Genomic DNA, 57,671 nt, shown 5'->3' with positions numbered 1-57,671 from the left:
AGCGTGGACACCGAGATCCTGCACATCCGCACGGATCCGTGGACCATCTCCGCGCACCCCGAGTAAGGAGAAACGATGCACCTTTCCAAAGACCTGCAGCCCGTCCTCCTGCAGCTCGCGCAGGCAGACGCCGCGTCTTCCCAGCCGCGCGTGCGCCCCGAGGAGCAGGAGTTGCAGAAGCTTATCGACGAGCGCAAGCGCCTGACCGACGCCTCCGCCGCAGCCCAACTCGCAGTCGACGACATGGAGCTGGAAATCCTGCGCATCCAGGAGGACGAGCGGAAGCTGAAGAAGCGCGAGCTGGACGACAAGCGCCAGCTGTCCGCCGAGACCGACCCGGAGCGCCGCAAGGATCTCGAGCACGACCGCTACGCCGCGAAGTCGCGCATCGCCGATCTGCTCTCCGAGCTGAAGGAGGCGCACAACGAGATCGCGGCGCTGCGCAACAACCGCGACGTGCACGCTGCCCGCGTCGACGAGGCCAACCGGAAGGTCGAGGCCGCCCAGCGCGCCGTGGACGCCCTACCCGAGGAAGAGATCGTGGACACCGATGCGCTTCGGGCGCAGCTGCCTGACGACGTGCTCCGCGCCTACGACGACATCAGCGCCGCCAAATTCAACGGCCGCGCCTGCGGCGGCTGCTTCATCCAGCTGCCGCCGGCGGAGCGCGCCGAGGTGCTCGCCGAGCCGGACGACGGGCTGCCCACCTGCCCGAACTGCGGCACGCTCTTGGTGCGGGTCTCTCCGGTGGAGTAGTCGATGCAGGTTTCGATGTACTGCGACGGCGGCTCCCGCGGCAACCCGGGCGTCGCCGGTTCCGGCTCCGTGGTCTACGACGCTTCCGGGGAAACCCTTGGCGAGATCGCCTACGTGGTGGGCAAGAAATCCTCCAACAACGTCGCCGAATACTACGGCCTGATCCGCGGCCTGGAGGCCTGCCGTGAGGTCGGGGCGACGGTGGTGGACGTGTTCATGGACTCCAAGCTGGTTGTCGAGCAAATGACCGGTCGCTGGAAAATCAAGCACCCCGATATGCAGAAGCTGGCGCGGGAGGCCCGCGATTTGGCCTCCAGCTTTGACAAGGTCACTTACACCTGGGTCCCGCGCGCGAAGAACAAGAAGGCCGACGAGCTGTCCAACGTGGCCATGGACGCCGCCGCCCGCGGCGACGAACCCGGCATCGTCAAAGGCACTGGCGTGTGGGTGGGGGAGACACGTGGGGAACCGGAGGACGCGGAGAAGCAAACGCACCAGACCGCGAGCCCCGCGCACTGGGCAGGCGCCGACGCGCCGCGCACCCGGTTCATCCTGCTGCGGCACGGGCAGACCCAGCACTCCGCCGAGCAGCGCTTTTCCGGCGCCGCCGAGCCCGAGCTGACCGACACCGGCCGCGACCAGGCGCGCCGGGCCGCCGACGCGCTGCGGGGGTTCGGACGCATCGACGCCATCGTCGCCTCGCCGCAGGCCCGCGCGCAGGGCACCGCCCGCATCGCCGCCGGGGCGCTCGGGCTCGACGTGGTTGTGGAGGAGGGGCTGCGCGAGATCGACTTCGGCGACTTCGAGGGGCTCACCCGCGACGAGGCCGTCGCGCGGGACTCGGCGGCGTTCGACGAGTGGCAGTCCTCGCCGAACAACGCGCCGCCGTCTGGCGAGTCGCTGACCGCGCTGCACCGCCGGGTTTCGCGCACGCGGGCCAAGTTGCAGGAACGTTACGAGGGACAGAACGTGCTGGTGGTCACGCACATGACGCCGGTGAAGTCGTTCGTCCGCCAGGCCCTCGGCGCCGGGCCGGAGCTGTTCAAGCACCTTTTCCTCGACCTGGCCAGCATCAGCGTCGTGGACTACTACGGCGACTTCGGCGTGGTGCGCTGCGTCAACGACGTCGCGCACCACCGCGGGTAGGTTTCGGCGCTAGATGCTTACCCCAGGATGCTTACCGGGGGAGGATGCTTACTCCTAAACGCTTACTCCTCGAGTAGCCGCGAGAATTACTCGGCAACGCTCTCGAGGGATAAGCATCCTGGGGTAAGCATCCTCGAACGATGCCCGGCAGTTCCGTTCGGACCGGCGGAAAGCGTATGCTGTACCTCGCGAATGAGCCGGCCGGGCGGCCGCGGCACCGCGAACCACTCCAGCCATGGAACAGGCGCGGGTCGAGGAAAGTCCGGACTCCACAGGGCACGGTGGTTGCTAACAGCAACCCGGAGCGATCCGCGGGAAAGTGCAACAGAAAGTAGACCGCCTCGGCGACGAGGTCAGGGTGAAAGGGTGCGGTAAGAGCGCACCGGCATCTGCGGTGACGCAGGTGGCCAGGTAAACCCCACCGGGAGCAAGGCAAGAGCCCCCGTCGCAAGGCGGAGGTCGTCGGATGTAGGCTGCCCGCCCAGTCCGAAGGTAGCTGCTTGAGGCGCCCAGCGATGGGTGGTCCAGATGGATGGTCGCCGCCCCGCAAGGGGAACAGAATCCGGCTCATAGGCCGACTCATTCGCCCTTTTCGTGGCACGATGGCTGCTTATGAAGCTCTACGCCGCGCCCCTGAACTTCCGCTCGATCGCGCGCGAATTCGACGTGCGCACAACGTTCGCGCCTGAGCTGCACACCGAAGCCTCGCAGCTTCGGGACCGCTTTTCGCAGTTGCGTATCGACGCCCGCTCTGTGCCGCTGGTCACCATCGATCCCGTCGGGTCGAAGGACCTGGACCAGGCAGTGCACATCGAGGCGCGCGACGGCGGAGGCTACGTGGTGCGCTACGCCATCGCGGACGTGGCGGCGTTCGTGGACCCCGATTCTGCAGTGGCGGCGGAGTCGCTGGAGCGCGGCCAGACGATCTACCTGCCCGACGAACCCGCGCGCCTGCACCCGGAGGAGCTGTCGGAGGGCTCTGCTTCGCTGCTTCCCGACGTGGACCGGCCCGCCGTGCTGTGGACGTTCGAGCTGGACGAGCGCGGCGAGGTCGACTCCGCGCACGTCGAGCGCGCGCTGGTGCGCTCCGTGGCGCGGCTGGACTACGAGGGCGTGCACGAGGAGATGCAGGCAGGGTCGGTGCACCCGTCGATTGCGCTGTTGGAGCAAGTCGGGCAGTTGCGGCAGCAGTCCTCGCTGCGCAGGCACGCGATCAACCTGCGCCTGCCGTCGGTGCGCGTCGTCGGCGACGGCGGCACGTTCGAGCTGGTCATCGAGCCGCGCCACCCGATCATGGACTACAACTCCGAGATCTCGCTGCTCACCGGCATGGTCGCGGGACGGATGATGGTCGACGCCGGGGTGGGCTTCCTGCGCACGTTGGGTCCGGCGGATGAGGACGGCGAGGCGGAGTTCCGTCGAGAAGCACGCAACCTGGGCTACGAAGTGGCGGGAGACATCGGCGAGTTTTTGGCCGGCGTGGATGCCGACACCCCGCGCGGGATGGCGGTGATGCGCGAGGCGCAGAAACTGCTGCGCGGGTCCGGCTACGTGGACCTGTCCGAGAAGCAGGCGGAGGTGCACGCCGGCATCGGCGGGTTCTACTCGCACGTCACCGCGCCCTTGCGGCGGCTGATCGACCGCTACGCCACCGAAGTCTGCCTCGCCATTTGTGCAGGTGAGGACGTGCCGGAGTGGGTCGAGCGCGACGCCCCGCGCGTGATCAAGACGATGGGGCGGTCCTCCCAGCTTGCCAACACGGTGGAGAAGGCGTGCCTGCACCTGACGGAGGCGACGGTGCTCGAGCCGTGGGTGGGCCACAACTTCGACGGCGTGACGCTCAAGAGCGGGGAGGACGCGGCGCGCGTGTTCATCGTGGACCCGCCGGTGCTCGCGCCGTCCGCGGGTGCGCCCGAGGAAGGCGCGGAGACGAAGTTCTCCCTCGTGCGGGCCGACCCGGCGGCGCGTGAGGTCGGCTTCGCCTGGCCCGCGGACTAGGGGAGGCCCGCGCCTACCCCTCGAGGCGGGCGGGTTCGCCGGCGGCGACCTCCACCACCTCGAACTCGCGCGCCATCGTGGACGCGAACGCGTCCGCCTCCTGCACAGGCACGAACGCGATCACCGCGTCGGAGGTGCCGATGGCGGCGGGCCGGGCGGCGACGGCGCCGCGCTCGCGGGCCAGGGCGACGAGAGCGTCCGGGGAGGCCAGGCCGTGGGACTCGGACGGCGAGTTGAGCAGGGTGAACAGCTCATTGGCGCGGCGCGAGCGCAGGGCCTTCGCCGCGGCGAGGGAGCGCAGCGTCTCCGATTCGCAGAACTGCACCCAGCGTCGTGCGGCCTCCGGCTCCGGCGCATTCGAGTCACCTGCGGTGCGGCGTGCCTCGACCCATTGGACGGCGCGGCCGGGGGCGTCGGGAAGCTGGCGCAGCGAGGAGACGCCGAAGTTGGAGCAGGCGGCGTCGATGAACGCGCGGCGCTCGGCGATCGCGTCGCGGGACTGCGTAAACGGCGCGCCGAGCTCCTTCGACACGGAGAACACGCGCACGCCGTGGCGCGACGGGTGCGGCGCCTGGGTTAACGAGCCGTCGGCGTAGTCCACCACCGACACCCCCTCGGCCCCGCGCAGCGCCACCGAGTGGCGGGCGCGCAGCACCGGCTGCGACGAGTAGGTGGCCACGGCGTGCGAGCAGATCTCCGCGAGCCGGGCACGGAACGGGGCGGTGTCCACGTCGTCGTGCTCGCCGGCCAGCGCCAGCGCGATCGCGGCGTCGGCGGCGTACAGCGCGCCCAAACCTGCGCCGACCGGCACGTCGGATTCCACGGTGATGTCCACGCCAGCGGTGTCGCGGGAGAGCACCTGGCGCTGCACCAGCGTGTGCACCAGCCCCCACCAGCGGCGGGCGAGGCCGTCGGCGGGTTGGTCGTCGTAAGGCAATTGCGCCTTAAACTCCTGGCCGAGCGGGCCGTTGGCCGCAACAGAGATCACGCCGTCCGAACGCGGGTGCACCGCCGCGGCCGCGCGCAGCGACGCGGTGCCGGCCAGGGTCACGCCGCCGAAGTGGTCGACGTTTTCACCGATGAGCACCCACGTGCCCGGCGCGGATGCGACACGCCCAGACGCTGCGCTAACGCGCTCCACAGGGGACTTGGAGGGGGTTTCAAACAATGCCATGTCACGCTCCTTTTAACCGCCACCACACTACCAACCGCCCCGGTACAGTCGGACGGGTAAACAAACCACGAAAGGAACGAAACAATGGCAGACGAGCAGTTCTACTACAACCCGTCCACCGGCGAGGTCACCCAGGGCAAGGAAGCCGCCTGGGATAACCGCATGGGCCCCTACGCCACCCGCGAGGAGGCCGAGTCCGCGCTGCAGATCGCCGCGCAGCGCAATAAGAGCGCCGACAACCAGGACGAGGCGGACGACAACTGGGGCGAGGCCCCGTCCTGGGAGAAGTAGCCCGGATAAGCCTTACGGCTTGATCTTCTTAAACGCCTTGCGCACCTCGCGCACGGCCTCGTCGTAGCCGCTCAAGGCCTGCTCCCCGCGGTCGAGTTCGCGCTGGTAGAGCATGCCGTAGGCGAAGGTGTCCTCGCCGCGTTCGCGGGCCTCCTCGGCAAGCCGCTGGATGCGGTCGCGCGAGGTCACGGCGTCCTGGAAATCGCCCAGCTTGGACTGCAGCGCCTTGCAGGCCTTGGCCAAACGCCCCGCCTTCAACCCCGCATCGGCCGCGGCGTTAGCGGAGTAGCGCAGTTTCTTCGCAGCTTTGCGCACGTCGTGGACGTAGTCTTCGCGCTCGTGCAGCGGCAGGTCGGTGTCGTGGTAGTGCTCGTCCACCTTGTCGTGGCGCTTCTTCAGTTTCTTGTAGCCGCGCTTCAAGTGGTCGTAGAGGACCTCCTTCGACTCTGCCGGGGGTTCTTCAGAAGCCTCTTGCTTTGCGACGGGCGGCTCAGCCAACAACCCGTCAATCGCGTCCAGCAGATCCATGAACCGCTGCGAGTCGAGCATGGCCACGATCTCGGCGTGGGCCTCGTTGTAGTCGCGGCGCATGTCGCCGGCGATGTGTGCGCGGGCGGCGTCGTCCACGAGCCCGGACTCGTCCGAATCCAACAGCTCCAGGAAGCGCTCTTCGACAACCTCGGCGTCGCGGGCCACGCCCAACACGCCAGCGGCGTGCTTGAGCTCGTCTTCAAGCGCGCCGAGCTGCTCGCCCTCGAGGATGCCCTCGAACGTCTCCAGCAGGGAGCGCATCTCGCGGGTGGCCACGCGCAGCTGGTGCACCGAGTCGTACTCGTCGGCGCGCACGCGCGGCTCCCAGGCGACGATGGCGTCGCGCTGCTTGCGCAGGGAATCCACCACTGCCGCCGCCGGGGAGTCCGCCTCAAGCTCCGCCTGCATGTGCGGCGGCAGGGGAGCGGTCTTCACCGAATCGCCCAGCGCGGTGGCCAGCTTCGACGGAGAGGACGACTTGCGCGCGCCCGCCGAGATCAAAAAGCTCGTGCCCTGGTTAATCAGCGTCTCGCCCGCCTCGGTGCCGGCGAGCGCCTCGGCCAGCTCGAGCTCCCACTCGCGCCAGTTGGTGCGCTCGCCACCGGGAAGCAGCGACCAGGCGGTGACGTGGTCGTCGCAAAACTCCGCGACAGCGCCTTCGGCGCCGGAAAGCAAAATTTCAACCCGACGGTTGTCCACCTGCGCCACCGGCGCCAGCTCCTCGGTGCGCACGATCGACCGCACCTGGGCCAGAAGTTCCTCGGGCACGGCCGATGGATCGTCGAGAGGCATCCGCACCTCGTTGCGCCCGCCCTCCTTGGGCAGCTTGAGGTGCCAGCCGTCATCTGCGCCGCCGGTGCGGCGGCGCAGCGTGATCTTGGAACGCGTCAGGCGCAGATCCTTGGTGTCGTAGTACACGGCGGAGAGGTTGTGCTCGCGCATGCTGGCGATTTCCTCCACGCCGGGCAGTTGCGTCAGGTCCGGCATGCCGGTGTCCTCGTCCACGGCGAGTTTGATTTCCACCTCGAGGAACTGCTCGGGTGCTTGTGCAGCCATGATCGTTGTCCTCCTTCAATGGTTTGTTGCCCCCAAGCTTAGCCTGCCTATCGACGCCCAAAGGCCCGCTACAGTTGAGCAGCATGAGCGCCCAAACCGACAACGTGCTGCGAATGGTGGAGCAGCAGGACATCGCCTTTATCCGCCTCTGGTTCACCGACATCTTCGGCTCGCTGAAAACCGTGATGATGTCGCCCGCGGAGCTGGAAAGCGCCTTCGAGGAGGGCGTGGGCTTCGACGGCTCCTCCATCGAGGGGTTTAGCCGCGTCTCCGAGTCCGACACACTGCTGCGCCCCGACCCGTCGACGTACCAGCCGCTGCCCTTCGACGAGGAGGCGGGCCTGCAGACTGCGCGGATGTTCTGCGACATCACCATGCCCGACGGCGACCCGCTTTTCGCCGACCCGCGCCAGGTGCTGCGCCGCCAGATCACTAACGCCCGCGACATGGGCTTCGAGTTTGTGGCCAGCCCCGAGATCGAGTTCTATGTGGTCAAACCCGGCGAAGGTGACCAGCCGCCGACACCTGCGGACAAGGGCGGCTACTTCGACCAGGCCAAGCGCAACGAGGCGCCGAAGCTGCGCCGCATGGCCGTCTCCGCCTTGGAGTACATGGGCATTGTCACCGAGTTTTCCCACCACGAGGGCTCGCCGGGCCAGCAGGAGATCGACCTGCGCCACACCGACGCGCTGACCATGGCCGACAACATTGTCACGTTCCGCTACATCGTGAAGACGGTCGCCGAAATGAACGGCGTGCACGCCACGTTCATGCCCAAGCCGTTCGCCGACCTCGAGGGCTCGGCGATGCACACCCACTTCTCCCTGTTCGAGGGTGACACCAACGCCTTCCACGACCCGGACGACGAAATCAGCCTGTCCAAAACTGGCCGCCAGTTCATCGCCGGCATCATCGAGCACGCGGGCGAGATCTCCGCGGTGACCAACCAGTGGGTGAACTCGTATAAGCGCCTGCAGTTCGGCTCCGAGGCGCCCACCGCCGCCACCTGGGGTATTTCCAACCGCTCCGCCATGGTGCGCGTGCCCACCTACCGCCTGCACAAGGCGGATTCGCGCCGGGCGGAGGTGCGCTCGCTCGACTCGGCGTGCAATCCCTACCTGGCGTTTTCCGCGATCCTCGCCGCAGGCCTGAAGGGCATCGAGGAGGGCTACGAGCTGGACGAGCCCGCCCGCGACGACGTCTTTGCCCTGACCCGCCGCGAGCGCCGCGCGATGGGCTACCGGGACCTGCCCAACTCGCTGGACCAGGCGTTGCGCCAGATGGAGCGCTCCGAGTTCATGGCCGAGGTCTTAGGCGAGCAGGTTTTCGAGTTCTTCTTGCGCGCGAAGTGGGCCGAGTGGCACGACTACACGGCCCAGATCACGCCCTGGGAGATCGATACGGGGATCGACCTGTGATTTCACCCGCCAAGCTGGGGCTGACCAGCCCGCGCGCCGCCGAGGACATCGAGGAGCTTTCGCTTCATGACGAAGCTTCGCTCTACACCCTCGCCGGCGCCAGCGACCCGGACCTGGCGCTCAACAACGCCCACCGGCTCTTCGACGCACTTGGTGACGGCTGGGCGGATTTGCTTGCCGCGCTGCGCGACTTTCCGGTGTTCCGCACCCGGTTTTTCGCCCTGCTGGGCGGCTCCACCGCGCTGTCGGACCACCTGATCGCGCACCCGCAGCAGTGGCGGCTCCTGCTCGAGGACCTGCCCGATGAGGCCGAGCTCTACCGCACCATGCTCGCCGCCGTGGGGGTCGACGCTGACGGGCCGGGGTTGTATAAGGCGGGGGAGGGCGACGTTGGCGCGGCTAAGCAAAAGCTCCGCGCCACCCACCGCGACCTGGTGATGCGCATCGCCGCCGCCGACCTCGCCGGCACATTCGCCGCGGTCAAGGGCTACGGCGAGGGCGAATCCATGAGCTACAGCTACACGACGGAGCGGCTGACGTGGCTCGCGGACGCCGCGCTCACGGCCGCGCTCGCGGTGGCGGTGCGTGACGTCTACGGCGACGAGGAAGCGGACGCCGAGCTCGCCGTGATCGCCATGGGCAAGTGCGGCGCCGGCGAGCTGAACTACATCTCGGATGTGGACGTGGTGTTCGTGGCCGAGCCCGCCTCGCCGAAGATCACGCGCGTGGCCGCGGAGATGATGCGCATCGGCTCCGCGTGCTTCTTCGACGTGGACGCGAACCTGCGCCCGGAAGGTACCTCGGGCGCGCTTGTGCGCACGCTGGAGTCGCACCAGGCCTATTACCGGAAATGGGCCGAGACCTGGGAGTTCCAGGCGCTGTTGAAGGCGCGGCCGCAGACCGGTTCCATGGACTTGGGGCGGGCGTACTCCGAGGCGATCGCGCCGCTGGTGTGGGAGGCCTCCCAGCGCGATTCCTTCGTCGAGGACGTCCAGGCCATGCGTCGGCGCGTGCTGGAGAACGTGCCCGCGGAGGTGCGCCGCCGCGAGCTGAAACTCGGGCCCGGCGGGCTGCGCGACGTCGAGTTCGCCGTGCAGCTTCTGCAGCTCGTGCACGGGCGCATCGACGACACCCTGCGCGCCCGCAACACCCTCGACGCCCTGTCTGCGCTGGCCGCGGCGGGTTACGTGGGCCGCGAGGACGCGCGCGTGCTCACCGAGGCCTACGAGTTTTTGCGCCTGTTGGAGCACCGGCTGCAGCTGCAGCGCTTCAAACGCACCCACCAGCTGCCCGAGCCGGACGACGAGAAGCGCAACCGCTGGCTCGCCCGCGCCGCCGGGTTCACCGCGAACCACCGCGGCACCGCCCCGGACGCGATGTACCGCGAGCTCAAACGCGTGCGCCGCGACGTCTCCGACCTGCACGAGCGGCTGTTCTACCGCCCGCTGCTCGGCGCGGTGGCCGACATGTCCGTCGGCGAGGCCACCCTCTCCGCGGACGCGGTGAAAGCCCAGCTCGCCGCGCTCGGCTACCGCCACCCGGCGCGCGCCTTTGACCACCTTTCCGCGCTGGTCAAGGGCACCTCGCGCAAGGCCAAGCTGCAGGCGATCCTGCTGCCGTCGCTGATGCACTGGCTCGCCGACACCGCCGACCCCGGCCAGGGGCTTTTGAACTACCGCAAGCTTTCGGACGCCGCCGTGGACCGCAGCTGGTTCCTCCGCATGCTGCGCGACGAGGGCGTGGCGTCGCAACGCCTCATGCACATCCTGGGAACCTCGCCGTACGCCTCCGACCTCATCATTTCCGCGCCCGATGTGGTCAAACTGCTCGGCGACGGCTCCAACGGGCCCCGGCTCCTCGACGCCGCCCCCGACCAAGTCCACAAAGCCATCCTTGCCTCCGCCAAGCGCCACCAGACGGACCCCGACAAGGCCGTCGCCGTGGCGCGCTCCCTGCGCCGCGCGGAGCTCGCCCGCATCGCGTCCGCCGACCTGCTCGGCTTCATGGAGCCGCGCCAGGTCTGCCTCGAGCTGACCTACGTGTGGGAGGCCGTGCTTGAGGCCGCACTTCGCGCCGAGGTGTACGCCGATCTCGCATCCTCGCCTTACGACGAGCCTCCCGCCCGCATCGCCGTCATCGGCATGGGCCGCCTCGGCGGCGCCGAACTCGGCTACGGCTCCGACGCCGACGTGATGATCGTCGCCGAGCCGAGCGAGGGGTCCGACGGAGGAAGCGACGCGATCGCGTGGGCGGCGAAAATCGTCGACCAGATGCGCACCCGCTTGTCCAAACCCTCCGGCGACCCGCCCCTCGAGGTGGATCTGGGCCTGCGCCCCGAGGGCCGCTCCGGCCCGGTGGTGCGCACCATCGCCAGCTACGAGCGCTACTACCGCGAGTGGGGCGAGGTCTGGGAGCGCCAGGCGCTGCTGCGCGCCGCCGTCGTCGCCGGCGACCGTGGCGTGGGCGACGCGTTTTTGGAGGCCGTCGACGATTTCCGCTACCCGGCCGGCGGCGCCAAGCCTTCCGACATCCGCGAAATCCGCCGCATCAAAGCCCGCGTCGACAACGAGCGTCTGCCGCGCGGTGCCGACCGCGCCACCCACACCAAGCTCGGCCGCGGTGCGCTCGCCGACGTCGAGTGGACCGTGCAGCTTCTGACCATGCAGCACGCCCACACCCACGAGGAGCTGCGCACCCCCTCCACCCTGGACGCGCTGGACTTCCTCGCCGAGCTCGACGACCCGTCCGTCATCCGCGGCTCGCACGCCGAGATACTGCGCACCGCGTGGCTCACGGCCACCCGCGCCCGCAACGCCATCGTGCTGGTCACCGGCAAGCGCACGGACCAACTTCCCGCGCCGGGCCCGCAGCTCGCTCAGGTCGCGGGCTCTGCCGGCTACGACCCCGACGACCAGCAGGAGTTCTTAGAGGACTACCTGCGCATCACCCGCCACGCCCACAAGGTGGTCGAGGAGGTGTTCTGGGGAGAGGTGCCGTCGCACGAGTTCGATTAGGGCGGGGAGGCGCAGTGGCGTCGATAGGCAATATGCTCGAGCCCATGGCAGTGAACATGACCATCGACCTGAACAACGCCACCTTCGCAGACCTGGTTGCGCTGGTGGACGCCGCGCGCGTGGCCGGCGTTGATCCGAAGACCGGGCTGGAGCTCGACGGCGAGACGCTGAGCATCACCGTCGAGCCGACAACCCGCACGCCCGCGCGCGAGCACGCGCCCGAGAAGGAGCGCACCGTGCCGCCGCTCGGCGACGCCGCGATTCGCTCGGTGGTGGATATTTTGACCGGTCGACAGGAACCGCCCCGCCGGTAGGGGCCCATGACGTAGACTTCGCGGGGTGGACTACATCTCAACTCGCGACGCATCGGCGCAGCCGCGCTCCTTCACAGACATCCTGCTCACGGGCCTAAGCCCCGACGGCGGCCTCTTCATGCCGGCGGTGTACCCGTCCATCACCCCGGAACTTCTGAACGAGTGGCGCGAGCTTTTGCTTGACGACGGCTACGCTGCGCTCGCCGCCGAAGTGCTGAAGCTCTACGTCGACGACATCCCCGAGGCGGACCTCGAGGCGATCGCGCGCCGGGCGTACCGCACGCCGGTCTTCGCCGACGAGGAGATCGTGCCGGTGACCCGACTGAACGACCAGCTGCACATCGGCCACCTGTCCGAGGGCCCGACTGCGGCGTTCAAGGACATGGCGATGCAGCTGCTCGGTGAGCTATTTGAGTACGAGCTGGCCCGCCGCGGCGAGGAGATCAACATCCTCGGCGCGACCTCGGGCGACACCGGATCGTCGGCCGAGTACGCGATGCGCGGGCGCGACGGCATCCGGGTGTTCATGCTCACCCCGGCCGGGCGCATGACCCCGTTCCAGCAGGCGCAGATGTTTGGGCTGGACGACCCGAACATCTTCAACATCGCCCTGGACGGCGTGTTCGACGACTGCCAAGACGTGGTCAAGGCGGTCAGCGCGGACGCGGGGTTCAAGTCGAAGTACTCCATCGGGGCGGTGAACTCCATCAACTTCGCGCGCCTGCTCGCGCAGGTGGTGTACTACATCGCGACCTACCTGAAGGTCACCGAGACCAACGACGAGCGCGTCTCCTTCTGCGTGCCCACCGGCAACTTCGGCAACGTGTGCGCGGGCCACATCGCGAAGCAGATGGGCCTGCCCATCGACCGCCTCATCGTGGCCACCAACGAAAACGACGTGCTCCACGACTTCTTCGCGCGCGGCGAGTACCGCCCCCGCTCCGCCGCGGAGACCTACGCGACGTCCTCGCCGTCGATGGACATTTCGAAGGCGTCCAACTTTGAGCGGATGCTTTTCGACGCCACGTTGCGCGACTCCGACCTCACCCGCGAGCTGTTCGCCAACAGGGTGAAAGACGGCGGCTTCGCTGCCACCGATCTGGGCGGGGAAGAGGCGATGGAGCGCATCCGCGGCGAGTTCGGCTTCGCCTCCGGCACTTCCACCCACGCCGACCGGGTGGCCACCATCAAGCGCGTGCACGACGAGTTCGGCGTGCTGGTGGACCCGCACACCGCCGACGGCGTGTTCGTCGCCAAGCAGCTTGCGGACGAAGTGGACACCCCGATCGTGGTGCTGGAAACTGCGCTGCCGGTGAAGTTCGCCGACACGATCGCCGAGGCGATCGGCAAGGCGCCGGAGGTGCCGGAGCGCTTCGCCGGCATCATGGACGCGGAGCGCCACGTGACCGACCTGCCCAACGACGCTGAGGCCGTCAAGGCGTTTATCGCCGAGGCCATCGAGGGCACTAACGTCTAGGGCACACCAAGGAAGGAGTGGGCGCGCATGGCACAGGAGCAGTTCGCAGGCCCGGAGCACTACACCGACTTCGACCCGGAGAAGTTCATCCGGGACATGAAGATCATGGCCGAAGAGGAGGAGAAGGACGGCGAGTCCGGCGACGAGGGCTCGGCGGTTGACGCCTCCGAGTAGCCAGGGCGGTTCAGCCAAGCGCTACCAGCCCGAGCAGGGCCCGCAGTGGCGCTTCCCGGACATGCCCGGAGAGCCAGCGCCGCAGCGGCAGCAGTACCCGCAGCACCCGCTGAAGTTCCCCGACATGCCGGGCCCCGGCTCCACGGCTCGGGCGCGTCGCAGCGGGCTGCAGACGGGCGGGTGGATCACCGTCATCGTCGCGACGGCGATGATCGTGGGCATCGTGGTGTGGCTGGGCCTGAACGCGTCGAAGGTCCCCACCGGCACGGTGGAGGAGCGCGAGGCGCTGTCCGAGGTGCAAACGCCTGACGACGACGCTCCCGCGCCGGAGAACGAAAACAACGTGCTCGTGCCCGCGTTCGCCCCCTGGGCACCGGGGACGAAGATCCAGACCACGGACCACCGCCCGGCGCCCGGGGAGCATTTCACGGCGCAGTCGTGCACCGCGGCGTTTTCGTTTACCGGCAAGGACGGCCGGGCGTATGCGGTGACCGCCGGCCACTGCGGCCGCGAAGGCGACCTGGTGTGGCCCACCAACGCCTCCACCGCCTTCGACTACGCCTCCGAGGTCGGCCACTTCATTTTCTCCGGGCTGTATTCGCAGAACACCCCGGAGACGGAAGGCGCGGACGTCGGCATCATCGAGATCACGGACCCGGACCGGTTCATGGACGTGGTCGGCGCGCCGATACCGACTGGGATCGGGGAGGGCCTTGGGCCCGTCGATAGGGTGTGCAAAACGGGCGCGACCACGGGCTACACGTGCGGCGATTTCGAGGACACTGAGCGGGTGCAGATAGTCAACCTCGACCCCGGCGTGGAGGACGAGACCTTCGGCGACATCGCCGCCGTGTGCGCCGCCTCGGGCGACTCGGGCGGGCCGGTGTTCGCCGACGTCAACGGCCGAGCCACCGTCATCGGCGTCGTCTCCGGCACGGAAGCCGGCCGCGCGGGCGAGGAGTGCTACGAGGGCATGGAGGACCCGCACCTGATGAGCTACTCCAACGTCAATCAGGTCATGGCCGTGATCCGGCACGCCGTGCCGGACGCGGAGTTTATTCCCCGGCGTTGGTGACAGGGTTGGCGAGCAGCGGCCAGCGCTTGAGGTGCTCGCCGGTTTCCTTGTCGTTGTCCACCACCACGACCTCGTCGTCGGTGTAGCCGTTGAACGTCACGCGGTCGATCTCGTCGGGCCGTTCCACATCGAGCCAGCGCTTTGACAGCGCGTCGGCGTCGTCCACGTCCATCCAGTTCAGGGTGATCACGCGGAAGTGGTTGTGTGACGCGTAGTCCACAAACGACACCGAATCGGCGCCCTCTGCCACGCCGAAATCGATGTACTGGGCGAGGGTCTCCGGAGGGAGCGTCGAGAAGCAAAAGCCCCAGAAGTTAAAGCGCATCCCGCTTTTCGACGTCAACGTCACCGTGTCCAAACAATTCTGCTCCAGCAGACGCGACAGGTGGCCCGCGATCTCGGTGGAGTCGTCGAGGGCGCCGTCCACAACGTCGCCGCGCATCATCGCGCCCGAGTTCGTCTCGCCCACGCGCACGTTGTCGATCAGGTTCGGTCGGATGCTCGCCGCGACGTTGCCCGGATCCGCCGGCGCCGGGTTGAACGGGCGCTCCGGCTGCGGCAGCTCCGCGGCCGCCGGGGAGCTCGCCGTGGTGCGGCTCGCCGCCATCGCCACCCCGAAAATCACCAGGATGACCAGCGCGCCGTACGCCGCGACGAACAGGGGCGCGGGGACGCGTCTGACCCAGGGCTGCTTGTCGGAAACGGCGGTGCTCATAATTTCAGGGATTGTACACTTGCCACCATGCCTATCCCGGAGTTCATCGTGGAAACCCGCAAGAAAATCGGCACCGACCTGATGTGGGTGCCCGCCGTGTGCGCCGTCGTGCTTCGCGACGCCACCGATGCGTCACCGTGGGCCGTCCCCGAGGTGCTGCTGGTGCGCCGCGCCGACAACGGCGAGTGGACACCTGTGACCGGGATCGCGGACCCGGGCGAAGAGCCGCACGTCGCCGCGGTGCGCGAGGTGCTGGAGGAAACCGGCGTGCGGGTGACCGCCGCGGCGATTTTGGGCGTCGGCGCGCACGGCCCGGTCACCCACGCGAACGGGGATAAGGCCAGCTACATGACGGTGCAATTGCGCTGCGAGCCGCTCGACCCCACCGCGGAACCGGTGATCGGCGACGATGAGAACATCGAAGCCGGCTGGTTCCCCATCTCCCAGATGCCGGTGCGCGACCCGAAGTGGCGCCTGGCCATCGCGGACGCCGCCTCGCAACGCCGCCACCCGGGCAGCTTCGCGCCGCGCATGGGGCTGACCAAGCGGTGAGGCTCGGCGTCGACGTCTCGGAGCACCAGGCCGGGCTCGACGTTTCCCGCTTCGACTTCGTCATCGCCCGCACCACCGACGGCACGTACCAGGACGCTGCGTTTTCGTCGTTCGCCCCTTTCGCGACCGCGGCGTACCACTTCCTGCGCGCCCCCTCCGAAGGGACCACCATTGCGGCGCAGGTGTCGGCCGCGCTCGAGGTTCTCGGGGGCCGCCGCTTGCCTCTGTGGCTCGACGTCGAGTCCCCCGCGGGGCTTTCGCTTCTCGACGTCCGCTCCGCCCACCACTCCTTCTCCTCCGCAGGCGTCGAAGTAGCTGGAGTCTACACGAACGCCTGGTACTGGCGGCGGCACATGCTGTTCGCGGACGTGGCCGAGTTCGGTGCGCTGTGGCTGGCGCAGTGGGGCTCGAACCCGGTGGTCGACGTTTCGACGCCTTTGGACGTGGGGGCGTGGCCGCGCCCCGTCGGCCTTCCAACGCCCACAGTGTGGCAGTTCACCTCGCGCGGCCGCGTAGACGGGACGGACGTAGATTTAAATTTGGCCCTGTGAACTGCGCTTTGTGAATTTCTCAGGTTCAGTTATCCACAATTCGCGCAGGGCCTGGTGTTGGGGGTTGCGCTGTCTTAGCTTCTGGGCCATGAACTTCACTGACTTTGTTTCCGCAGGCGTAGCCGTGCTCGCCGACTTTGACCGCGGCACCGCCATGGCCGCCGGCCTGTCCACCGGGCGGGTCCGTGACCTGGCGCGGGTGCACCACGCGTATTACGGGCCGACCCAGTTCACCCGCAAACAACGCGAAGCACTCGAGGCAGCGCATGGTCTGCCGGTGGACCAGCTCGTGCACATCGAGAAGAAACTGCTCGCCGTCGAAGGCGCCGCCGAACGCTGGCGCATCCGCCTCGACCTGGTGCGCCACCGCGGCTCATATAGGGCACTGACCAAGCGGATCAAACGGTTGATCAAACAACCCGTCAAACCAGCCCCACCCTCGTGCAGGTTCTCCCGCTCGAAAGCGGGCATGCGCACTATGATCCTGACCTACAACGAGCGCGACCTCGCCGACTTAGAGCACCTGCTGCGCCAACTCATCGACGCCGACGACCCCGCCGCCACCCAAATGGCCGACGCCCTCATCGCGATCCTGCGCGACGGCAAAGGCGTGCCGAAGGCGAATTTCCGGCCGATCATCCTGGTGCCGATCGCCGACTGGGCCCGCATCCAATCCGGCCACGCCGACGAGGTCACCTTGATCTGCACCGACGGCACCACCATGACCGGAGCCGAATACATGGAGCACGAATTCGGCGACATACTCGAAGTCGCCGCGTTCCACCCCCAAGAAGGACCAGTCAACCTCTACTACGGTCAGCGCTGCGCCAACGCGAAGCAAAAGGTCATGTCGAAGCTGCTCTGCCCGTCGTGTGCGTTTCCCGACTGCAAACACTCCGCAGAGACCACCCAGACGCATCACATCAATGCGTGGCGCTACGGGGGAATGACCAACATGGACAACCTCGCCGAACTGTGCCCCTTCCACAACGGGGTCAACGCCGACAACAGGCAAGGCCCGTTCGGCTACATCGACAACCCCAACGCCCGCATCCACTGGATCGCACCCAACGGCACACGCGTCCCAATGACCACCCCGGGCGCGATGGAACTGCTCTTCGACTAACCACACAACCGAAAACCCGCCCCACCGGGCGGGCACATCGGCATGCCGTTTTTACCGGCGGCCTTCAATCGCCCAGCTGATGAAGCGGCCGGAACACAGCGACCAGTGCACGATGAGCAGGAACGGCAGCGACAACGCGATGACATCGAGCCAGTGCGAGCCGTTGACAAGCGCGACCTGGTGCCCGCCCATGCTCACCGTGCCCGGCGGGAAGGTGCACGCCCACCAGGCGGGGGAGTACTCCACCCAGCGCGCGACGTTGGGGTAGAAGTTCCACATCGCCCAAATACCCAGCGGGATGGCCAACACCAGTGCGACGTAGCCGTAGTGGATGGAGAATTCTCCGGGGAACAAAATCTGCATCGCGGTGGTGGACTGGCCGATCACGCCCAGCGGCACCCATGCGGTCGCCGACAGCGGCCCCGAAAGGTCCACCTTCCCGTGCCACGCGGCCCAGTACACGCGGGCGAACGTGGGCACCGCGGTGAACAGGGACATCAGGAAGAACACGGTGCCGAGCACGTGGTAGAACTGCCCGTAGTCGCGGGCGAGCCAACCAGCCACCGACGCGGAAATCATCGGGCCGACCAACGGCAGGCCCCAGGTGAACTTCGGCGCGCCCTCGAAGCGGCTGAGCTGGATAGCCCAGGTGGTGACGGTGACGGGGGCACCGACCCAGAAGCCGATGAGGCGGTAGACGCCTTCGTCGGTAAGCCCGGATAGCGCGGCCCCCAGTGCGAGGATGCCGATGAAGAACATCGACCATTCCGCCATGGTGGTGCGCTCGAAGCTGGGGTGGCGGTAGCGCGCGAACCCGTACACGAGCACGACGAGGATGAAGCACGCGATCGCGGCGAAGACGGCGGCGAAAAACTGGTGGTCCATCTCCACGAGCAATCGCGACACGATTGAGGTGCCCATGAGGCTGCCGCCCCACGCGGGGCCGGGCGGTGGCAGTTGGCGGAACTTGTCAGTCACTCAGCGCATGGTAATCCCTTTCTTGGGAAGGTGCTCGCGCGGCCCGCCGGGAGGGACCCGTTGCACCAAAACGGCCCCGGCAGCTCAAAACCCGACCTGCGGTTTTGCGCCGATTCGGTCGGGTTCTGGTTGGGCAGGTCACTGTTGGGCCGCGGTGTGTTTCTAGCCCACGTTTGCTCCGAACAGCGAGCCGATGGCAAACGTGGCCGCCAGCGCGATGGTGCCGCCGACCACGATGCGGGCCACCGAGCGGGCGACCGGGGCCTCGCCGAGCTTCGCGGACAGCGCGCCCGTCAACGCGAGCGCCACCAGGGTCAGCACGAAAATTGCGGCGATGCGCCAGGTCGCGGGGGCGAGCAGCGCCGTCGCAAAGGGCAATGCGGCGCCGAGCAAAAACGACAGGAAGGACGCGATGCCCGCGGACCACGGGTTGACCTGCATCTGCGCGGCGAGTCCCATGGCGCGCTCGGAGTCACGCTGCGAGGACACCGAGACGTATTCGCCCAGCGCCATCGACACCGCGCCACCGATCACGGCGGCCAGGCCGGACATGGCGATCGTGGTCGCATCGGACGTCGCGCCCGCCACGCCGACGACCACGGCGGCGGTGGAGACGATGCCGTCGTTCGCCCCGAGCACCGCGGCGCGCAAGCGGTTCAGCCGCTCGCCGGTGCCGGGCTCATGCCTATCGACGCCACCTTCCGCCGTGCCCGGACAATCCATCAGATCAGTCATGACCCAATCATCGCCCGGCCCGATCACCCCCGCAAGGAAGTTCGCCCTGCCTTACTGCAGGTCAGGCTATGCAAACCTAGCAGTCGAAGTACATCTCGAACTCCTGCGGGGTGGGACGCAGGCGCACCGGGGTGATCTCGTTGTCGTACTTGAGCTTGACGTAGGTCTCGATGAGGTCCTCGGTGAACACGTCGCCTTCGGTGAGGAAGTCGTGGTCCGCCTCCAGCGCATTGAGCGCGGCCTCGAGCGAGGTCGGCGCCTGCGGGATGTCCTTGGCTTCCTCCGGCGGCAGCTCGTAGAGGTCCTTGTCCACCGGGGCGTGCGGCTCGATGCGGTTCTTGATGCCGTCGATGCCCGCCATGAGCATCGCCGCGAAACCGAGGTACGGGTTGCCCGACGGGTCCGGGGCGCGGAACTCGATGCGCTTGGCCTTCGGGTTCGCACCGGTGATCGGGATGCGGATCGCGGCGGAGCGGTTGCGCTGCGAGTACACCAAGTTGATCGGCGCCTCGAAGCCCGGCACGAGGCGGTGGTAGGAGTTCAGCGTCGGGTTGGTGAACGCCAGCACCGCGCCGGCGTGCTCGAGCAGGCCGCCGATGTACCAGCGGGCGATGTCGGACAGGCCGCCGTAGCCGGACTCGTCGTAGAACAGCGGCTCGCCGTCCTTCCATAGCGACTGGTGGGCGTGCATGCCGGAGCCGTTGTCGCCGGCGAGTGGCTTGGGCATGAACGTCACGGTCTTGTCGTACAGTGTCGCGGTGTTCTTGATGATGTACTTGAAGTCCTGCAGGTCGTCGGCCGCGTGCAGCAGGGTGTTGAAGCGGTAGTTGATCTCCTGCTGGCCGCCGTTGCCCACCTCGCGGTGGAAGCGCTCGATGTCGAAGCCGGCGGCGGCGAGGTTGCGCACCATGGCGTCGCGCACCTCGACGGTCTTGTCGTACGGCGGGACGGGGAAGTAGCCGCCCTTCCAGCGGTTCTTGTAGCCCAGGTTCGGCGAACCGTCGGCCTCGACCTCGTTGCCGCGGTTCCACCAGCCTTCCGCGGCGTCGATCTCGTAGAACGCGGCGTGGCCCTCCACCTCGTAGCGGATGGAGTCGAACAGGTAGAACTCCGCTTCGGCGCCGATGGAGCAGGTGTCGGCGATGCCGGTGGAGCGCAGGTATTCCTCCGCCTTCTTGGCCACGTTGCGCGGGTCGCGGGAGAACGGCTCGTGGGTGAACGGGTCGTTGACGAAGAACTTCACGTTCAGGGTCTTGGACCCGCGGAACTGGTCCAGCTTTGCGGTGGCGAGGTCCGGCATGAGGGTCATGTCGGATTCTTCGATGGTGGTGAAGCCGCGGATGGAGGAGCCGTCGAAGGCGAGGCCTTCTTCCATCACGTCTTCATCGAACATCGATGCCGGGATGGAGAAGTGGTGTTCGATGCCGGGCACGTCGGTGAAGCGCACGTCGATGAATTCCACCTCCTCGTCGGCGATGAATTTCTTGACGTCTTCGATGTTGTCGAAGGACACGGGTGGTACTCCTCGTTGTGTGTCGGACATAAGCGGTTTCAAGTCTACGCGGACCTCCCGCTACGCTTCGGAGGCATGGCTGCTTCTCGACGACAAACCTGGCACGACGGTCCCGAAATCCCGAACCAATTCTCAGGGGAGGACGCTCTGCCTGACTACCCGGGGCAGTTCTTGGGGTTGCCGAAGGAGGGGCAGGGATCCCAGGCGTCGGTGCTGCGCCGCATGGGCGGGGTGCTCATCGACTGGGCGTTGTGCGCGGTGGCGGCGTCGCTGATCACGGCGAACACCTCCGCGTTGGGGGACCGTTACACCGCGACGTACCTGCTGTGGATCGTCCTCGGCATCGTGTGCGGCTGGCTGTTCGCCCGCACCCCGGGCATGGCGGCGCTGGGCATGGGTGTGGCCCGCGTGGACAAGGAGGCCCCGGTGGGGCTGTGGCGCGCGGCGGTGCGCACGATCCTGACGGGCTTTGTGCTGCCGGCGGCGCTTGTGGACGCCGACGGGCGCGGCATGCACGACCGCGCCACCACCACGACGGTGATCCGCACCTAGTTGTTGATGGGGCGTTCCTCTCCGACGAGTTCGTGGTCGAAGTCGATGTAGCGGAAGAACGCCCAGGTCGGGTCGGTGAGCATGCGTCCGACGGAGAGCCCGCCGGCGATGAACAGCACCACGAAGGACACTTCGGTGAATTTCGACAGCGCGTTGATGATGTCGCCGACAGCGAAGTTGTGCACCGCGGCATAGATGACGGGGCCGGGGATCATCACCACGGCTGCCGGGATGGTCACGGTGGTGCGCGGCACCTTCGCCACCCGGCCTAAAAGCCCGCCGGCGACGCCGATGATCAGGGCGGCGACGAAGGCGGCGAGGTAGGAGCGCACCCCGTCCGCAAGCAATGCGAGGCGCGCGGCGTTGGCCGCCATCCCGAGGGTGGCGGCGATGAGCGCCATGCGTCTCGACGAGTTGAACAGCAACGCAAAGCAGCCCACACTGACGAAGCTGGCCAGCGCCCCGGCGACCATGAACTCCGCCGACCTCGGCACCGCCGCCGACGGCAGGTCCGGGGTGCCGGAGAGCATCGCGACCACGGAGACGGTCAGCATGATCACCACGATGATCTCGAGGGCGAAAAACAGCCTCGGGATGCCGGCGGTGAAGTCGAAGCGGGCGAGGTCCACAAACGAGGTGAACAGCGGGAAGCCGGGGATGAGAAACAGCACGGCCGCGACGAAGCCGGGGGAGACCACGCCCGCTATCGGCACCACCTGCGCCAGCAGCAGGAACGCCGACGAGGCGACGAACGACGCCGCCATCGTGATGCCGATCAGGTTGAAGTGCGCCTTGTGCAGAAACGCCCGCACGAGCTGTCCCAGCATCGCCGCCAGGCACACCAGCGCGGCGGTGGCGAGCCCGAACTGGTTGAGCACTGCGAATCCGGCGCAGGCGAGTCCGGCGGCGAGCGTCGATAGGCGAAAGCCCCAGCGTGGGGAGGGGATGCGCTCGATCTCATCCAGCACCGCGTTGATGACCTCGGGGGTGCGGTAGCTCTGCAAAAGCGAGTGCGCGGCGGTCTCCAGCGCCTCGATGCGCGAGGCGTTGACACCCGGCAGCGGCACGTCCGACACGGCGGTGCGGAACTGCTCGCCGCGGTGGAACGTGCAGCTGATGGTGTTGAAGCCGACGATGACGTCGGCGTTGTCGAAGCCCACCGAGCGCGCGCAGCGCTTCACCGCGCGGATCACGCGGTAGCCGGACGCGCCGGCAGCCAACAGCAAGACGCCGAAGCGAAGACAGGTGTTCGCCTCGGCGTCCATGGGCGGGTTGCGTGCGGTCACTTGCCGCCCTTGCGCTCCTGCATGCGGCGCATTTTGCGGTTCATTCCCGCCATGTTCTGCGCCTGCTTCGGCAGCGGGCCGCCCGGCAGGCCGGCGGCCTGGGCGCCGCGGCCGCGGGAATCCATCGCGTCGAGCTTGGCGGCGAGGTTGTACACCTCGTCCTTCTGGTAGTTCTTCGGCAGCTTGAGCAGGTGCTTCTGCAGGTCGCGGTTGCGCACCTGGCCTTCGCCTTCGCCGGCGTAGACCTCGTAGACGGGCACGCCCGCCAGCAGGCGCTCCACGCGCTTGTGTTCTTTGCCCATCAGGGACTTCAGGCGGTTCGGGTCGCCCTCGCCGACGAGCACGACGCCCGGGTTGCCCACCACGCGGTGCACGGTGTCCATGTGGGTGTTGGCCTGCACACCGGTCTTGGTCTGCCACACGATGCCCATCGTGTTGCGCATGTTCTCCAGCGTCCAGCCGGCGGCGCCGGGGGTGTCGCCGACCTCGTCGTACATGGACTTCTCCAGGCGGCGGGAGAAGATGAACATCGCCAGCACAGCGCCGAGGATCAGGCCCATGATCAGCCAGAACCACTTCGCGCCCCACCACAGGCCGAGAAGGAAGAACAGCAGCCCGCCGCCGAGCACGCAGGCGAGCATGATTGGGATGAGCGCCTTGTCGCGCTTGCGCTGGATCTCGAACGCCTGCTTGAGCTGCGAGCGGGTTGCTTTGCCCTTGGCGCGCTTCGCGGCGCGCTGTTCTTTCTTGGCGGCTTTCGCCGCTTCCTTGTCCTGCGTCTTAGCCATGGCCATAACTGTATGCCACAGCCAAGACGCGGGCCAAAGACCCTAGCGGGTCTCCACCGGGTGGTCTGCGGAGGCGCCGTACTTCTTCAGCAGGGTGGAGGCTTCTTGGGCAGTATCGCCTTGCGACGTCTCCGCCAAGTGCACGAGATTCTCCGGCAGCTCGAGGCCGCGGTGGGCCATTGCCTCGACGTAGAGCTTGCCGGCGCGGTAGGAGGAGCGCACCAGCGGGCCGGACATGACGGCGCCGAAGCCCATCTCGTAGGCGGCGTCGCGGTACTCGATGAACTCTTCCGGCTTCACCCAGCGGTCGATCGGGTGGTAGGTCGGGCCGGGGCGAAGGTACTGGGTGATCGTGATGATGTCGCAGCCTGCGTCCACCAGGTCGTGCAGCGCCTCGAGGACTTCCTCGCGGGTCTCGCCCATGCCGAGGATGAGGTTGGACTTGGTGATCAGCCCGAAGTCGCGGGCCTGGCGGATCACGTCGAGGGAGCGCTCGTAGCGGAACGCTGGGCGGATGCGGCGGAAGATGCGCGGGACGGTCTCCACGTTGTGGGCGAAGACCTCGGGGCGGGCCTCGAAGACCTCCTGGAGCAGGTCCGGCTTGCCGGAGAAGTCCGGGGTGAGGTTTTCCACGCCGGTGTGCGGGTTGAGCTCGTGGATCTTGCGCACGACCTCGGCGTAGAGCCAGGCGCCCTCATCGTCGAGGTCGTCGCGGGTGACACCGGTAATGGTGGAGTAGTTCAGGTTGAGGCTTTTGACCTCTTCTGCGACGCGGCGCGGCTCGTCGCGGTCCAGGGGATCCGGGCGGCCGGAGGCGATGTCGCAGAAGTCGCAGCGCCGCGAGCAACGGGATCCGCCGATGAGGAAGGTCGCCTCACGCGACTCCCAGCACTCGTGGATGTTCGGGCAGCCCGCCTCTTGGCACACGGTGTGCAGACCCGCGCCCTTGACCTTTTGCTTCATGTCCTCGTACTCGGGACCGGTCTTGACGGAGTTGCGGATCCACCGCGGCTTCTTCTCAATGGGTGTTTCGGAGTTGCGCGCCTCAACGCGCAAAAGCTTGCGGCCTTCTGGTGCTACAGTCACGCTTCTCACCGTACCTTCCGTGTCAAACCCTTCGAGGGGTCCGGTCGGGTGGCGAATGTGTGGTCCGCCACGACCAGCTCGCCGGACAGGGCGCGCTCGAGTTCGCGCACCATCGGCGCAGCCATGTCGGCTGGGGTGATGTCGCGGCCGAGCTCGAGCGACAGGGTGGTCACGTCGGCGTCGTCGATGCCGCAGGCGACGATGTGTTCGTAGTGCTCGAGCGTGTTGTCGCAGTTCAGCGCGAGGCCGTGCATGGTCACGCCGCGGGTGATGCGGATGCCCAGGGCGGCAATCTTGCGTTCGCGTGTCGACGCTGCCGGGTCCACCGCCTTCGTCTCCTCCGGCACCCAGACCCCGGAGCGGCCGTCGACACGGCCCGCCGTGGTCACACCGGCGTCGCGCACGACCTGGATGAGCGCTTCTTCGAGACGGCGCACGTAGTCGACCACGTCCACCGGCTCCGCGAGCTTGATGATGGGGTAGACCACCAGCTGGCCCTCGCCGTGCCAAGTGATGCGCCCGCCGCGGTCCACCGGCACCACGGGCACGGGGTAGGCGGGGTCGGGCATGTCCTCCGGCTGCGTGCGCTTGCCGGCGGTGAAGGTGGAGGGGTGCTCCAGCACTAGCACTGTGTCCGGCAGTTCGCCTTTGGCCCGTCGAGAAGCAATGTCCGCCTGGAGGTCCCAGGCCTGTTTATAGTCCACGAGCCCCAGCTCGCGCACGTCAATGGGCGCGGCTGAGGCTCGGATGGATTTGTCGGCGGGGAAAAACGGGTCGCGCGGGGAAGTCATACCCTTAGACCCTAGTCCCCGCCGGTTTAGACGCCGTTGGAGGAGGCGTACTCGTCGGCGGTCATCAGCGGGCCGACCTCCTCGACCTCGACCTCGAAGAGCCAGCCTTCGCCGTACGGGTCGTTGTTGATGGCCTCGTAGGCGCCGTCGATGTCCTCGTTGACCGCGGTGACCGTGCCGGTGACCGGGGAGTACAGGTCGGAGACGGACTTGGTGGACTCGATCTCGCCACAGGTCTCACCGGCGGTGACGGTGTCGCCGACCTGCGGCAGCTCAGCGAAGACGACCTCGCCGAGGCGGTCAGCCGCGACGTGGGTGATGCCCACGCGCACAGTTTTACCTGCTGCCTCGTCCGGGGTGGCGTTGATCCACTCGTGGTCCTCGGAGTAGTAGAAATCCGGCTTCAGCTCCATGGTTATGCGTCCTTTCGGGAGTAAAACGGGGTCGGTGCAATAGTAAACGGGTAACGGCGTCCGCGGATGTCGATTTCCACTTCCGTGCCCTCTTCCGCGTGCTTGGGGTCCAGGTGCGCGAGCGCGACCGGGTAGCCCAGCGTCGGCGACGGCTGGCCGGAGGTGACCACGCCGATCTTCTCGTCCGAGCCTGCGAGGAAGACCTCGGCGCCTTCGCGGGCGGCGCGGCGCTGCTCGGAGGTCAGGCCCGCGATGACGACGCTCGGTTCACGGCCAGTGAGCGCGTCCTTGCCCACGAAGTCCGCTTCCTTCTTGGCAAACGCGCGGCCCATGCCTGCTTCCACCGGGGTGATCTCGGCGGTCAGCTCGTGGCCGTACAGCGGCATCGAGGCTTCCAGGCGCAGCGAGTCGCGCGCCGCCAGGCCGCACGGGGTGCCGGAGCCGATGACGGCGTCCCACACCTTCTGCGCGTCCTCGCTGGTGCAGAACAGTTCGAAGCCGTCCTCGCCGGTGTAGCCGGTGCGGGCGACGAAGATTTCGACGCCGTCGAGGGTCATCCAGGCACCGGAGTAGTAGGACAGGGCGGAGGCGTCGTCGCTAAGCAGAGGCTCCAGCACCTCGAGCGCACGCGGGCCCTGGACCGCAACCAGCGCGAACGCTTCCGAATTGTTGCTCAGCTCCACGTCGAAGTCGCCCTTGCGGGCCTCAAACGCGGCCCACACGGCGTTGGTGTTCGCGGCGTTGGGCACGACCATGAAGTGGTTCTCGGAGAACTTGTAGGTGATCAGGTCGTCCAGGATGCCGCCGTCCTCGGCGACGATCATGGAATACTTCGCCTTGCCCTCCTTCAGCGCGGAGAAATTGGAGATCAGCGTGTAGTCCAAAAACGCGGCGGCGTCGGGGCCCTGGACGGTGATCTCGCCCATGTGGGAGAGGTCGAAGATGCCGACGTCATTGCGGACGGCGCGGTGCTCCTCCAGCTCCGAGCCGTACTTCAGCGGCATCTCCCAGCCGCCGAAGTCGGTGAAACTGGCGCCGAGCTTTTCGTGGGTGGCATGCAGCGGGGTCTGTGGCATTGGTTCTCCTTAGGATTCGGTTTCGATGTCGAAGGCTTCCGGCGGCGGGCAGGCGCACTGGAGGTTGCGGTCGCCGAAGGCTTCGTCGATGCGCCGCACCGGCGGGAAGTACTTCGCGTGCACCAGCGAGGCAACCGGGTAGGCGGCCTTCTCGCGGGTGAACTCGTACGGCCACTGCGAGCGGATCACGCTGGCGGCGGTAAACGGCGCGTTGTGCACGACGGAGTTTTCGTACTCGACGTTGCCGTCGATGATCTCCTGGATCTCGGCGCGGATGGAGCGCATCGCTTCGATGAAGCGGTCCAGCTCGGCCAGGTCCTCGGACTCGGTCGGCTCCACCATCAGCGTGCCGGCGACCGGGAAGGCGAGGGTGGGGGCGTGGAAGCCGTAGTCGATCAGGCGCTTGGCTACGTCAGCCGCGGTGACGCCGGAGGCGTCGGTAAGTTCGCGCAGGTCCAGAATGCACTCGTGGCCGACCAGGCCGTCGTTGCCGGTGTAGAGCACCGGGTAGGAGTCGTTCAGCGCGCGTGCGATGTAGTTCGCGCCCAGCACGGCGTGTTCGGTGGCGCTGCGCAGGCCGGCGGCACCGGACATGGCGATGTACGACCAGGAAATCGGCAGCACGCCAGCGGAGCCGTACAACGTGGAGGTCACCGGCACGCCGCCCTCGCCGTCGGCGGCGGTCGGGTCGCCCGGCAGGAACGGGATCAGGTGCTCGCCCACGCCGATCGGGCCCACGCCCGGTCCGCCGCCGCCGTGCGGAATGGTGAACGTCTTGTGCAGGTTCAAGTGCGAAACGTCGCCGCCGAAGTCGCCCGGGCGCGCGATGCCGGTCAGGGCGTTCATGTTCGCGCCGTCGATGTAGACCTGCCCGCCGGCCGCGTGCACCTTGTCGCAGACCACGCGCACGTCTTCCTCGTACACGCCGTGCGTGGACGGGTAGGTGAGCATGATCGCGGCCACGGCGTCGGCGTGCTTTTCCAGCTTCGCGTCCAGGTCCGCAAGGTCGATCGAGCCGTCGTCTGCGGTCTTGACCACCACGACGCGCAGGTTCGCCAGCGTCGCCGACGCCGCGTTCGTGCCGTGTGCAGAGGCCGGGATGAGGCAGATGTCGCGCTCGGTGTCGCCGTTGGCCACGTGGTACGCGCGGATGGCCAACAGGCCGGCCAGCTCGCCGGTCGCGCCGGAGTTCGGCTGCACGGACACTTCGGCGTAGCCGGTGATTGCTACCAGCCAGGCGCGGATTTCGTCGATAAGCTCGCGCCAGCCCTCGGTGTACTGGTCAGGGGTGTAGGGGTGCACGTTGGCGAAGCCCGGCCAGGTGATCGCCTCCAGGCCAGCGGTGGGGTTGAGCTTCATGGTGCACGAGCCCAGCGGGATCATCGTGCGGTCCAGCGCGAGGTCCTTGTCGCCGAGCGTGCGGATGTAGCGCATCATCTGCGTCTCGGAGTGGATGCGATTGAACGTCTCGTGGGTGAGGAAGTCGGTGGTGCGCTCCAGCGCCGCCGGGATGCGCGCCGCGCCCTCAGCGACGGAAGCCCCGAAGCCCGCAAGCAGCGCCTCGACGTCGGCGTCGGTGGTGTCCTCGCCGAAGGAGACACCGACGGTGGTCTCGTCGATTGCGCGGACCAGGTAGCCTGCATCCGCAAGCTTTGCGACGACCTCCGCTGCCCCCGCAACCTCAACCGCCACCGTGTCGAAGAATTCGGCGTGCTTGACTTTCACGCCGGCAGCCTCGAGCGACGCGGCGAAGTCTGTGGCGCGCTTATGCACCGCACGCGCGATGTCCTTCAAGCCTTCAGGGCCGTGGTAGACGGCGTACATCGACGCCGTGACGGCCAAAAGCGCCTGCGCGGTGCAGATGTTGGAGGTGGCGCGCTCGCGGCGGATGTGCTGCTCGCGCGTCTGCAGCGCCAGGCGGTAGGCGGGGTAGCCCTCGGCGTCCTTGGACACGCCCACCAGGCGGCCCGGCATCTGGCGCTGCAGCTTCTCGCGCACCGCCATGTAGGCCGCGTGCGGGCCGCCGTAGAACAGCGGCACGCCGAAGCGCTGCGTGGTGCCGATGGCGATGTCCGCGCCGAACTCGCCGGGGGACTCAAGCAGCGTCAGAGCCAGGATATCGGCATCGACGGCGACCAGGCCGCCGCGCTCGTGGATCGCCTCGATCACCGGGCGCGGGTCCACGATGTCGCCCTCGGTGCCCGGGTAGGCGAACACGGCGCCGACGAGGTCCTCGCCGACCACGCCCTCGGCCAGGTTGGCCACCTCGACCTCTAGGTCGATCGCGCGGGCGCGCTCGGAGGCGACTGTGATCACCTGCGGGTGCAGGCGCGAATCCAGGAGCACCCGGCGGCCCTTCTTCACCACACGCGACATCAGGCCGACGGCTTCGGCGGCGGCGGATGCTTCGTCGAGAAGCGAAGCGTTCGCGATGTCCAGGCCGGTGAGATCTTGCACCATGGTCTGGAAGTTCAGCAGCGCCTCAAGGCGGCCCTGCGAAATCTCGGCCTGGTACGGCGTGTAGGCCGTGTACCAGCCGGCGTCCTCCACCACACCGCGGCGGATCACGGGCGGGGTCAGGGTGGAGGAGAAGCCCTGGCCGTAGAACGCGCGCAGCACGGTGTTCTTGTCTGCGAGCTCGCGCAGGCGGGCCTGGGCTTCGTACTCCGTCAACGCCGCCGGCAGGTCGAGCGGCTGCTGCGCCAGGATGCCGGAGGGCACCGCGGCGTTGATCAGCGCATCGATAGAATCGTAACCCAGAGCATCCAGCATTTTCTGCTGTTCTGCCTGGTCTGGGCCGATATGGCGGGAGATGTAATCCAACTGGGGCTCCTTGAAAATCGGGTCGTGATAACCACGCGACAGCTTAGCTGTTTCTCAGCCCCAGTTAGCCCGATTTAGAACTCGTCTACACCCGCGTTTCCGAACAGCCACGTCACCGCGATCGCGCCCGGATCCGGCACGTCTTTCGCGCTCTCGCCGAGGTAGGACGCCCGGCCCTTTTTCGCCTGCATGCCGCGGGTCGCCTTCGCGCCCTCGACCGCCGGGGCGAAGACGTGCGCGAGCACTTCGTCGACGCTGCCGGTGGCGTCTTTGGCGGCGCGGGCGGCCGGTGCGAGGGCGTCGACGAGCGTGTTGTCGCCCTCCTTCGCGCCGCCGAGCTCCGTGATGGCGTCGACGCCGCGCTGCAGCCCCTCCGCGAGCGCCCCGGCAAACGCGGCGCCGTCCGCGTCGCGCGAGTCAACACCCGCGTCCTCGAACGCGTCCGCCATCTGGCGGAAGAGCGTGCCCAGCACCGCCCCCGAGGTGCCACCGGCGCGCACCAGCATGCGGTGGGCGAAGAAATTCAGCACCTCTGCATCGGCGCCCCGCACAGGCCTATCGACGTCACCAAAGGCCGCCTCCATATTCTGACCGAAGTCGCCGTCGCCGGCCTCCCGGTCCAGGGCCGTCAGGTCGTCGTAGCTGGCGGCGAGGCGTTCCACAAAGCCGGTCAGCCAGGTGTTTTCCTCGCCGGAATCCGGCTGGGTTTCGTCGTCGACCATGCGCGCGTCGGCGTACTCCGGATCGGCGACGGTGCCGGGCCAGGCGGGCGCGGCGGTGTCGGCGTCGATGAGCTGGATCAGCTCGTCGTCGACCACGGTGAGCGTCAGCGAAATGCCCGCCATGTTCAGCGAGGTCACCAGCGTGCCGCGCATCCCGCGGCGCACCTTCAGCCCGCGTTGCGTCAGCTGCTTGACCGCCTCGCCGAAGACCAGGTCCTGCTCGAGCTGGCTCGTACCGCCGAGGCCGTTGACAAACAGCATGACGTCCTCGCCCTCAACGCCGGCGTCGCGCAGCGAGGACAGGATGCCATCCAGGAGCTCTTCCACCAGCGCGGCGGCGGTCAGTTGCGCGCCGGCGATGTCGCGGCGCTCCACGCCCGGCTCGCCGTGGATGCCCACGCCGATCTCGATCTGGCCTTCGCCCAAGTCGAACGTCGCGCGGTCCGAGGTCGGGGAGTGGCCCGGCTGCAGCGCCACCGCCATGCTGCGGGACTGATCCGCCGCGCGCTGGGCAACCTCAGCCACCGCCTGCAGGTCGTCGCCCCGCGCCGCCGCAGCGCCGGCGACCTTCTCCACGATCACCGTGGCACCCGTGCCACGGCGGCCCGGCGAGTCGTCGTTGTCGATCTCGGTGGCCACGTCGTCGTCCACAAGTACCTGCGCCACCTCAGCGTCGGCGTGGTTCGCGGCGACGGTGAAGTTCATCACGTCGCCGGTGTAGTTCTTCACCACGTGCACCACGCCCGCGCCGCGGTTGGCCCACTCGGTGGCCGCGCCGATCTGCACCGCGTTGGGGGAGGTGAATAGCAGGCCCGGGCAGGCCGCATCCAGCATGCCGGCGCCGATGAAACCGGCGTGCATCGGTTCGTGGCCCGATCCGCCGCCGGAGATGACGGCTACTCGGGGTTCGCCTTTGGTGGCGTCGTCAAGCAAAAGCCCCACGAAGCCCTCGTCGTGCCACTCGGCGCAGGGGTGCGCGGCGACAAGGCCGCCGAGGGCCTCGCGCATGAAGTGGTCGGTGGAGTTACGAAATGATTTGAACGTGTCAGCCATACCGCCACTTTATGCCAAAAACGACGAAACCCGGCACCGAAAGACGGTGCCGGGTTCAGCGCATTCCGGGGCTAGATGTCGAGATCAGCCTCGAAATCGCCCTGCTCGATGCGGTCCTTGATCGTGGTTACGAAACGGCCCGCGTCCGCACCGTCGATCAGCTGGTGATCGTAGGTGAACGGCAGGTAGCACATCTGGCGGATCGCGATGGAGTCGATGCCGTCCTCGGTCACGATGACCGGGCGCTTCTCAATCGCGGCGGTGCCCAGGATGCCGGCCTGCGGCGGGGTCAGCACCGGGGTATCCAGCAGCGCGCCCTCGGAACCGATGTTGGTCACGGTGAAGGTCGCACCGGACAGATCGTCCGGACGCAGCTTCTTGTCGCGCGCGCGGGACGCCAGGTCGGTGATCGCCTTCGCGATATCCGCCAGGTTCATGTCCTGCACCTTCTTGATTACCGGCACCAGCAGACCCATCGGGGTATCCACTGCGATGCCGATGTTGACGTCGGAGTGGTAGGTGATCTCCTTCGCGTCAGCGTCGTAGGAGGCGTTGACGTTCGGGTGGGACACCAGCGCCTCTGCCGTGGCCTTGATGAAGAAGGCCAGGTAGGTGATGTTTGCGCCATGCTTCTCGACGAATGCCGGCTTGACCTTCTTACGCAGCTCCGCAACGCGAGTCACGTCGACCTCCTGCACGTGGGTCAGCTGCGCGGTGGTCTGCAGGGACTCCACCATCTTCGCGGCGGTGATCTCGCGGATGCGGTTCACGCGCTGGGTGGTGCCGATGAGCTCCGCCTTCGCCGGATCCACGGACTTGGTGGACCAGTTTGCGCGCGGGCCCTTCGGGGCCGCCTTCTCGTCGCCCTTCGCCGCAGCTGCGTCAGCGGCGCCCTCGGCCTTGCCGCCCTCGGCAGCGGCCAGGACGTCCTGCTTGCGGATGCGGCCGCCGACGCCGGTGCCCTCAACCGTGTTCAGGTCCACGCCGTGCTTGTCGGCGAGCTTGCGCACCAGCGGGGTGACGTACGGGACGTTGTCGCCGTTGTTGACCTTGGCGGACGCGTTCTTGGAGTCAGCCTTGTCAGCCTTCTCGGTCTTCTCGGCCTTCGGTTCTTCCTGCTTCGGTTCCGGCTTCTCTTCAGCCTTTTCCTCGGCCGGCGCCTCAGCCTCTTCAGCCTCGTCGGCATCGTCTTCCTCGACGGCGGCGTCAGCGTCGCCGATGATCACGATGACATCGCCGACCTCTACGGTGTCGTCTTCCTCGGCCAGGATCTCCAGGATGGTGCCCTCGACCGGGGACGGGATCTCGGTGTCGACCTTGTCGGTGGAGACCTCGAGCAGCGGCTCGTCGACCTCGACCATGTCGCCGACGGACTTCAGCCAGGTGGTGATGGTGCCCTCGGTGACGGACTCGCCGAGCTCCGGCATCTCAACCTTGGTGCCTGCACCGCCGGAAGACTTCTTCTTCGGCTCGGCCTTCTTCTCTTCCTTGGGCTCTTCCTTCTCCTCGGCCGGCTCCTCTGCCTCTGCCTCGTCCTCGTTGGAGTCGTCGGAAGCTGCTGCAGCATCAGCGTCGCCGACGCGGGCGATGACGTCGCCGACCTCGACGGTGTCGTCCTCTTCAGCCAGGATCTCGATCAGGGTGCCGGCAACCGGGGACGGGATCTCGGTGTCGACCTTGTCGGTGGAGACCTCGAGCAGCGGCTCGTCCACCTCAACCTCGTCGCCGACTTCCTTCAGCCAGGTGGTGATGGTGCCCTCGGTGACGGACTCGCCCAGCTCCGGCATCTCCACGTCGGTGGCGTCGCCGGAGGCCTTCTTGGCCGGCTTGTCGTCCTTCTTCGGCGCCTCAGCCTTCTCCTCGGTCTTTTCTTCGGCCGGCTCCTCAGCCTCAGCCTTCTCTTCCTTCTTGTCGGAGGAAGAGTCCGCTTCCTCGCCCTCGTCGCCGATGATGGCGATCACGTCGCCGATCTCAACGGTGTCGTCCTCCTCGGCCTTGATCTCCAGGATCACGCCTGCGACCGGGGACGGGATTTCGGTGTCGACCTTGTCGGTGGAGACCTCGAGCAGCGGCTCGTCCACCTCGACCGTGTCGCCGACTTCCTTCAGCCACGTGGTGATCGTGCCTTCGGTGACCGATTCGCCCAGCTCGGGCATCTCAACTGAGTGCGCCATTTCTTAAGTCTCCTCATTGAAACGTTGGAAGCTATACAGGCATAAAGCGTACCTGTAACACGCCCCGCACGTCGCCCAAGGGGTGACCTTTTCTACCCGAGACGCCCCGTATGATGTGTGACGTGTTCAACCTGTTCGGCAAAGGCAAGAAGTCCACGACGTTTAAACCACCCCGCGCGCCGGGGGAGACGATTCGTCCGGACGATGCGCAGTACCTGCGCGACTGGGTCGTCGGCAGGTCCTATGTCGAGGGTTTTGTCGAGCCGGAAACAATGGTCAACGAGATGTCCGTCGTCCTCGTCGACGAGAAGGGCAATTACACCCGCCGCCGTATCGGCGGCCCCAAGGGCATCGACCAGGTGGCCGACATGCTGGGCATCATGCTCTACGACGTCGAGGAGACCGGCTACCCCGACCGCATGCGCAAAAAGATCGAGCAGGAGCGCATTCTGCGCAAGCGCGAGGAGCAAAAGCAGCGCCGCGCCCGGTTCGAGCGCGGCGAAAACCCCTACGGCTAGTTTGTACGAATCGACAAAACGCCCCGGCGTGCTGGTTTCCCACCTGGGAAAACGCCGGGGCGTTGTTGATTCGTACAAAAGACGCCGTTTGCGGGCTCCGCATTGCGGACAACCTCGTAAAAGTTGACATTCTGCCGAAATCGGCCCGTGGCGACCTGCGGAAATGTAGGGCTGTTGTCAGATCTTGCGAGCGCCGGAGCGTCGCCGACTCTTATTGCTTATCGACGAGGCGCGACAACGTCTCCACAATCGTCCGCACAGGCGCGCCAGTGGCACGCTTCGGGGTGTATCCGTAGGGGGCGCCGCCGTTCCAGGCGGGGCCGGCGATGTCGATGTGCGCCCACTCGACGTCCTCCGGCACGAAGCGGGACAGGTACAGGCCCGCGAACAGCATGCCGCCGGTACGCGCGTTGTGGGTGTTGCGGATGTCGGCGATGGGGGACTTCAACTCGTCCTCCTGCTCCTCCAAAAGCGGCATGGCCCAGGCCTGCTCGCCCACGCCGCGACCGGTCTCGGCGATGAGGTCGCGCAGCTTATCGGAGCCCATCACGCCTGCGGTGCGGTTGCCCAGCGCCACCAGCTGCGCGCCGGTGAGCGTGGCCGTTTCGATGAGGTAGGCGGGGGAGTCCTCGCAGGCGCGGGCGACGGCGTCGGCAAGCACGAGGCGTCCCTCGGCGTCGGTGTTAATGACCTCGCTGGTGATGCCGCCGTAGTGGGTGATCACGTCGCCCGGGCGGGTGGCGGTGCCGGACGGCATGTTCTCCGCCAGGGGCAGCCAGGCGTCGACGCGCACCGGCAGCTCAAGGCGCGCCGCCGCGGCGATCACGGCGAGCTGGGCCGCGGAGCCGCCCATGTCCGAGATCATGTCCTCCATGCCGGAGCCGGGCTTGAGCGAGATGCCGCCGGTGTCGAAGGTGATGCCCTTGCCCACCAGCGCGACCTTCTGAGATGCCCCGGACGGCGCCCAGGTCAGGTGCACCAGGCGCGGCGGGCGCGAGGAGCCGCGGCCCACGGACAGGATGCCGCCGAAGCCCTGCTGCTCCAGCGCGGCCTCGTCGAGCACCTCGATGTCCAGGCCGGCAGCCTGGGCGACCTCGCCCATGACGCCGGCGTAGGACTCCGGGTAGAGGTAGTTCGCAGGGGTGTTGACCAGGTCGCGCGCCAAGTTCACGGACTCGGCGACAATCACCGCGGCGTTGTACTCGGCCTCGTCGGCGCCGACGACGGTGACCTCGGTGGTCTGCGGCGTCTCGGCATCGGAGTTCTCGTCGTCGGCGACCTCGGCCTGGGACTTCATGCCGGTGTAGGTGTAGCCGCCCAGCAGCAGGCCCTCCACCACAGGCGCGACGCCGAACTCGGCGGAGATGGCGGCGCGCTCCACGTCGTTCAACGAGCGCGCTGCCGCGCCGACGCCGCGGCGGACCGCTTCGTCGTCGATCTCGGAGGCGTTGCCGAGGCCGAATGCGGTGACCAGGGAGCCGTCGATAAGCAGACGCGTCACCTCGCCCTCGGTGCCCTTGGCACCGACCGCAACCAGCGCCTCCAGCAAACCCTTCGGGGCGAGTGCGGTGACCGGGACCTCGATGCCGTCCTCGCCGTTCGCGACGGGGACGAGCAGCGCCGCACCTTCCGGGGCAGTGGTGCCGAGCGTTGTGCGCACCGTGGTGCCGCGGGCGGGGAGGCTGATGTCGAAGGCCATGGATGTCCTTTCGTTGTGCGGGCAATTACACCCTGTGAGCGTACTGAATGAGGGGAGTACCCTGGTCCGTATGGCTGAGATCGAATTCACAATTACCCCCACCGCAAACCCCACCCCCGACGCGGAGCGCGCGAAGATCCTCGAAGACCCGGCGTTTGGCCAGCAGTTCACGGACCACATGGTCTCCATCGATTGGACCGAGGACGAAGGCTGGCACAACGCGCAGGTGCGCGCCAACGAGCCGATCTCGCTGGATCCGGCGTCCAACGTGTTCCACTACGGCCAGGCCATCTTCGAGGGACTGAAGGCCTACCGCCACACCGACGGCAGCATCACCGCGTTCCGCCCGGAGCAGAACGCGAAGCGCCTGAACAACTCCGCCAAGCGCATGGCCATGCCGGAGCTGCCGGAGGAGGTCTTCCTGGAGGCGGTGCGCCAGATCGTGGACATTGACTCCGACTGGGTGCCGGAAGCCGGCGGCGAGGCGTCGCTGTACCTGCGCCCGTTCATGATCGGCACGGAGAAGACGCTGGGCGTGAAGCCGTCCTCGAGCTACAGCTTCTACATCATCGCCTCGCCGGCCGGCGCGTATTTCTCTGGCGGCATCAAGCCGGTGAGCGTCTGGATCTCCGAGGACTATGTCCGCGCGGCCCCCGGCGGCACGGGTGATGCGAAGTTCGCCGGCAACTACGCCGCGTCCCTTTTGGCGCAGCAGCAGGCGGCGGAGAAGGGCTGCGACCAGGTGGTCTGGCTCGACGCGATCGAGCGCAAGTACATCGAGGAGATGGGCGGCATGAACCTCATGTTCGTCGAGGGCTCGGGCGCGGACGCGAAGATCATCACCCCCGAGCTGACCGGCTCGCTGCTGCCGGGGATTACCCGCAAGTCGCTGCTCCAGGTGGCCGAGGACCTGGGCTACACCGCCGAGGAGCGCAAGATCACCGTCGAGCAGTGGCGCCAAGGCGTCGAGGACGGCACGATCACCGAGACCATGGCGTGCGGCACCGCGGCCGTGATCACCCCGGTGGGCACCGTGAAATCCAACGAGGGCGAATTCACGGTGAACAACAACGAGGCCGGCGAGGTCACCATGGCCATGCGCGAGCGCCTGCGCGGCATCCAGACCGGCGACGTCGAGGACACCCACGGCTGGAACACCGTGCTCATTGAAAGCTAGTTGCTTGTCGACGCACCTTCGGTCAGCACCTCACCCGCCAACTCCGCGGCGAGGTTGAGCTGTCCAAGCGCGGCCAGGGCCCCTGCGCCCTGGCCCGTTTTCATTTCCAGCGACAGTACCGGCGTCAGATTGAGTGCCTCGAGGCAGCCGGCATGGGCCGGTTCCGCCGTGGATTGGCCGGCGATGAGCCAGTCCTTCGTGCCGGGGGCGAGCCTCTCGGCCACGTAGGCGGCGAGGGTGGGGTAGGCCTCGCCGATGAGCACCGGGGTGCGGCGCGCGGCGGACTGGGCGATCAGCCCGACCAGGAACGCGAAGTCCGGGCCGGTCAGTTCGGCGCAGACGCGCTCGGTGTCCTCGCGGAAGCCGCGCACGCGGAACATCGCGTCGCGCACGGCGGCGACTTTGACCTTCCACACCTTGTCGTTGATGCCGGAGCCACGGCCGATGGCTTTCACCGGCTCGGTGCGGGTGAACACGCCGTAGGCGGCCGCGGCGACGCTGGTGTTGCCCACCCCGATGTCGCCGGGGATGATCAGGTCCGCGCCGGAATCGATCTCGTTGTCCGCCACCTCGGCGCCGGCGGCGAGGGCGGCGTCGAACACCTCGGGGGAGGTGGCGGGCTCCACATCGATGGCACCGGTGGGGGTGTCCAGGTAGTCGCCGATGAAGCGCAACGTCGCACCCGCCAGGCGTGCCGCGGCGTGGGCCGGGCCGCCGCCGGCGCGCAGCTGCTCGGCCTGCACGTCGCCGGCGTCGTCGGTCCACGCGGACACGCCGCGCGCGGCAACGCCGTGCTTGCCCGCCACGACCACCACGCGCGGGCGGGCGAACGGGGCGGGGACGTCTTTGCCCTGCACCGAGGCGATCCTGGACGCCAGAGAGCCCAGCCTGCCCAGCGCCAGCCCCGCGGCAGAGCCTGCCAACGCGTCGGCGACGGCGTGGCCGTGGGACTGCTTCGGGGCGTCAACCGGCGGAAACTGCATGGCCTAGACCTTTTCGCCCACGGCCACGCGCGGCTTCGGGGTGCGCCAGTTGCGCGGCTGGGTGGCGCGGGAGAAGGCGTACATGCCCAGGCCGAAGCCGGTGTCGGCCTCTGGGAACTTCTCGCGCACCGCGCGGTTGGCGCGGATGCCGATGATGAAGCCCTCGATGAAGATGGTCAGCATAAACAGCAGGCTCAACAGCGACAGTACCGCGGACACGCGCGGCAGCCAGGTGCCGATCAGCATGATCAGCAAAAGCACCAGCGCGGCCGGCATGACGTAGTTGTTGAAGAAGCGCTTGGAATCCACCCAGTCGCGCACGAACCCGCGCACCTCGCCGCGGTCGCGCTCGGTGAGGTAGCGCTCGTCGCCGGCGTCCATGCGGGCCTGGATCTCGCGGTTGCGGGCGCGGTTTTCCTCCCGCACCTGCTTCTTGTGCGCCTTCCACTCCTCCTTGGACATGGTCTTCTTCAGCTCTTTTTCGCGCTGACGGATCTGCGCCGGGGTGGCGGCGTTCGGGTCGCGCACCACGCCGCGCTTGATCTCTTGGTCGATGCGCTTCGGCGTCGGGCGGCCCTTCGGCGGGGTGTAGCCCTTAGGGAGCTTTTCCCCCGTCTGCTCGGCCTGCTCAGCCTCAGGCAGCTCGACCTTCGTCGAGCCCTGCGCCGCGTCTGCGCTCTGCTCGGTTTTCTGCCAGGGAAGTTTCACGCTCATTAGGCTACAAGGCCCGCGTGCGGGAGTGGAATAACCCGGCACGCCTACCGGTTGCACTGTGCATGGCCAGTGGCGCGTAGCATGGGCGCCACTCCACATCGAAAGACTTGAGTCGAGGCACGAAGGAGACTGCAATGACTGCCCCCACCTCTACCACCGGCGTGAACCTCACCGAGGCCGCCGCTGCGAAGGCGAAGGCCCTGCTTGATCAGGAGGGCCGCAACGACCTGTCCCTGCGTATCGCTGTCCAGCCGGGCGGCTGCGCCGGCCTGCGCTACCAGCTCTACTTCGACGACCGTGACCTGGACGGCGACAAGGCCGACGAGGTCGGCGGCGTGCGCCTGGTCGTGGACAAGATGAGCGTGCCGTACCTCATGGGCGCCACCATCGATTTCGCGGACACCATCGAGCAGCAGGGCTTCACCATCGACAACCCGAACGCGGGTTCCGCCTGCGCCTGCGGCGACAGCTTCAACTAAGCACCCCCTGCTTATCGACGACTAAAGCTCCGCACCGTCACACAGTGCGGAGCTTTTTCGTGCCGCTACCGGCAGCCATGCTCCTCGGCGAGCCACGCCAGCGCGTCTGCTTCACCGCCCCCGGCATCGGGACGGACGGGATCTTCCGCGAACGTTTCGCCGGTCCGGGCGCGGTCCTTCGCAATGGTGAGCATCAGGCTGCTCCCGTCGGGAAAGTCGTAGACCATGTTGGCCGAGGCATAGCCGGCCGTCGGTTCACCGAAGCTGCGCGAGCGTTCCAAGCCGCGGAACGACAACATCGTTGCTTCACCGGACGAGGCTGTGTATTCGTCCACAAGCACAGCGGTTGGCGCGTCCCATTTGCCACCCGCGGTTTCAAGAGCGCTTCCTCCGCCGTTGACCGCGTTACCGTTGACGCTGACCGGCATCGAGCCGCCTGCTGTGACAAATTCGAGCACTTCACCGTCTGGAAGTAGAGGTGAGAGCCCAGCGAGCATTGGGCCCATATCGCCACCGTAGTTACCGCGCAGGTCCACGATAGCCCCACAAGCCCCGTCGTCCCGGGCCTGGATCAGGCCGCTGGTGAGGGTGTCCGCGTACGCCTGGATGTCAGCGTGACGGTCGACTCCAGGCACCGTCGCAACCGCGACGCCGTCTCTGACCGCCACGCTGGCGGCCTCAGCCTCAGCAACCTCGTCATCGTCGCCAGTGGCCGGTGCGAGCATTTTGGAATGCTTGCCTCCGGCGGCCTGCACCGCCTTGTCGAGTGCGGGACGGATGTCCTCGAGCGTCTCGGCGTGCTTCGCTTCCTCTCGAGCGGCAGCGCTAGCCTCCGCAAACTCCGCAGAGTCTGCGTAGATGCCCTGGCCGGCGAGATCGAGCACCGTAGAGGTGTAGCGCTTCGGGCTGTCCGTGCCAAAGAACCGAGCGTTGCCCGTGTACATGGCGGTGACAGTGGGACCGTAGACATACAAGGCGGTAGCCGCTGCGAGAATGAGCGCGACCATGAGGCCGCCGACCGTGAGGAGAACTTTGCGTGCTGTTGACATGCATCTCATCTAACCGGCGCGCGGGTCGCAGCACCACACCCCTGGCACTACGTCTGAGGTAGTGCTGGCGCTACCTACAGCTGTACCGGGTAGTCCTTGTGCTCGATCTGCGGGTCGATGCGGTGCTCGACAAAGATGCCGTGCCAGACCATGAACGCCAGCACCGTCCACAGTCGGCGGGAGTGGTCGGAGACACCGTCGCGGTGCTCCTTGAGCATCTCCAGGACTTGGTCCTTAGCAAAGATGTCGTCGGTCTGGGACTCGCGAATGGTGTCCTGCGCCCAGCCATAGAGCTCGTCGCCCGCGAGCCAGTGGCGCATCGGCACCGGGAAGCCCAGCTTCTTGCGGTGCAAAACGTGCGGCGGCACGATCTGCTCCATCGCCTTTCGCAGTGCGTACTTGGTGGTGCCGTTGGCGATTTTCTGGTCGAACGGGATGGTCTGGGCGACCTCGAAGACTTCTTTGTCCAGGAACGGAACGCGCAGCTCCAGAGAGTTGGCCATGTTCATCTTGTCGGCCTTGACCAGGATGTCGCCGCGCATCCAGGTAAACAGGTCCAGGTTCTGCATGCGCGCCACGGGGTCCATCTCGGTGGAGGCGGCGTAGATCGGGGCGGTGACCTCGCGGTGGTCCCACTCGCGCTTCGCCCACGGCAGCACGCGGCTGAGCTGGTCGAAGTTGAAGGAGCGGGCGTTGCCGTAGTAGCGGTCCTCGATCGGGGTGGTGCCGCGCTCGAGCAGGCTCTTACCCTTCATCCCCTCCGGCAGCACGCGGCTCAAACGGTTCAGACCCTTGTTCAGCGCACCCGGCAGCTTCTCAAACGGCGCGAGCGACAGCGGCTCCTTGTAAATGGTGTAGCCGCCGAACAGCTCGTCGGCGCCCTCGCCGGAGAGCACCACCTTGACGTGCTTGCGGGCCTCGTGCGCCACGAAGAACAGCGGCACCAGGGACGGGTCCGCCACCGGGTCGTCCAGGTACCACATGATCTTCGGGATGGCGTCGGCGTATTCCTCGGGGGAGACAATCTTCACGATGTGCTCCACACCGATCGCCTCGGCGGACTCGGCGGCCACGTCCACCTCGGAGTAGCCCTCGCGCTCAAAGCCGGTGGTGAAGGTGAGCAGGTTCGGGTTGTGGCGCTTCGCCAGGGTGGCAATTGCGGTGGAGTCGATGCCGCCGGAGAGGAAGGAGCCCACGGTGACGTCGGCACGCATGTGCTTTTCCACCGAATTCTCCAGCGCACGCGCGATGCGGTCGTAGAGGTCCTGCTCCTTGCCCTTCGGCACTGGCTGGGATTTGAAATGCGGCTTGAAGTAGCGGTCCGAGTGCACCTTCCCGCCCGGCTTCAAGGTGACGGTGCAGCCGGACTCGACGCGGCGGATCTCCTGGTGGAGGCTCTCCGGCTCGGGCACGTACTGCAGGTCCACGTAGTGCTCGATCGCACGACGGTCAAGATCCAGGCCTAGACCGAGTTCCGGCGCCATCTCCAGGATGGACTTCTTCTCGGATGCGAAGACCGTGCCCTTGTCGGTGGTGGCGTAGAACAGCGGCTTGATGCCGAACTGGTCGCGCGCCGCGAACATCGTCTGCGTCTCGGTGTCCCAGATGACAAAGGCGAACATGCCGCGCAGGTGCTCCACCACGTTCGCGCCCCAGTGGTGGAAGCCAACCACGATCGGCTCGCCGTCGCCGGAAGTGTTGAAGGTGTGGCCGGCGGCCTGCAGTTCTTCGCGCAGCTCGATGTAGTTGTAAATCTCGCCGTTGAAGGTCAGCGCGTAGCGCTCCGGGTTGTCTGCCGGGCCCCAACGCAACGGCTGGTGGGAGTGCTCGAGGTCGATGATGGCCAGGCGGTTAAACCCGAAAACGGCTGAGTCGTCGTTCCAGGTGCCGGCCGCGTCCGGGCCGCGGTGGTACATGCACGGCAGGGCGCGCTCGACAGAATCAACGAACTTGGCTGCGTTTGCGTCCGCGGTTAGCAGGGCAAGAAGGCCACACATACTCAAACCTCTCCGTATATATAAGGTGCGCCGTTTTCACGCGGCGGGAAGTCCCCTCAACAATAAGGTTTTGCACCCCGTTTTCGTGAACCGGAACCGCCCAACTTTCGCCGTGCCCCATAAGGGGGCCAACTTAAGGATGAACTTTTTCGCGGCCTCGTGTACTCAGCCAAGCATTATCGTCGCTAAGCACTTGCTTATCGACGAGCCCCCGGCACCCACCGCAACCCCCACTTTCAAGATTCCGACGGGCCAGGCCGGATGAACTATTCTGACCACGTAGGAATGCTCTGTCACGAACATGGGCATTCAGTGTTTTTAGTGTGGACAGGAAGGCAGACACACGTGGATAAGGAAGTAAACCGCGGTTTCGCCAAGAAGGCCGGCGTCGCGGCAGCGCTCCTGCTCGGCAGCTTCGGGCTCGCCGGCTGTGACGTCGCTGCGCCGGAGGCGGTCGCAAACATCCTCGACATGGGCTGGCCGGACCCGGTCACCCCGGAGGGCACCCAGATGTACAACTTCTGGGTCTGGACCTGGGTTGCCGCCTGGATTATCGGCATCATCATGTGGGGGCTGTTCATCATGGCCATCGTCCGCTGGAACTCTAAGGCCCGCGCGAAGAGCGGCGCCGGCGAGTTCCCGCGCCAGCTGCAGTACAACATCGGCCTCGAGCTGGGGCTGACCGTCCTGCCGATCATCATTGTGATGGTGCTGTTCTTCTTCACCGTCCAGGCGCAGACGAAGACCACCGCCCTGGACAAGGATCCGAAGGTGACCGTGGACGTCACCGGCTACCAGTGGAACTGGAAGTTCGGCTACGCCAACGTTGCCGGCGAGCTGACCGCGGACGGCCAGGACTACGACGGTCTGGACGCCGAGCGTCAGGCGCTCGCCGAGGAGACCAAGTACGACCCGGAGGACATGCACAACGCGAACCCGATCCACGGCACCTCCATGGGCGACCAGTCCTACCTCAACTTCAACGAGATTGAGACCATCGGCTCCACCGAAGAGGTGCCGGTGCTGGTGCTGCCGACCGACACCGCGATCGAGTTCCGCCTCGCCTCCGGCGACGTGAACCACGCGTTCTGGGTTCCGGAGTTCCTGTTCAAGCGCGACGTCTACGCGCACCCGGAGAACAACCAGCAGCAGCGCGCGTTCCAGATCGAGCGCATTGAGAAGGAAGGCGCATTCGTCGGCCGTTGCGCCGAGATGTGCGGCACCTACCACTCGATGATGAACTTCGAGGTCCGCGCCGTGAGCCCGGAGAAGTTCGAGCAGTACATCCAGTTCCGCCGCGACAACCCCGACGCACCGAACTCCGAGGCACTGAAGTCCATCGGCGAGGATCCGTACGCAACCTCCACCCGTCCGTTCGTCACCCAGCGCGATGCGACCCGCGACGGCAACAACACTGTCGACCCGAACGCGAACGTTTAAGAAAGAGAGAGCGAAGCCATGGGAACTGGATCAAAGGTTTTCTACGCCATCGGCACCTTCCTTGCTTTGATGGCCGTGTTCTACATCCTCGCTACGACGTGGATCGGCGAGGACGCGTACCTGTTCGGTATCGAGTGGATCGGCTCGGTCGGCCTCGTACTTGCCACCGTCTTCTCCTTCATGCTGGGCGGCTACCTCAGCATCACTGAGCGCCGCATGGACATCGTCCCGGAGGACTGGGAAGAGGCGGAGATCGAAGACGGTGCCGGCGTGCTCGGCTTCTTCTCTCCGAGCTCCATCTGGCCGTTCACGATGGCGATGGCGATCTGCGTGCTCGGCTTGGGCATTGCCTTCTGGCAGCTGTGGCTGCTCGCCCTTGGTGCGGTGTTCCTGATCTGGGCCACTACCATGCTGAGCCTGCAGTACGGTATTCCGCGCGAGAAGCACTAAACGCTGAAACGAAAACTCCCCCCGCCGCGATGGGTCGCGGCGGGGGAATTTTTGCGTTTGACGGTCGAAAATGGTCCGATCATCCGAAAGTTTGTCCCCCATTTTGCGCGGGCGGGCAAGCTGCGGGAGATGTGAGATCAGGCACACCGGGGAACTTTTCGAGGCCGGGAGAGCCGTCCAGAGAATTGTCGGCCAATTCTGCGAGGTAGGGCAGTAGGCGTGCACCCGATGCGATGACCAGCATCGTTCTAGTCGGATATGAGGCAGAAAAGTTCCCGGGAAATTGAAAAAAGTTTTTCCGCAATACGGGCCGTGCGAAAAGGTGCTGGTTGCGCGCGAGTTCACAGGAAAAATGCGGGGGTGAGTGAGATGAATATCAGGACGAAATAGGGGATAATCTCATCCGTGACGACCGCAATGACAAACCAAGATATGGCGACGCCGCAGAATCGCGTCCCAGCGCTGAACCGTCCGAACATGGTCAGCGTGGGCACGATTGCGTTCCTCGCCCAAGAGCTCATGTTCTTTGCCGGTTTGTTCGCGATGTACTTCACGTCGCGCGCAAACGGCCTCGCTAACGGTGACTGGAGCACCCAGACCGATCATCTCAACATCGTGTTCGGCGGAATCATCACCGCTGTGCTGATCGCGTCCTCCTTCACCTCCCAGTTCGGTGTGTTCGCCGCCGAGAGGGGTGACGTGTTCGGCCTGCGCAAGTGGTTCACCGTGACCATTGTGCTGGGCGTCATCTTCCTCGGCCTGGTGGCCTTCGAGTGGACCGAGATGGTCACGGCCGGCGTTACGCCGCAGTCTTCCGTCTTCGGTTCGGTGGTGTACATCATCACCGGCTTCCACATGGCGCACGTGACCGCCGGCATCATCGCGTTCATCGTGGTGCTGCTGCGCGTGGCCAAGTCGAAGTTCACCCCGGCTCAGGCAACCGCCGCAATGGCAGTTTCCTACTACTGGCACTTCGTCGATGCCATCTGGATCGGCGTGTTCATCACCATCTACCTCGTTCAGTAGTCCTCTTCCAGGTGAATGCCTGGGGGAGCGGAAAAGTTCTGAAAAGTCGATAAAGGGAACACAATGGAAAACACACCCAAGAAGAAGCGCCAGGGACGCAAGACGCAGCGCACGCTCGCTGGCGCTGCGGCCTTGACGCTGGGGTTGACCGGCGCGGGGCTTCTCGCGTCCGCACTGACCCCGAACGCACAGGTGGCAACGGCGGCCCGTGATGAGCAAGCGATGATCCAGGAGGGCAAGGACCTCTACGACATCGCCTGCATCACCTGCCACGGCGCAAACCTGCAGGGCGTTCAGGACCGCGGTCCGTCGCTCATCGGTACCGGCGAAGGCGCCGTGTACTTCCAGGTCAACTCCGGCCGTATGCCGATGATGTCCAACGACGCGCAGGCGGAACGCAAGCGCCCGCGCTACACCGAGGAGCAGGCTCTCGCCCTCGCTGCCTACGTCGCAGCGAACGGCGGTGGCCCGGAGCTGGTGTACAACGAGGACGGCTCGCTTGCCATGGAGGAGCTCCGCGGCAAGGACTACGACGGCAAGATCCAGGAAGGCGACGTCGCCCGCGGCGGCGAGCTGTTCCGCCTGAACTGCGCTTCCTGCCACAGCTTCACCGGCCGCGGCGGCGCACTGTCCTCCGGTAAGTACGCGCCCGCACTGGATCCGGCCAACGAGCAGGAGATCTACCAGGCCATGCTCACCGGTCCGCAGAACATGCCGAAGTTCTCCGACCGTCAGCTCTCCGCTGACGAGAAGAAGGACATCATCGCCTTCATCAAGTCCACCAAGGAAACCCCGTCCCCGGGCGGCTACGCCCTCGGTGGCCTCGGCCCGGTTTCTGAAGGTATGGCGATGTGGATCATCGGCGTGACCCTGGTCGCTGCCGCTGCTATGTGGATTGGATCTCGCTCATGAGTGATGTGAAGAAGAATTACACGAAGGAAGAGCTGGACCGCATGAGCAATGCGGAGCTGGCTGCCCTGGGCACCGAGCTCGACGATGTCACGGTGGCGTACCGCAAGGAGCGCTTCCCGGTCGAGGGCGATCCGCGCGAGAAGTCCGCTGCTGCCGGCATCGGTATCTGGCTGACCATCTCGATCATCTCGGCGTTGGCCTTCCTCGGCGTTTACCTGTTCTGGCCGTGGGAGCCGAAGTTCCACGGTGATGAGGGTCTGTTTATCTACACCCTCTACACCCCGCTGCTTGGCCTGACCGCGGCTTTGGCGTTTGTTGGCCTCGGCGTGGCGATCATCCAGTACGTGAAGAAGTTCGTGCCGGAAGAGATCGCAGTGCAGCGCCGCCACGACGGCCGCTCCAGCGAGCTGGACCGCCGCACCACCACCGCGCTGCTGAACGACGCATGGGAGACGTCGACCCTCGGCCGTCGTTCGGCACTGAAGGGCCTGCTCGGCACCGCTGGCGTTCTCGCCGGCCTGATGGTCATCGCTCCCCTCGGCGGCGCGATCAAGAACCCGTGGAAGGTCCGCCACGAGCTGGACTACCACGGCGACGGCACCCTGTGGACCCACGGCTGGACCATCCAGGACAAGGGAGTAAAGGTCTACCTCGGCCGCGACACCGGCGCTATCGCCGAGCTGCACGAGGGCGAAACCGGCTCGCACTACACCACCGCGGGTGTGTCCCGCCTGGTGCGCATGCGCCCGGAGGACCTCGCGGCAGCCGCAATGGAAACGGTGTTCCCGCTCTACCCGGAGGACGTCAACGACGGCGACGATTACGATCCGACCCGCGACGTCTACGAGCACCACATGCACTCGATCCACGGTCCGCGTAACCCGGTCATGCTCATCCGCCTGCGTTCCAAAGACGCGCAAAAGGCGGTTGAGCGCGAAGGCCAGGAGGACTTCCACTACGGCGACTACTACGCCTACTCCAAGATCTGCACGCACATCGGTTGCCCGACCTCGCTGTACGAGGCTCAGACCAACCGCATCCTGTGCCCGTGCCACCAGTCGCAGTTCGACGCGCTGCAGTACGGCAAGCCGGTCTTCGGCCCGGCCGCCCGCGCACTGCCGCAGCTGCCTGTGACTGTTGACGAAGACGGTTACCTCATCGCCAACGGGAACTTCATTGAGCCCGTCGGCCCGGCATTCTGGGAGCGTCAGTCCTAATGAGCACTAAACTTGAGCAAGTCGCGGACAACGTTGATTCGCGCTACACAATCTCGGGCGTGCTGCGCCCGCAGCTGAACAAGGTCTTCCCGACCCACTGGTCCTTCATGCTCGGTGAGATGGCGCTGTACAGCTTCATCATCCTGCTGCTGACCGGTATCTACCTGGCACTGTTCTTTGACCCGTCCATCACGAAGGTCATCTACGACGGTGCGTACCTGCCGCTCAACGGCGTCGAAATGTCCCGCGCGTACGCAACCGCGCTCGATATCTCCTTCGACGTCCGCGGCGGCCTGTTTGTCCGCCAGATGCACCACTGGGCCGCGCTGATGTTCATGATGGCGATGTTCGCCCACATGATGCGCGTGTTCTTCACCGGCGCGTTCCGTCGCCCGCGTGAGGCCAACTGGCTCATCGGTGTCACTCTGGTGCTGCTGGGCATGATCGAGGGCTTCATGGGCTACTCCCTGCCGGACGACCTGCTCTCCGGCGTCGGCCTGCGAATCATGTCCGCGATCATCCTGGGCCTGCCGATCATCGGCACCTGGATCCACTGGGCAATCTTCGGCGGCGACTTCCCGTCCGACCTGATGCTGGACCGCTTCTACATCCTCCACGTGCTGATCCTGCCGGGCATCATCCTCGCCCTGGTTGCGGCTCACCTCGCGCTGGTCTGGTTCCAGAAGCACACCCAGTTCCCGGGTCCGGGCCGCACCGAGAACAACGTCGTCGGCGTGCGCATCATGCCGGTGTTCGCAACCGAAGCTATCGGTTACATGATGGTTGTCTTCGCGGTGCTGGCTGGCATGGCTGGTCTCACCTCCATCAACGCGATCTGGAACCTTGGCCCGTACAACCCGTCCCAGGTGTCCGCTGGTTCCCAGCCGGATATATACATGCTGTGGACGGACGGCGCCGCCCGTGTCATGCCGGCGTGGGAGCTCTACCTGGGCAACTACACCATCCCGGGCGCGTTCTGGGTGGCCCTGCTCTGTGGCCTGATGGTCGTGCTGCTGATCACCTACCCGTTCATCGAGCAGAAGGTCACCGGCGACACCGCCCACCACAACCTGCTGCAGCGTCCGCGCGACGTTCCTGTGCGCACCGGTGTCGGCGTCATGGGCCTGACCTTCTTCCTGCTGCTGACCCTCTCCGGTGGTAACGACCACGTGGCGCACTTCTTCCAGATCTCGCTGAACGCGATGACCTGGGTCGGCCGTATCGGCTTGATCGTGCTGCCGCCGCTGGCCTTCTTCATCACCTACCGCCTGTGCATCGGCCTGCAGCGCTCTGACCGCGAGGTCCTCGAGCACGGTATCGAGACCGGCGTCATCAAGCGCCTGCCCAACGGCGCGTTCGTGGAGATCCACCAGCCGCTGGGCCCGGTGGACGAGCACGGCCACCCGGTGCCGCTGGAGTATGCAGGTGCCCGCGTGCCGAAGCAGATGAACCAGCTCGGTTTCGCGGACTCCGACACCATCGGCAAGTTCTCCCCGGCGGAGCTCGGCGTCACTGAGCGTGTGCGCGACGCTGAGGAGCAGAAGCACCACGAGGCCGTCGAGACGATGCGTGCGCTCGAGGCGACGAAGGATCGCTCCGACCGCGACGCAACTCACGAGAACGCGGAGTAAAAATAACGCTCTTGCGGTCGCAAGCTGACCCCCTTTCCCGGCTATGGGAGAGGGGGTTTTGCTTTGTTACAAACGCGTAAACAAGGCCATGTGACAAAGACCACAGGAGATTTAAGGTTGTGTCTGCGTGCAAACCTTGAGTGAAGTCGCGCGGGCTGAGCGCCACTCAAAAAACGCCAGCGTACGCGTGGAAAACTGTCTTGTTCTGCGTCCCTGAGAGGACGTTAAAGCATGCTGAGAGGCGGGCGTGTCACACAATATTTTTGTTGATAACGGAACTGTAACGGCGTGGCGGGTGGACACCGTTGTTGCCGTTTCGTAACCTGTTCGAGACATTGCGACAACAGCCGTTGGCAGCATGTACCGAAAACAACATATGAGCCGACACCCGAAGCGGCGATCCGAATCCGCGGACCGTACGCCATGGGGACCGGGGAACCGCAGTGGAGCCAGAAGCTCCCGTGGGGCGCAGGGTCTTTTCTCAACGCCCGGCCCGACAGCTAACCCGGTTGGCGAAGAGAAGATATGGAGAAAACTATCGTGGCAAAGCACCGTCGCCAGGACAACACCGCAGCACGCGCAGCAGCGGCTACCGTAGCCGTCGCAGCGGGCGCCGCTCTGGTCGCGCCGGCCGCCGCCTCCGCAGCAGAGGTCCGTGTTCCCAACACTCCGGTTTCCGTCCAGGTTCCGGGCATCGAGAATGTCCCGGGCATCGCATCCATTCCGGGCATCGACGCTTGGATCCCGTCGCTCGCAGGCGCACCGGCAAGCGGCAACGTCCAGAACGCCATTGCCTCTGTGAAGGCAATGCCGGGCGTGGCCAACGTCCCGGGCTTCACCCAGTTCCTCGCTAACGTCGAGCAGCAGGTCCGCCCGGCGGCTCCGGCTCAGGCACCGGTTCAGCAAACCTACTCCGCACCGGTTGCCGCACCGGCTCCGGAGCCGTCCATTGGCGAGCGCATCGTTTCCATCGCGCAGTCCAAGATCGGCTCCCCGTACGTCTACGGCGCTGCGGGCCCGAACGCCTTCGACTGCTCCGGCTTCACCTCCTGGGTTTACGCGCAGGCTGGCAAGTCCATTCCGCGCACCTCCCAGGCACAGGCGTCTGCCGGCCAGCAGGTCGCGCTGAGCGACATCCAGCCGGGCGACATCGTCGCCTACTACGGCGGCGCTTCCCACGTTGCCATCTACGCTGGCAACGGCCAGATCATCGACGCGTTGAACTCCGGTATCCCGGTCGGCTACCGCGATCTGCACATGATGCCGATCCACTCCGTGGTCCGCTTCTAAGAGTAGAAACTGTGCCCCGTCCCGCATCGCGCGGGCGGGGCATTTTTTCTCTCTTACCTCAGTATTCACTCAAGTCACACGTTGAGCATTTTGCTTGGCGACGGCCACGGGAGCAGCTATAGTTTGTTCGTTCGTGCAGAAATCTGAAGAGGTGTCCACCGTGGGTAAGCACTCCCTCCGCCCCAACCGCTCCCGCGCCGCCGTCGCGGCCACTGTCGCCGGCAGCGTCATCGCCACAACGGTGTTTCCCGCGGCCCCCGCACACGCGGACGACGTGGACGCGTTGATCGAGGAGATGGAGTCCGTCTCCCACGACGCCACGGCGAAGGCGGAGGAGATCAAGGAGCTGGAGGACGAGATCACCGAGTCCGAGGCGAAGCTGCGTTCGGCGAACGCCCGCGCCGCCGAGGCGAAGTCCCAGCTCGAGTCCTTGCGCGGAGTGTCGGACGCGCAGCGCAAGAACGTCGGCGACATCGCGCATTCGCGTTACCGCATGCCGAAGTCGGACGCGCTTTTGACCACCCTGGATTCCGGCAACCCGCAGGAGGCGATCGACCGGTCCGCGTACCTGGCCGCATTGGGCCGGAACTCGCAGCGCGCGCTGACGGAGCTGGAGGACGCCAACCGCGCCGCCGGCGAGCGCGCGAGCGTGGCCAGCATCGCGGTGGCAGAAGCGCAGCACGCCCGCAACGAGCTGGACGGCAAGCGCAAGAAGCTGGAGGAGGAGCGCGAGGAGCTGGATCTGCGCGTCGCCGACATCGAGCGCCGCGTGGACAGCCTGAACGAGGCGGACCGCCAGCGGTGGATGAACAAGGACAACCCGGTGGATTCCGCGTCCCTGCCGGGCGTGGACTCCGGCATCGTCGCCGCGGCCATGGCGCAGCTGGGCAAGCCGTACGGCTGGGGCGCTGCCGGCCCGGACGCGTTCGACTGCTCCGGCCTGATGGTGTGGGCCTACGCCCAGAACGGCATCGGCATCCCGCGCACCTCGCAGGCGCAGCTTGCCGGCGGCACCCCGGTGTCGCTGGACGCCCTGCAGCCTGGCGACATCATCGGCTACTACCCGGGCGTGACCCACGTGGGCATGTACATCGGCGACGGCATGGTGGTCCACTCCTCGGACTACGGCATCCCGATTCAGGTGGTGCCGCTGAACTCCATGCCGATCCAGGGTGCAGTTCGCTATTAAGACGCTGCTGGTCACCAACGACTTCCCGCCCACAGTGGGCGGGATTCAGTCGTATTTGCGGGACTTCGCCGCCGAACTGGCGAACCGTCTCGGCCCCGACAAACTCGTGGTGTTCGCCTCCACCCAAGACGCCGACGCGGCCCGCGAGTGGGACGCGTCCGCGCCGTACACGGTGGTGCGCTGGCCGCGCCGCGTCATGCTGCCCACCCCGGCCACAAGCCGCGAGATGCAGCGTCTCATCCGAGACCACGGCATCGGCACGGTGTGGTTCGGCGCCGCCGCACCGCTGGCGCTGATGGGCGCTGCCGCGAAGCGCGCCGGCGCCGCCTACGTCATCGCCACCACCCACGGCCACGAGGTCGGCTGGGGCATGCTGCCCGTCGCCCGCCAGGCCCTAACCGCCATCGGCCGCAGCGCCGACACCGTCACCTACATCTCGGACTACACACGACAGCGCCTGAGCGCGCTAGGCACCCGCCCGCGGTTCGTGGCGCTACCGTCCGGCGTGGACACCGAGTTCTTCCGCCCCGCCACCGCCTCCCAGCGGGCCGCCGCCCGCGAATTCCTCGGCGTCGGCGACGCGCCGCTGGTGGTGTGCTCCTCGCGGCTGGTGGCCAGGAAGGGGCAAGATGTGCTGATTCGGGGGTGGCCGGAGGCTCGTCGACAAGCAAAAGGCGCCCGGCTGGTCATCGTGGGCTCCGGGCCGTACGAACGGAAGCTGAAGGCGATGGCGGGCGAGGGCGTCGTGTTCACGGGCGCGGTGCCGGGGGAGCGGCTGCGCGACATCGTGGCGGCCGCGGACGTGTTCGCCATGCCCGCGCGCACGCGCCTCGGCGGGCTCGACGTCGAGGGCCTCGGCATCGTCTACCTGGAGGCGCAGGCGTGCGGCGTGCCCGTCGTCGCGGGCGACTCCGGCGGCGCGCCCGAGACGGTCACCGCGGAGACTGGGGTGGTGGTGGACGGCCGGGACACGGATGCCGTCGCCAAGGCGATTGCGCAGCTGCTTCTCGACGACCAAAGGCGCACCCGCATGGGTCGCGCCGGACGCGCGCATGTGACCGAGCATTTCTCCTGGGACGTGCTCGGGGCGCGGTTGGCTGCGCTATGCAGCGCTCGCGGGCGGCGGGACTAGACTGCCATTCCATGGTTGCTCACTCACCGATGACCGTCGGATTCGACATCGGCGGCACGAACGCACGCGCAGCAGTGGTGGACGCTGACGGGGTGATCGTCGATTCGCTCGGCACCGACACGCCGCACGACGCGGAGGGGCTCACCCGCACGATCGTGGAGATGGTCGGCGAGCTGCGCGCATCCCACGACATCGGGGCGGTGGGCGTGGCTGTGGCCGGGTTTTTGGACCCGGACTGCGAGATCGTGCGCTTCGCGCCGCACCTTGCCTGGCGCGACGACCAGCCCGTGCGCCGCGACCTCGAGCAGGCGCTGGGCATTCCGGTGCGCCTGGAGCACGACGCGAACTCCGCCGCCTGGGGCGAGTACCGCCACGGCGCCGGCCGCGACCTGGACACCTGGGTGTTCTTCGCCGTCGGCACCGGCATCGGCGCCACGTTGATGCACCACGGGGAGATCTACCGCGGCGCGTTCGGCACCGCGCCCGAGTTCGGTCACATCACCGTGGTCCCCGGCGGGCGCGTGTGCTCCTGCGGCAAGCAGGGGTGCTTGGAGCGCTACGCCTCCGGCACGTCGCTCGTGGACTGCGCGATTGAGATCGCGACAAAGGGGAGTTTTCGGGATTCGGCGGTGTACCGGGCGGTCGTCGAGAAGCGAGCGAGCGGACACGACGTCATGGCCGCCGCACGCGCCGGCGACCCGCTGGGGCAAGCCGCGCTGGACAGCTTCTCCACCTGGCTCGGCCGCGGGCTGGCAATCGTGGCCGACGTGCTGGACCCCGCGCACATCGTCCTCGGCGGCGGCGTGAGCGAGGACGCCGACCTGTACCTGGACGACGCCCGCGCGTCCATGGCGGCCAACATCGTCGGCGCCGGATACCGCCCGCAGCCGGAGATCCTGTGCGCTGAGCTGGGATCCCGGGCGGGTATGATCGGGGTCGCTGATCTGGCCCGTGAACTGCTGTAGAAGGCGAGTAAACGATGAACAACAAGTGGTATTCCCTGTTCAAGGTCATCCTCGGGCCGCCGCTGCTGGTGTGGAACCGCCCCACCATCGAAGGCGCGGACAACATTCCCGACGAAGGCGCCGCGATTTTGGTGTCCAACCACCAGGCCGTGCTGGATTCCTTCTACCTGCCGCTGATGGTCCGGCGGCAGATCACTTTCCCCGCCAAAAAGGAGTACTTCACCGGCACGGGGCTGTCCGGGCGCATCCAGAAGTTCTTCTTCTCATCGGTGGGCCAGATCCCCGTGGACCGCGATTCCAAGGACGCCGGCGACGCGCTGCAGAACGCGGCGGAAAGCGTGCTGGGCAAGGGCGACCTCTTCGGCATCTACCCGGAGGGCACCCGCTCACCGGACGGGCGAGTGTACAAGGGCCGCACCGGCATGGCGCGCGTGGCCATGGCCACCGGAGCGCCCGTTGTGCTCATCGGCATGGTCGGCTCCGGTAAAGCGAACCCGATCGGCACGACAGTCCCGCGGCCGGTGAAGGTGCGCATCAAGGTTTCCGAACAGATCCACCCGCACGCCTGGGCGGCCGAGCACGGCTTCGACCCCGCATCTCGCGAGGTCATGCGCCCGTTCACGGACTACTGCATGCGCCGCCTCGCGGACATGGTGGGGGAGGACTACGTGGATGTCTACGCCTCGGACGTGAAGAAGTCGCTGGCGGAGACGGGGGAGTACCCGGAGGAGGCACGCCCGTGAACAAACCGCTGATTATCCGTTTTGCGCTGGTCGCCGTTGTGGTGGCGATCTACCTGGTTGCCTCCGAGGCAGGCTGGTACCCCAAGCTGGCCGGGCCGCTCGCCGTGTTGGCGGTGGCTGCGGTGATGTTCTGGCCCCGCCGCGGCGGCGGTCCGAAGGGGCCGTCGAGACGCGAGCTTCTCGACGACATCCGGTCGGAGCAGCGCAAGTAGATGCGGTATTTCTACGACACTGAATTTATCGAGGACGGCTCCACCATCGAGCTCGTCTCCATCGGCATCGTCGCCGAAGACGGACGCGAATATTACGCCGTGAGCACGGAGTTTAATGCTTCCAACGCGAATGAATGGGTGCGCGAGAACGTGCTGAACAAGCTGCCGCGCGCTTCGCATCCGGCGTGGAAGCCGCTGCAGCAGATCCGCGACGAGGCCCACGAATTTCTCACCGCCGGCCGCGGCAAGCCGGAGCTGTGGGCCTGGGTCGGTGCCTACGATCACGTCGTGTTCGCCCAGCTCTGGGGCGACATGGCCGGCTTGCCAAAGGACCTTCCGCGCTACACGCGCGAGCTGAAGCAGTACTGGCAGATGGCGGGGCGCCCGCGCCTGCCCAAGGTGCCGGATGGCAACCACGACGCGCTCGTGGATGCGCGCCACAACCTGCGTAAATTCCGCGTTTGCATGGAGGCATTGCCTATCGACGCCTCCGGCGCCGTGTCCAAATAGTGAGATTCATTCTTCGCATTTTGGGAAATTGCAGGTGAAATGGGTTGTAGTGCGGTGGGATTCGTGCTACTACTAAATGGGTGAGTTGGACAATTGACATCCCCAAAGACGTACTGCCGGACCTGCCCCCGCTGCCGGGCGACCTGAACGAGCAGTTCCAGGACGCACTCTCCCGCGACGCGAAGCAGCAACCCTCCTGGGACCCCAACCAGGCGCAGTATGTGCGCAAGATCCTCGAGTCTGTGCCCCCTGTTGTGCTCGGCCCCGAGGTGGAGGAGCTGAAGGACCAGCTCGCGGACGTCGCTAACGGCAAGGCGTTCATGCTGCAGGGCGGCGATTGCGCAGAGACCTTCGAGTCCAACACCGAGCCCCACATCCGCGCCAACGTCCGCACCCTGCTGCAGATGGCCGCGGTGCTGACCTACGGCGCCTCCATGCCCGTCGTAAAGCTGGCCCGCATCGCGGGCCAGTACGCCAAGCCACGCTCGTCCGACCTGGACGCGAACGGCCTGCCCAACTACCGCGGCGACATCGTCAACGGCGTCGAGCCCACCGAGGAGGCCCGCCGCCACGACCCGGCCCGCATGGTCCGCGCCTACGCCAACTCGTCCGCGGCGATGAACCTGGTCCGCGCCCTGACCACTTCCGGCACCGCCGACCTGCACCACATCAACGACTGGAACCGCGAATTCGTGACCAACTCCCCGGCGGGCGCGCGCTACGAAGCTTTGGGACGCGAGATCTCCCGCTCCCTGGCCTTCATGGACGCCTGCGGCGTGCGCGACGACAACCTGCGCACCTCCAACGTCTACGCCTCCCACGAGGCGCTGCTTGTGGACTACGAACGCGCCATGCTGCGCCTAGCCACCGACTCCAACGGCGACACCAGGCTCTACGACCTGTCCGCCCACCAACTCTGGATCGGCGAGCGCACCCGCGGCATCGACGACTTCCACGTCAACTTCGCCGCCCTGATCTCCAACCCGATCGGCATCAAACTCGGCCCGACCACCACCCCGGAGGAGGCTGTCGCCTACGCCGACAAGCTGGATCCGGACCGCATCCCTGGCCGCCTGACCATGGTTATCCGCATGGGCCAGGACAAGGTCCGCGAGGTGCTACCGGGCATCGTCAAGGCCGTCGAGGCTTCCGGCCACAAGGTGGTCTGGCAGTCCGACCCGATGCACGGCAACACCTTCACCTCCTCGAACGGCTACAAGACTCGCCACTTCGACAAAATCATCGACGAGGTGCAGGGCTTCTTCGAGGTCCACCGCGAACTGGGCACCCACCCGGGCGGCATCCACATCGAGCTCACCGGCGAGAACGTCACCGAATGCCTCGGTGGCGCCCAGGACATCACCGACGTTGACCTGCCGGGCCGCTACGAATCCGCCTGTGACCCCCGCCTCAACACCGAGCAGGCCCTCGAGCTGTCCTTCCTCGTCGCGGAGATGTTGCGCTACTAGTTCCGGCCCGCTTGTGAACTCCACCGGTCTCCGGGGCCTTCGGGGTCTTCCGGGCCGGCAGGTTTTGTACGAATCGACAACGCTCCGGCATTTCCCCAGGTGGGGAGATGGGGGCCCGGGGTGTTTGGTCGATTCGTACAAAAGAGCGCCACTTGCGGGCTCCAGCATTGCGGACAACTTGGCCGGAACCAATGGTTGGTCGGCACCCACTATGCAGCTGCATAGTGGTGGAGCGCCGGTTGCGGGGGCCGCATTGCGGACTGATTGATGTGTGCCAATAATTGGTCCGCACCCAGTAGTGCTATGCAGCTGCATAGTAATGGGTTGTTGGGTGCGGGTTCTGCATTGCGGACTATTCGGCTGGCACCAATAGTTGGTCCAAACCCAGTAGCACTATGCAGCTGCATAGTGGTGGGTTGTTGGGTGCGGGCTCTGCATTGCTGACAAATCGGCCGGTGCCAATAGTTGGTCTTCACCCAGTAACACTATGCGGCTGCATAGTGGTTGGCGGTGGCGGCTCTCGTAAAAGTTGACATTTTGCGCTTTGTGTCAAGTGGTTGTGAACAGTTTCTGGTTTAGGCGACGGTCAGGGTGGGGGGCTGTGGGCGCAGGCTAAAAACGGTGGTCTGATCAAGATAAACTGATTGGTAAGGAATTTGTTGTGAAAGAAAGAACAATCATTCCGGAAATATTTTTTGGAATTGTCTTGGGCGTCGCAACCCTTTATGGCGGAGTGCTCCTGACCACATGGCTTCCAATACCTTTCGTCTTCTATGGGCTACCTCTACCTTCATTGGTGGCGTTGGGTGTATTAGCCATGTCTGTCTACATGTTGAAAAAGGATCGGCTTAGTGACCGATCATGGCGTGCTTTTGCCTTCACATTCGCCGCGGCTTTCGTCGTATCAGCGTTCTTATGGGTGAGCACCATTTCTGGCTATGGAAACTTCGCATAGCCTATAGATATGGAACCGCTGTAAGGCCAATTACAGTTAGCCCCCTCTAGATTGAAGTCTAGAGTGGCTAACTGTAGCCGCAGAAGAGAGAGTGTCCGATTGTTTGTGTGCGGGGGCTTGGTTTACGAGTAGTCCGCGAATCGGTCGGGGTATGCCACGGCTAGTTGGTTGATGGCTTGTTTCCACCCGTTGGCCCAGTAACACTATGCAGCTGCATAGTGGAAGTCGCCCGACTAGGGCTGGGGAACGATGATCTCCGGGATTTCGCCGTACATGCCGGAGCCGAACCACCAAGCCCCCAGCGCCACGGCGACGATCGCGATTAACACGAACACGGTGTAAAGAGCCACGGCGAATGGGGAACGGTTCGACACCGGTTTAACGGAGGGACGCTGGGAAACGGGCTCGCGGGTGGGAGGAACATCCGGGGCGTTGGGGGAGATCTGTCTTGGAGCAGGTCTCTGCACAGCGGCCGGACCAGGCACCGGTCCCGCCGCGGGCCACTGGCCGCGCGCCGGGCCGGGTGCTGGCTGGGCGGGCCTGGCGGGGGAGGGAG

General features: G+C 66.4%; 53 protein-coding genes, 1 other RNA gene and 1 riboswitch (1 of these 55 running past the window's edge). Of the genes, 34 read left to right on the top strand and 20 right to left on the bottom strand.

Features of this window, described 5'->3' with window-relative positions:
• The 5 genes from MHX64_RS10020 to MHX64_RS10000 all read left to right on the top strand — a co-directional run.
• Positions 1–66, top strand: partial view of a Nif3-like dinuclear metal center hexameric protein gene (locus MHX64_RS10020; protein ID WP_239357014.1) — the 3' end only. The gene continues 1,068 nt to the left of window position 1, outside the view; only the last 66 of its 1,134 coding nucleotides appear in the window; its start codon lies beyond the left edge, outside the window; its stop codon occupies positions 64–66.
• A gap of 9 nt (positions 67–75) precedes the next feature.
• A complete protein-coding gene (locus MHX64_RS10015) occupies positions 76–756 on the top strand; it encodes a zinc ribbon domain-containing protein (RefSeq protein ID WP_239357013.1) in 681 nt (226 codons plus the stop codon).
• Between the two features lie 3 nt (positions 757–759).
• Entirely contained in the window at positions 760–1,902 is a 1,143-nt protein-coding gene (locus tag MHX64_RS10010) for a bifunctional RNase H/acid phosphatase (protein WP_239357012.1), read from the top strand.
• A 193-nt stretch (positions 1,903–2,095) separates the two neighbouring features.
• Positions 2,096–2,488, top strand: an RNA gene (gene rnpB / locus MHX64_RS10005) — RNase P RNA component class A.
• 26 nt (positions 2,489–2,514) lie between these two features.
• Positions 2,515–3,900, top strand: a complete 1,386-nt coding sequence (locus MHX64_RS10000; protein WP_239357011.1) for an RNB domain-containing ribonuclease — start codon at positions 2,515–2,517, stop codon at positions 3,898–3,900.
• Between the two features lie 13 nt (positions 3,901–3,913).
• On the opposite strand, the gene MHX64_RS09995 is transcribed toward MHX64_RS10000, so the two are convergent.
• The gene (locus tag MHX64_RS09995; protein ID WP_239357010.1) at positions 3,914–5,074 is read right to left on the bottom strand and encodes a galactokinase family protein; all 1,161 of its coding nucleotides are present in this window, start codon (positions 5,072–5,074) and stop codon (positions 3,914–3,916) included.
• A gap of 84 nt (positions 5,075–5,158) precedes the next feature.
• Between MHX64_RS09995 and MHX64_RS09990 the strand changes: the two genes are divergently transcribed.
• A complete protein-coding gene (locus MHX64_RS09990; RefSeq protein ID WP_181888791.1) occupies positions 5,159–5,365 on the top strand; it encodes a hypothetical protein in 207 nt (68 codons plus the stop codon).
• Between the two features lie 12 nt (positions 5,366–5,377).
• Here MHX64_RS09990 and MHX64_RS09985 read toward each other — a convergent pair whose 3' ends face one another.
• Positions 5,378–6,952 carry a CYTH and CHAD domain-containing protein gene (locus MHX64_RS09985; protein ID WP_239357009.1) on the bottom strand — a complete coding sequence of 525 codons (1,575 nt, stop codon included), beginning with the start codon at positions 6,950–6,952 and terminating at the stop codon, positions 5,378–5,380.
• Positions 6,953–7,035: 83 nt separating this feature from the next.
• Between MHX64_RS09985 and MHX64_RS09980 the strand changes: the two genes are divergently transcribed.
• Genes MHX64_RS09980 through MHX64_RS09955 form a run of 6 tightly spaced genes read left to right on the top strand, consistent with a single transcriptional unit; the run spans position 7,036 to position 14,424 of the window.
• Entirely contained in the window at positions 7,036–8,370 is a 1,335-nt protein-coding gene (locus MHX64_RS09980; RefSeq protein WP_239357008.1) for a glutamine synthetase family protein, read from the top strand.
• A complete protein-coding gene (locus MHX64_RS09975; RefSeq protein ID WP_239357007.1) occupies positions 8,367–11,384 on the top strand; it encodes a bifunctional [glutamine synthetase] adenylyltransferase/[glutamine synthetase]-adenylyl-L-tyrosine phosphorylase in 3,018 nt (1,005 codons plus the stop codon). The genes MHX64_RS09980 and MHX64_RS09975 overlap by 4 nt, the downstream gene beginning before the upstream one ends.
• Before the next feature lie 44 nt (positions 11,385–11,428).
• Entirely contained in the window at positions 11,429–11,698 is a 270-nt protein-coding gene (locus tag MHX64_RS09970; protein WP_070844509.1) for a hypothetical protein, read from the top strand.
• A 25-nt stretch (positions 11,699–11,723) separates the two neighbouring features.
• Positions 11,724–13,175, top strand: a complete 1,452-nt coding sequence (gene thrC / locus MHX64_RS09965; RefSeq protein ID WP_239357004.1) for a threonine synthase — start codon at positions 11,724–11,726, stop codon at positions 13,173–13,175.
• 27 nt (positions 13,176–13,202) lie between these two features.
• Positions 13,203–13,349 carry a hypothetical protein gene (locus MHX64_RS09960; protein ID WP_239357001.1) on the top strand — a complete coding sequence of 49 codons (147 nt, stop codon included), beginning with the start codon at positions 13,203–13,205 and terminating at the stop codon, positions 13,347–13,349.
• Positions 13,333–14,424, top strand: a complete 1,092-nt coding sequence (locus tag MHX64_RS09955) for a S1 family peptidase (protein ID WP_239356999.1) — start codon at positions 13,333–13,335, stop codon at positions 14,422–14,424. The genes MHX64_RS09960 and MHX64_RS09955 overlap by 17 nt, the downstream gene beginning before the upstream one ends.
• Here MHX64_RS09955 and MHX64_RS09950 read toward each other — a convergent pair.
• The gene (locus MHX64_RS09950; RefSeq protein WP_181888785.1) at positions 14,405–15,139 is read right to left on the bottom strand and encodes a hypothetical protein; all 735 of its coding nucleotides are present in this window, start codon (positions 15,137–15,139) and stop codon (positions 14,405–14,407) included. The genes MHX64_RS09955 and MHX64_RS09950 overlap by 20 nt on opposite strands.
• A gap of 27 nt (positions 15,140–15,166) precedes the next feature.
• Between MHX64_RS09950 and MHX64_RS09945 the strand changes: the two genes are divergently transcribed.
• The 3 genes from MHX64_RS09945 (at position 15,167) to MHX64_RS09935 (ending at position 17,368) form a co-directional block, all read left to right on the top strand.
• Positions 15,167–15,691, top strand: a complete 525-nt coding sequence (locus MHX64_RS09945; RefSeq protein ID WP_239356997.1) for an NUDIX domain-containing protein — start codon at positions 15,167–15,169, stop codon at positions 15,689–15,691.
• Positions 15,688–16,242 (top strand): GH25 family lysozyme, encoded by a 555-nt coding sequence (locus MHX64_RS09940; protein ID WP_239356994.1) that lies wholly within the window; start codon positions 15,688–15,690, stop codon positions 16,240–16,242. The genes MHX64_RS09945 and MHX64_RS09940 overlap by 4 nt, the downstream gene beginning before the upstream one ends.
• Positions 16,243–16,330: 88 nt before the next feature.
• Positions 16,331–17,368, top strand: coding sequence for an HNH endonuclease signature motif containing protein (locus MHX64_RS09935; RefSeq protein WP_239356993.1), 1,038 nt, complete (start codon positions 16,331–16,333; stop codon positions 17,366–17,368).
• A gap of 51 nt (positions 17,369–17,419) precedes the next feature.
• Here MHX64_RS09935 and MHX64_RS09930 read toward each other — a convergent pair whose 3' ends face one another.
• The 3 genes from MHX64_RS09930 to glnA all read right to left on the bottom strand — a co-directional run bounded on the left by MHX64_RS09930 (position 17,420) and on the right by glnA (position 20,624).
• Entirely contained in the window at positions 17,420–18,346 is a 927-nt protein-coding gene (locus tag MHX64_RS09930; RefSeq protein ID WP_239356992.1) for a TDT family transporter, read from the bottom strand.
• A gap of 162 nt (positions 18,347–18,508) precedes the next feature.
• Positions 18,509–19,081 (bottom strand): VIT1/CCC1 transporter family protein, encoded by a 573-nt coding sequence (locus tag MHX64_RS09925; RefSeq protein ID WP_370642112.1) that lies wholly within the window; start codon positions 19,079–19,081, stop codon positions 18,509–18,511.
• Between the two features lie 76 nt (positions 19,082–19,157).
• Complete coding sequence (gene glnA / locus MHX64_RS09920) at positions 19,158–20,624, bottom strand: type I glutamate--ammonia ligase (RefSeq protein WP_255711329.1); 1,467 nt, start codon at positions 20,622–20,624, stop codon at positions 19,158–19,160.
• 45 nt (positions 20,625–20,669) lie between these two features.
• On the opposite strand from glnA, the gene MHX64_RS09915 reads away from it, so the two are divergent.
• Complete coding sequence (locus tag MHX64_RS09915) at positions 20,670–21,146, top strand: RDD family protein (protein WP_239356990.1); 477 nt, start codon at positions 20,670–20,672, stop codon at positions 21,144–21,146.
• Here MHX64_RS09915 and MHX64_RS09910 read toward each other — a convergent pair.
• The 9 genes from MHX64_RS09910 to sucB all read right to left on the bottom strand — a co-directional run bounded on the left by MHX64_RS09910 (position 21,143) and on the right by sucB (position 33,358).
• Positions 21,143–22,432 carry a threonine/serine exporter family protein gene (locus MHX64_RS09910; protein WP_239356988.1) on the bottom strand — a complete coding sequence of 430 codons (1,290 nt, stop codon included), beginning with the start codon at positions 22,430–22,432 and terminating at the stop codon, positions 21,143–21,145. The two genes, MHX64_RS09915 and MHX64_RS09910, sit on opposite strands and share 4 nt — an antisense overlap.
• The gene (locus MHX64_RS09905) at positions 22,429–23,220 is read right to left on the bottom strand and encodes a DUF4191 domain-containing protein (protein ID WP_370642110.1); all 792 of its coding nucleotides are present in this window, start codon (positions 23,218–23,220) and stop codon (positions 22,429–22,431) included. Before MHX64_RS09905 ends, MHX64_RS09910 begins: the two co-directional genes overlap by 4 nt.
• 42 nt (positions 23,221–23,262) lie before the next feature.
• Positions 23,263–24,306 carry a lipoyl synthase gene (gene lipA, locus MHX64_RS09900; protein WP_239306653.1) on the bottom strand — a complete coding sequence of 348 codons (1,044 nt, stop codon included), beginning with the start codon at positions 24,304–24,306 and terminating at the stop codon, positions 23,263–23,265.
• 5 nt (positions 24,307–24,311) lie between these two features.
• Positions 24,312–25,097: a lipoyl(octanoyl) transferase LipB gene (lipB, locus tag MHX64_RS09895; RefSeq protein ID WP_239356984.1), complete on the bottom strand. Its 786-nt coding sequence runs from the start codon at positions 25,095–25,097 to the stop codon at positions 24,312–24,314.
• Between the two features lie 26 nt (positions 25,098–25,123).
• Positions 25,124–25,510, bottom strand: a complete 387-nt coding sequence (gene gcvH / locus MHX64_RS09890) for a glycine cleavage system protein GcvH (RefSeq protein WP_181888773.1) — start codon at positions 25,508–25,510, stop codon at positions 25,124–25,126.
• A gap of 2 nt (positions 25,511–25,512) precedes the next feature.
• Positions 25,513–26,586 (bottom strand): glycine cleavage system aminomethyltransferase GcvT, encoded by a 1,074-nt coding sequence (gene gcvT / locus MHX64_RS09885; protein ID WP_239356982.1) that lies wholly within the window; start codon positions 26,584–26,586, stop codon positions 25,513–25,515.
• A 9-nt stretch (positions 26,587–26,595) separates the two neighbouring features.
• Entirely contained in the window at positions 26,596–29,409 is a 2,814-nt protein-coding gene (gcvP, locus tag MHX64_RS09880; RefSeq protein WP_239356981.1) for an aminomethyl-transferring glycine dehydrogenase, read from the bottom strand.
• Between the two features lie 74 nt (positions 29,410–29,483).
• Positions 29,484–31,184, bottom strand: a complete 1,701-nt coding sequence (locus MHX64_RS09875; protein WP_239356979.1) for a dihydroxyacetone kinase family protein — start codon at positions 31,182–31,184, stop codon at positions 29,484–29,486.
• A gap of 71 nt (positions 31,185–31,255) precedes the next feature.
• Entirely contained in the window at positions 31,256–33,358 is a 2,103-nt protein-coding gene (gene sucB, locus MHX64_RS09870) for a 2-oxoglutarate dehydrogenase, E2 component, dihydrolipoamide succinyltransferase (RefSeq protein ID WP_239306648.1), read from the bottom strand.
• Between the two features lie 122 nt (positions 33,359–33,480).
• Between sucB and MHX64_RS09865 the strand changes: the two genes are divergently transcribed.
• The gene (locus tag MHX64_RS09865) at positions 33,481–33,876 is read left to right on the top strand and encodes an oxidoreductase (protein WP_239306647.1); all 396 of its coding nucleotides are present in this window, start codon (positions 33,481–33,483) and stop codon (positions 33,874–33,876) included.
• 211 nt (positions 33,877–34,087) lie between these two features.
• On the opposite strand, the gene MHX64_RS09860 is transcribed toward MHX64_RS09865, so the two are convergent.
• On the bottom strand, positions 34,088–35,575 hold the full coding sequence (locus MHX64_RS09860) for a leucyl aminopeptidase (RefSeq protein ID WP_239306646.1): 1,488 nt from the start codon (positions 35,573–35,575) through the stop codon (positions 34,088–34,090).
• Positions 35,576–35,645: 70 nt separating this feature from the next.
• Between MHX64_RS09860 and MHX64_RS09855 the strand changes: the two genes are divergently transcribed.
• Entirely contained in the window at positions 35,646–36,752 is a 1,107-nt protein-coding gene (locus MHX64_RS09855; protein WP_239356978.1) for a branched-chain amino acid aminotransferase, read from the top strand.
• Here the strand turns inward: MHX64_RS09855 and MHX64_RS09850 are convergent.
• Both MHX64_RS09850 and MHX64_RS09845 read right to left on the bottom strand, forming a co-directional pair.
• Complete coding sequence (locus MHX64_RS09850) at positions 36,749–37,735, bottom strand: nicotinate-nucleotide--dimethylbenzimidazole phosphoribosyltransferase (RefSeq protein WP_239356977.1); 987 nt, start codon at positions 37,733–37,735, stop codon at positions 36,749–36,751. The genes MHX64_RS09855 and MHX64_RS09850 overlap by 4 nt on opposite strands.
• Before the next feature lie 3 nt (positions 37,736–37,738).
• On the bottom strand, positions 37,739–38,443 hold the full coding sequence (locus MHX64_RS09845) for a DUF3043 domain-containing protein (RefSeq protein ID WP_181888764.1): 705 nt from the start codon (positions 38,441–38,443) through the stop codon (positions 37,739–37,741).
• Positions 38,444–38,583: 140 nt separating this feature from the next.
• Between MHX64_RS09845 and MHX64_RS09840 the strand changes: the two genes are divergently transcribed.
• The gene (locus MHX64_RS09840) at positions 38,584–38,928 is read left to right on the top strand and encodes an iron-sulfur cluster assembly accessory protein (protein WP_034998489.1); all 345 of its coding nucleotides are present in this window, start codon (positions 38,584–38,586) and stop codon (positions 38,926–38,928) included.
• A gap of 65 nt (positions 38,929–38,993) precedes the next feature.
• Here the strand turns inward: MHX64_RS09840 and MHX64_RS09835 are convergent, their stop codons facing one another.
• Together MHX64_RS09835 and asnB are read right to left on the bottom strand one after the other, a co-directional pair.
• A complete protein-coding gene (locus tag MHX64_RS09835; RefSeq protein WP_239356976.1) occupies positions 38,994–39,977 on the bottom strand; it encodes a S41 family peptidase in 984 nt (327 codons plus the stop codon).
• Between the two features lie 74 nt (positions 39,978–40,051).
• A complete protein-coding gene (gene asnB / locus MHX64_RS09830) occupies positions 40,052–41,974 on the bottom strand; it encodes an asparagine synthase (glutamine-hydrolyzing) (RefSeq protein ID WP_239356975.1) in 1,923 nt (640 codons plus the stop codon).
• Between the two features lie 345 nt (positions 41,975–42,319).
• Here asnB and MHX64_RS09825 point away from each other — a divergent pair, with 345 nt between their 5' ends.
• The 15 genes from MHX64_RS09825 (at position 42,320) to MHX64_RS09755 (ending at position 57,115) form a co-directional block, all read left to right on the top strand.
• Complete coding sequence (locus MHX64_RS09825) at positions 42,320–43,414, top strand: cytochrome c oxidase subunit II (protein ID WP_239356974.1); 1,095 nt, start codon at positions 42,320–42,322, stop codon at positions 43,412–43,414.
• Positions 43,415–43,432: 18 nt separating this feature from the next.
• A complete protein-coding gene (locus tag MHX64_RS09820; RefSeq protein WP_239306640.1) occupies positions 43,433–43,864 on the top strand; it encodes a cytochrome c oxidase subunit 4 in 432 nt (143 codons plus the stop codon).
• A 405-nt stretch (positions 43,865–44,269) separates the two neighbouring features.
• Positions 44,270–44,890, top strand: coding sequence for a heme-copper oxidase subunit III (locus tag MHX64_RS09815; protein ID WP_181888759.1), 621 nt, complete (start codon positions 44,270–44,272; stop codon positions 44,888–44,890).
• 63 nt (positions 44,891–44,953) lie between these two features.
• Entirely contained in the window at positions 44,954–45,802 is an 849-nt protein-coding gene (locus MHX64_RS09810; RefSeq protein WP_181888758.1) for a cytochrome c, read from the top strand.
• A complete protein-coding gene (locus MHX64_RS09805) occupies positions 45,799–47,019 on the top strand; it encodes a ubiquinol-cytochrome c reductase iron-sulfur subunit (RefSeq protein WP_239356972.1) in 1,221 nt (406 codons plus the stop codon). Before MHX64_RS09810 ends, MHX64_RS09805 begins: the two co-directional genes overlap by 4 nt.
• A complete protein-coding gene (locus MHX64_RS09800) occupies positions 47,019–48,650 on the top strand; it encodes a cytochrome bc complex cytochrome b subunit (protein ID WP_239356970.1) in 1,632 nt (543 codons plus the stop codon). Before MHX64_RS09805 ends, MHX64_RS09800 begins: the two co-directional genes overlap by 1 nt.
• 369 nt (positions 48,651–49,019) lie before the next feature.
• Positions 49,020–49,177: riboswitch (cyclic di-AMP (ydaO/yuaA leader) on the top strand.
• Positions 49,178–49,190: 13 nt separating this feature from the next.
• Entirely contained in the window at positions 49,191–49,940 is a 750-nt protein-coding gene (locus tag MHX64_RS09795; RefSeq protein WP_338026594.1) for a C40 family peptidase, read from the top strand.
• Between the two features lie 160 nt (positions 49,941–50,100).
• Positions 50,101–51,129 carry an NlpC/P60 family protein gene (locus tag MHX64_RS09790; protein WP_370642114.1) on the top strand — a complete coding sequence of 343 codons (1,029 nt, stop codon included), beginning with the start codon at positions 50,101–50,103 and terminating at the stop codon, positions 51,127–51,129.
• Entirely contained in the window at positions 51,113–52,261 is a 1,149-nt protein-coding gene (locus MHX64_RS09785) for a glycosyltransferase family 4 protein (protein ID WP_239356965.1), read from the top strand. The genes MHX64_RS09790 and MHX64_RS09785 overlap by 17 nt, the downstream gene beginning before the upstream one ends.
• Before the next feature lie 11 nt (positions 52,262–52,272).
• On the top strand, positions 52,273–53,226 hold the full coding sequence (locus MHX64_RS09780) for an ROK family protein (RefSeq protein ID WP_239356963.1): 954 nt from the start codon (positions 52,273–52,275) through the stop codon (positions 53,224–53,226).
• A gap of 14 nt (positions 53,227–53,240) precedes the next feature.
• On the top strand, positions 53,241–53,969 hold the full coding sequence (locus tag MHX64_RS09775; protein ID WP_239356961.1) for a 1-acyl-sn-glycerol-3-phosphate acyltransferase: 729 nt from the start codon (positions 53,241–53,243) through the stop codon (positions 53,967–53,969).
• The gene (locus tag MHX64_RS09770; protein WP_034998511.1) at positions 53,966–54,181 is read left to right on the top strand and encodes a hypothetical protein; all 216 of its coding nucleotides are present in this window, start codon (positions 53,966–53,968) and stop codon (positions 54,179–54,181) included. Before MHX64_RS09775 ends, MHX64_RS09770 begins: the two co-directional genes overlap by 4 nt.
• Complete coding sequence (locus MHX64_RS09765) at positions 54,182–54,691, top strand: polyadenylate-specific 3'-exoribonuclease AS (protein WP_181888750.1); 510 nt, start codon at positions 54,182–54,184, stop codon at positions 54,689–54,691.
• 80 nt (positions 54,692–54,771) lie between these two features.
• Positions 54,772–56,160 carry a class II 3-deoxy-7-phosphoheptulonate synthase gene (locus tag MHX64_RS09760; RefSeq protein WP_239356959.1) on the top strand — a complete coding sequence of 463 codons (1,389 nt, stop codon included), beginning with the start codon at positions 54,772–54,774 and terminating at the stop codon, positions 56,158–56,160.
• 661 nt (positions 56,161–56,821) lie between these two features.
• Positions 56,822–57,115, top strand: a complete 294-nt coding sequence (locus MHX64_RS09755) for a hypothetical protein (protein ID WP_239356956.1) — start codon at positions 56,822–56,824, stop codon at positions 57,113–57,115.
• Positions 57,116–57,671: the final 556 nt, after the last annotated feature.

The sequence above is a fragment of the Corynebacterium sp. ACRPZ genome, from assembly GCF_022346205.1.
Taxonomy (GTDB): domain Bacteria; phylum Actinomycetota; class Actinomycetes; order Mycobacteriales; family Mycobacteriaceae; genus Corynebacterium; species Corynebacterium lehmanniae.
The sequence above is the reverse complement of the archived record's forward strand: the minus strand, read 5'-3'. Positions and strand labels throughout refer to the sequence as shown.

Coding starts and splice junctions, on each gene's coding strand:
- MHX64_RS09980 (WP_239357008.1), top strand. CDS start 7,036: ATGAGCGCCCAAACCGACAACGTGCTGCGAATGGTGGAGCAGCAGGAC.
- MHX64_RS10000 (WP_239357011.1), top strand. CDS start 2,515: ATGAAGCTCTACGCCGCGCCCCTGAACTTCCGCTCGATCGCGCGCGAA.
- MHX64_RS09855 (WP_239356978.1), top strand. CDS start 35,646: ATGGCTGAGATCGAATTCACAATTACCCCCACCGCAAACCCCACCCCC.
- MHX64_RS09835 (WP_239356976.1), bottom strand. CDS start 39,977: ATGTCAACAGCACGCAAAGTTCTCCTCACGGTCGGCGGCCTCATGGTC.
- MHX64_RS09945 (WP_239356997.1), top strand. CDS start 15,167: ATGCCTATCCCGGAGTTCATCGTGGAAACCCGCAAGAAAATCGGCACC.
- MHX64_RS09905 (WP_370642110.1), bottom strand. CDS start 23,220: ATGGCTAAGACGCAGGACAAGGAAGCGGCGAAAGCCGCCAAGAAAGAA.
- MHX64_RS09950 (WP_181888785.1), bottom strand. CDS start 15,139: ATGAGCACCGCCGTTTCCGACAAGCAGCCCTGGGTCAGACGCGTCCCC.
- MHX64_RS09775 (WP_239356961.1), top strand. CDS start 53,241: ATGAACAACAAGTGGTATTCCCTGTTCAAGGTCATCCTCGGGCCGCCG.
- MHX64_RS09985 (WP_239357009.1), bottom strand. CDS start 6,952: ATGGCTGCACAAGCACCCGAGCAGTTCCTCGAGGTGGAAATCAAACTC.
- glnA (WP_255711329.1), bottom strand. CDS start 20,624: ATGTCCGACACACAACGAGGAGTACCACCCGTGTCCTTCGACAACATC.
- asnB (WP_239356975.1), bottom strand. CDS start 41,974: ATGTGTGGCCTTCTTGCCCTGCTAACCGCGGACGCAAACGCAGCCAAG.
- gcvH (WP_181888773.1), bottom strand. CDS start 25,510: ATGGAGCTGAAGCCGGATTTCTACTACTCCGAGGACCACGAGTGGATC.
- MHX64_RS10010 (WP_239357012.1), top strand. CDS start 760: ATGCAGGTTTCGATGTACTGCGACGGCGGCTCCCGCGGCAACCCGGGC.
- MHX64_RS09960 (WP_239357001.1), top strand. CDS start 13,203: ATGGCACAGGAGCAGTTCGCAGGCCCGGAGCACTACACCGACTTCGAC.
- MHX64_RS09810 (WP_181888758.1), top strand. CDS start 44,954: ATGGAAAACACACCCAAGAAGAAGCGCCAGGGACGCAAGACGCAGCGC.
- MHX64_RS09915 (WP_239356990.1), top strand. CDS start 20,670: ATGGCTGCTTCTCGACGACAAACCTGGCACGACGGTCCCGAAATCCCG.
- MHX64_RS10015 (WP_239357013.1), top strand. CDS start 76: ATGCACCTTTCCAAAGACCTGCAGCCCGTCCTCCTGCAGCTCGCGCAG.
- gcvT (WP_239356982.1), bottom strand. CDS start 26,586: ATGCCACAGACCCCGCTGCATGCCACCCACGAAAAGCTCGGCGCCAGT.
- MHX64_RS09840 (WP_034998489.1), top strand. CDS start 38,584: ATGACTGCCCCCACCTCTACCACCGGCGTGAACCTCACCGAGGCCGCC.
- sucB (WP_239306648.1), bottom strand. CDS start 33,358: ATGGCGCACTCAGTTGAGATGCCCGAGCTGGGCGAATCGGTCACCGAA.
- MHX64_RS09860 (WP_239306646.1), bottom strand. CDS start 35,575: ATGGCCTTCGACATCAGCCTCCCCGCCCGCGGCACCACGGTGCGCACA.
- MHX64_RS09995 (WP_239357010.1), bottom strand. CDS start 5,074: ATGGCATTGTTTGAAACCCCCTCCAAGTCCCCTGTGGAGCGCGTTAGC.
- MHX64_RS09850 (WP_239356977.1), bottom strand. CDS start 37,735: ATGCAGTTTCCGCCGGTTGACGCCCCGAAGCAGTCCCACGGCCACGCC.
- MHX64_RS09970 (WP_070844509.1), top strand. CDS start 11,429: ATGGCAGTGAACATGACCATCGACCTGAACAACGCCACCTTCGCAGAC.
- MHX64_RS09875 (WP_239356979.1), bottom strand. CDS start 31,184: ATGGCTGACACGTTCAAATCATTTCGTAACTCCACCGACCACTTCATG.
- lipB (WP_239356984.1), bottom strand. CDS start 25,097: ATGACTTCCCCGCGCGACCCGTTTTTCCCCGCCGACAAATCCATCCGA.
- MHX64_RS09800 (WP_239356970.1), top strand. CDS start 47,019: ATGAGCACTAAACTTGAGCAAGTCGCGGACAACGTTGATTCGCGCTAC.
- MHX64_RS09805 (WP_239356972.1), top strand. CDS start 45,799: ATGAGTGATGTGAAGAAGAATTACACGAAGGAAGAGCTGGACCGCATG.
- MHX64_RS09935 (WP_239356993.1), top strand. CDS start 16,331: ATGAACTTCACTGACTTTGTTTCCGCAGGCGTAGCCGTGCTCGCCGAC.
- MHX64_RS09780 (WP_239356963.1), top strand. CDS start 52,273: ATGGTTGCTCACTCACCGATGACCGTCGGATTCGACATCGGCGGCACG.
- MHX64_RS09990 (WP_181888791.1), top strand. CDS start 5,159: ATGGCAGACGAGCAGTTCTACTACAACCCGTCCACCGGCGAGGTCACC.
- MHX64_RS09820 (WP_239306640.1), top strand. CDS start 43,433: ATGGGAACTGGATCAAAGGTTTTCTACGCCATCGGCACCTTCCTTGCT.
- MHX64_RS09925 (WP_370642112.1), bottom strand. CDS start 19,081: ATGACTGATCTGATGGATTGTCCGGGCACGGCGGAAGGTGGCGTCGAT.
- MHX64_RS09765 (WP_181888750.1), top strand. CDS start 54,182: ATGCGGTATTTCTACGACACTGAATTTATCGAGGACGGCTCCACCATC.